Below are 57,671 nucleotides of genomic sequence, written 5' to 3' on the forward strand. Positions count from 1 at the left end.
AGTTACTCATCAAGATGATTTAAAATTAGCTAGTTTTTATTTATCTGAATTAAATAAGAAAACTTAACAGGATTCATAAAATATGTTACGTATTGGTTATGGGTTCGATGTACATCAATTTGGAGGGTGTCGTCCACTCATTATTGGGGGGGTAACCATTCCTTACACACAAAAGATAGCAGCGCATTCTGATGGTGATGTGTTAATACATGCGCTGATTGATTCTTTATTAGGAGCTGCTTGTTGTGGAGATATTGGATCGATGTTTCCAGATACTGATTCTGAATATAATAATATAGATAGCCGAAAATTATTACGAATCTCTTGGAATAAAATTGTTACACAAGGGTATTTATTAGAAAATGTAGATATCACTGTAATCTTGCAAATTCCAAGGATAAATATGTATATTTATCAGATGCGTTATCATATTTCCAAGGATTTAAATTGTTCAGTAACTAACATCAACATAAAAGCTACTACTACTGATACACTGGGTTACATTGGTCGCTCTGAAGGAATTTCATGTGTAGCAGTAACGTTATTAACACGTTAATATTTATTATCATAATAAATATATCTTTACATATAGTCAAAACATGTATTTAACGTAAATATATGTTTCATATAAATAAATATATTATCTAATAATATAGTTACTATTAATTCAAATCAAACTAATAATATAAGTATATAAAGTATAAAACGATAGTGTCTGTTAATTCATCAATTTATTAAAGAATTGATAACCTTATATTTGATATGTAATAAATACACAAATTTATGCTAAATCTATGAGGTATTTTTGATATTAAAAATATGCATTATTTGCAATTTAATATTGGTATCAAATATATATATATTCTGTTTATAATCTATAATTTATTTATTTAAATAAATAAATTATCAACAAAAAATAAGCAGAAATCAAAGGAGTTCAGTATAGTTACTATGCTAGACAACAATATATCAATAATTTATATTATAATAATTTTTATATTTCTGGGAGGATGTTCGAATAATAATAATGTTCACAGCAGATATCACAGTGAATGTACATCAGATACCATAAGTTTTAATGCTAACATTTCTTCACCCCAAGATAAAGAGAAAAACTCGTGGCATCTGCAGAAAATATCTACTAATAAGGCCCATAAATATAATAATTTAAACTATAGTTCTTATCATAAGTCTACATACACGGTACAATCCGGCGACACTTTATTTTATATCGCTTGGATTACAGGAAGCAACTGCTCAAATTTATCAAAAATAAATAATATCAAAGATATAAATCAACTAAAAATAGGTCAAATAATAAGAGTACCCCATAATGCAGCGATGCCATATTTTAAAAAATATTCAAAAAATTTTTTTGTAAATTTTAATCACGATGACAATACTTTAAGAAAAATATTATTTTTTATTAAAAACCAATTATTTTTTGTACGAACAAAAAAAAATAATTCTTTTAACATCGAGGATATATCACATAATGTGACCTCTTGCATAAAAAAATCAGAATTAATAGTAAATAAGAACTGGTATTGGCCGACAAATGGAATCATAATTAACGCTTTTTCTAATGCTGAAAGGGGCAATAAAGGAATTGATATATCTGGAATTTTAGGCCAACCTATATTAGCTACTGCTAGTGGAAAGGTAGTATACGCTAGTGATACATTGAAAGGATATGGTAATTTAATTATTATTAAACATGATAATAATTATCTCAGCGCTTATGCACATAATGACACAATATTAGTAACAGAACAACAAAAAGTTAAAATGGGAGATAAGATAGCTACTATGGGTTATAGTGGTACTAACGAAGTAAAATTGCATTTTGAAATTAGATATAAAGGAAAATCAGTAGATCCTTTGTATTATCTGAAGCAATAGACAATTTAATCCTAACTAGACATAGATGTCTTAACGACTAACATATAAGAACGTACATTTATGAAAATAATAATTATTTCATTTTTTAAATTAATTTAATTATATTTTAATGTTTTAATTTCAATAATTGATTGAAATTCTTAATTTTAAGAATATATATATTTAATATTAGAATTAAACTTTAAATAATATCAGCTAAATATAACATATTTCATATATTCAATATAAAATATTCATCGTATATTCTGATCAGAATATTAAGTTTCTTATAATTTGGTAATAACAAATGCATGATAATTCGTTGAAATTATTGGTTACAATGGCTTTTACTATAAAAACAATAAACAAAGCATAGTTATATAGACTAGTTTCAATTAATAATAATTAGTTTTAATATATTTGTATGTATTATATAATACAAATAATGCACATACATATTTCAATGCACGGTACAATGTTGTTGTAAAAAATTAATATAAACCGTGCTAGGTTATAGAAATAATAGAAGATACAATATATTTAATTACTAATGTTGAACATCACAGATTGTGTCTAATAAATATACGATTCTAAATTTACTAAATTCTTTATGTTTATTAATAATATATATTAAATAGTGTATTTATATAATAGATATAAATAAAAGATACTATCAACAAGCGCATTTTACATATATTTTTATAAATTACTTTTAAAAAATTTTATGAACTACTTAAATAGTTGATTCATTTAAAATTAAATATATAATATATCAACATTTTATATTTTTTATTTTTAAGATATATCTATAAATAATATATTATTGTTCGTTGATAGTATTTAATAAATTTTTATAAAAATAATATTGAATCTTTATTTATATGTATTCAAAATAAATAATATTCTGCAATTTTGATTTCTATCTTTTTTAAAATTGTTTATAATATTCGATTATATCAATTAAATATATAGAAATTTTTATTTCGTGATGGAATCTGTATGCATAAAAATCTTGATGATATTCGTCAGGAATTTCTTAATTTTTTTAAAAAAAAGGGACATGAAATTGTTGCGAGCAGTACTTTAATTCCTGATAACGACCAAACATTGTTATTTACTAATTCTGGTATGAATCAATTTAAAAATATATTTTTAGGAATTGATCAGCCATTATTTAAGCGCGTTACGACTGCACAACGTTGCGTACGTGCTGGAGGAAAACATAACGATTTAGATAATGTTGGGTATACTGCACGACACCTAACATTTTTTGAGATGCTAGGTAATTTTAGTTTCGGAGATTATTTTAAACATGAAGCTATCCAATTTGCTTGGGAGTTATTAACTGATTGCAACTGGTTTAATTTATCTAAAAATAAACTATGGGTCACAGTACATATTTGTGATTCTGCATCTTATGATATTTGGACAAAACAAGTAGATATACCCAACGAACATGTTATTAAAATTGGTAATAATACAGATAATTTTTACGATTCTGACAATTTTTGGCAAATGGGCAAAGTTGGTCCTTGTGGACCGTGTTCAGAAATATTTTATGATTATGGAGATCGATTCCAAGGAGGCCCTCCTGGTAGTTTAAAAGAATTTGGAGAAAGATATGTTGAAATTTGGAATTTAGTGTTTATACAATTTAATCGCCAATCGAATGGTAATCTCTTGTCACTTCCCATGTTATCAGTAGATACCGGAATGGGTTTAGAACGCATTACTGCAATATTACAGGGAGTACATAGTAGTTATTCCATTGATATATTTAAAAAATTGATATCTTCTATATCTCAAATTATTAAAGTTAATGATGATAATACTAACAGATCTTTATATGTAATAGCTGATCATATTCGTACATGCTCGTTTTTGATTCAAGACGGAGTTCTTCCTTCAAATGAAGGACGTGGCTATGTATTACGCCGTATTATCCGTAGAGCCATTCTTCATGGGAAAAAAATAGGTACAAATAATATTTTTTTTTACAAATTGGTATCTCCTCTTATTAAATATATGCAATATTTATCTGATAGACTATATGAAAAAAAAGACTTTATAGAAAAAATATTACTTAATGAAGAAAAATTGTTTGAAGATACTTTAAAAAAAGGTTTAAAATTATTAGAAAAAAAATTAGTACTATTAAAAGGAAATGTTTTGAATGGGGAAATAGCATTCGATTTGTATGATACTTATGGATTTCCTTTAGAATTAACAAAAGATATTTGTTTAAAACGCGGCATACATGTAGATCAAGCGAATTTTGATCAGTCTATGTTGACGCAGAAAAAAATTGCGAAAGAATCAAATAAATTTTATGTAATTAGCAAAAATATATCACTTTGCAATGTATTAAATACATTTGTTGGGTATCGTGATCTTACTTGTAGAACTCAAACAATAGCATTATTTCGCATAAATAAACCAGTGAATAAAATTTATGCAGAAGAAGAAGGAATAGTAATTTTAAAAAATACTCCTTTTTATGGAGAATCTGGAGGCCAAATTGGAGATTCTGGTCAATTAAAAACTATATCTAGTTTATTTCAAGTTACTAGTACTAAAAAATATGGAGAAATAATAGGTCATTTGGGGGTAGTGAACAGAGGCGCCATTAGTGTAGGAGAGGAAATAATTGCACAGGTAGATCAATATAAAAGGAAAAACATTTCTTTAAATCATTCCGCTACTCATTTACTACGCGCCGCATTATGCCAAGTTTTAGGATCTCACATAGTGCAAAAAGGATCATTAGTAAACGATCAATATTTACGTTTTGACTTCTGTCATTATGAAACAATGACAGAAGTACAAATTAATACAGTAGAAAATCTTGTAAATAAACAAATTTGGATCAATTTTCCCATTGTGGCTGACATGATACCGATAGAAACAGCTAAAAATAGCGGAGTTGTGATGCTTATAAATAAGCAATATGAAAAAATAGTGCGTGTTATAAGAATGGGAAATTTTTCTACTGAATTATGTGGAGGAACTCATGCTAAAAGCACAGGAGAAATTGGCGTATTTATAATTACTAAAGAATTTAGCATTGCTTCCGGTATTAGGCGGATTGAAGCAGTCACTAATAATACAGCATTATCTGTCATGCATCAATATAAAAAATTACTTCAAGATATTTTTACATCGACACAAAGTGACAATAAAAATATTTTAAATAAAATACATGAGTTCAAATCTCGTTGTCAAAAATTAGAAAAAGAAATAAAACATTTAAGAAATCAACAAGTTATACAAGAAAGTTTATCCTTTATTAAGGAAATTTATTATATTAAAGATGTACAAGTTTTAATAAAACAAGTTGAAAATATGATGCTAAAACCGTTAACAAATTTAATAGATTGCCTTAAACGTCAACTAAAATCAGGAGTTATTGTTCTTATTAATAATAAGAACAATAAAATTAGCATAGTAGTATCTGTTACTAAAGATTTAATAGAGAACAATCGCATAAATGCTCTAAATTTAGTACGGTTAATTATAAATACCCTTGGTGGAAAAGGTGGAGGAAAGCCTCATTTTGCTCAAGTCGGCATTAATAATATTATAAATACATCTAAAATTTCTACAAAAATAGATTACTTATTACAGAATATACTATAAATAATTATGTAATATATTAAAAATTGTTTTAAAAAACTATTAATATATTGTTACAGCAATGTACTAAAAATTTGTAAAACAATCAAAGTATTATATAAAGATATTTATTTCATGTTGTTAAATATTATAAAAATAGTAAAAACGTTAAGAATTACAGCTATTTGAATTTTTCAAGGAGTAAAGGATGCTTATTCTAACTCGACGAGTTGGTGAAACTCTTATCATTGGAGACGAGATTACAGTAACTGTATTAGGTATTAAAGGGAACCAAGTTCGTATTGGTGTAAATGCTCCCAAGGAAATATCTATACACCGAGAAGAAATTTATCAACGTATTAAAGCTGAAAAATCACAACCAACTTTATGCTAAAGTTATTTTTTTAAAATAAATTTTTTATACAAATAGTAATTTTATGATTAAAAATTTAGTTGTAAATTATGTAAAAACAACGTAATGTGACAGGAAATTTTTTGATTATAAGAACAAAAGCAAATTAATAAAGAAAATAAATAAAAATATTCAGTGAGGTGGCCGAGAGGCTGAAGGCACTCCCCTGCTAAGGGAGTATATGGTTTTAGCACTGTGTCGAGGGTTCGAATCCCTCCCTCACTGTTAATTGGGAATGATGCACCCGTAGCTCAATTGGACAGAGCACTCGGCTACGAACCGAGAGATCGGAGGTTCGAATCCTCTCGGGTGTATTTATGTGATATTTTTATTTTACGCGCATCAAAAATAACAGTATTTGCAGTTAAATAGATAATACTGTTGATTTTAATTGTTATCAAATAACATGGAGATGTTAATAATGCGTTTATAATTACTTGTTGTAATTTTTATGGTTTAATTTGTTAAAATATCTATTTTTAATTTGAGTAATTAAAATGTTTGAAAACTTATCTAAAAAAATATCACAATCGATACGAGATATCATTGGTTCCGGACGTTTAACAGAAAAAAATATTAAAGACACTTTGAATACAGTTAAAATTTCTTTATTAGAAGGCGACGTCGCGTTATCAGTAGTACATGATTTTATTAATACAGTCAAAGAAGGAATTGTTGGGAAGAATATAAATAAACATTTAACTCCAGGTCAAGAATTAATTAAAATAATGCACGCTTCTTTAGTAAAAATTATGGGAAAAGGATCGCATGATTTGAATTTACATACCCAAACACCCTCACCGATATTAATGGTGGGTCTACAGGGTTCTGGAAAAACTACCACTGTTGGAAAACTTGCCAAATATTTAAAAAATAAAAAACACAAAAAAATATTAGTGGCATCAACTGACATATATAGACCAGCAGGCATACAGCAATTAAAAGCATTAATAAGTTCTGAAGATATTAATTTTTTTACAGATTATAATGTTGGTAGTAAACCAATTGATATAGCCAAAACAGCAATTGGCGCGTCGAAGTCATTATCTTATGATGTCTTACTAATAGATACTGCTGGATGTTTAGATACAGATTATACTTTACTTTCAGAACTTTATGAAATTCATAATGCTATTAATCCAGCAGAAACTTTATTCGTTATAGATTCTATGATTGGACAAGCGGCTATTAATAACATAAATGTATTTAATAAAACCCTACCATTAACTGGAGTTATTCTAACTAAATTAGATGGAGATTCACGCGGAGGTGTAGCTTTATCTATTAAATATCTTACTGGTACACCTATAAAATTTATAGGAACAGGAGAAAAAATTGACGAATTAGAACCTTTTAATTCGTATAGAATAGCTGGACGTATACTTGGAATGGGTGACATACTTTCATTAATAGAAGATATTGAAAATAAAGTAAAATGGAGCAAAGAAAAAAAATATATTGATAAAAATAATATAGATTTTAATTTATGTGATTTTTTAGATTATATAAAACAAATACGTAATATGGGAGGAATCAACAAGATAATAAGTAAACTACCTTCTAATTTAGGAATTAAATTGAATGATATTCAACCACATCCTCATAATAATACAGTTGCGCATATAGAAGCTATAATTAACTCTATGACCATTAAAGAACGTTTAAATCCAGATATAATTAAAGGATCTCGGAAAAAACGTATTGCTAATGGATCTGGAGTGCACATACAAGATGTTAATAAGTTACTAACTAAATTTAGTCATATACGTATTACGATACAAAAAATAAATAAAAATGAAGTATTTCAAGTAATGCGTACATTAAAAAACAAAATATTATCTAAACTTACAATTAGTTAAACATGGCTTATATACCGATTTAGTATATAAGCTTTTATATTATATATCATAAGTCTAATTACTATTAATTTTCAATTTAGGTGTATATCTATGGTAAGAATTAGATTAGCACGAGGAGGATATAAAAAAGCTCCTTTTTATCACGTAGTTGTTACTGATAGTAGAAATGCACGTGATGGTCGTTTTATCGAACGTATCGGATTCTTTAATCCAATTAATTTTGGAAATAATAGAAACCTACATATAAGTATAAAACGAGTACAATATTGGTTACATAAAGGAGCAAGTCCATCTAAACGCGTTTTAAAATTAATAAAAATTTATGAATAACAATTCAATATGAAATATGACAAAAAAACAATAACGGCGCCACCGCCACCTGTTCCTAATCCTATAGTGATAGGAAAAATTATAGGTGCATATGGTGTGTTAGGGTGGATACGCATCATATCTTTTACTGAAAAGAGTGACAGTATATTTTTTTATAATCCATATTACATTATGATCCAATCTACATGGAAATCAATTTATTTAGATAAATGGAAATTACTTGGAAAACGTTATATCGCCAAGATACAAGAAATATCAAACAGGGAATCAGCTCAATTATTAAATCATTGTGAAATGATTATAGATAAGACACAACTTCCTCATCTAAATATTGATGAATATTATTGGAAAGATTTAATAGGATGCACAGTAATTACAATACAAGGAATTTTTTTAGGGAATATTATTAGCATAATAGAAACTACAGCAAATGATGTTTTAGTAGTAAAAATGTATCAAAATAAGTTTACTGAAATGAAAAATTGTCTTATTCCTTTTCTTATAAAGAGAGTTATAAAAAATGTTAATCTTGTTATACGCACTGTAACTGTAGATTGGGATCCTAATTTTTAATTACTCATGAGATTAAAATTTTATAAAATATGTGGTTAGGCGTAATTACTTTATTTCCAGAAATGTTCTACTCGATTATCCGTTATGGAATAACAGGGCGATCAATTCGCAATGGTATTATTTCAATAAAACTATGGAACCCGCGCGAATTCACACATAATGTACACTACAGTGTAGATGACCGTCCTTATGGAGGAGGACCAGGTATGTTAATGACGATTGAACCTCTAAAAAATGCAATTAAGCAAGCTAAAAATGAATTAGGGAACAATATTAAAGTAATTTATCTTTCTCCTCAAGGAAAAAAGCTAAATCAACAATATGTGCGTAAATTAGCATCTGATCATCAAAAACTAATCTTGGTTTGTGGTAGATATCAAGGTATTGACGAAAGATTAATTCAAACAGAAATCGATGCAGAGTGGTCCATAGGAGATTATATCCTCAGTGGAGGAGAATTAGCTGCAATGGTATTAATAGATGCTATATCTAGAGTTATCCCTGGTGCGCTAGGTAATCAAAATTCAAAAGAATCGGATTCTTTTTCTAAAGGGAAATTAGATTGTCCACATTATACGCGACCGAAAATTTTTGAAGGAATGCAAGTGCCATCAGTATTATTATCAGGAAATCATAGCAATATTGCTCGTTGGAGACAACAACAAGCTTTAGGTCGTACTTGGATCAAAAGACCAGATTTGCTTAATGATATACAATTAACTGATGAAGAAAAAGAGCTGCTTACTGAATTTAAAAATAAACACTTTTTATCATTAAAAAAATTAGGAAAATAACACAATGTATGAATTAATAAACAATTTTGAAAAAAAACAAATAAAAAAAAATATACCGAGTTTACATTCAGGTGATACGATAGAAGTTAAGACCTGGGTTATAGAAAATAATAAAAGACGTTTACAAACTTTTGAAGGTATCGTTATTGCTATTAAAAATCGTGGGTTGCATTCTTCATTTACTGTAAGAAAAATTTCTAGCGGAGAAGGCGTAGAACGCGTTTTTCAAACACACTCTCCTGTTATTGAAGAGATTAAAATCAAACGATTTGGTTTTGTTCGTCGCTCTAAATTATATTATTTACGTCATCTCAGCGGAAAATCTGCACGTATAAAAGTAAAAGTACGTACAAATCCATAAAATCATTTTTTGTTTTATTAAATAATTAATACATACTCATAATATATCAGTATTTACTACTAAATTCAATACATTACGATTGTTTATTACCTACTTTAATTATTACGCTTGCAACTGTAATGACCGTCCGATTATACATAACATATATGTTATGTATAATATAATATGTACTGTATACATATATAAAATCTTAATTTTGATTAAATTAAATCAATAATATATCGTATAGAACAATAACTTATTATTAATAGAACCTCGCATAAATTAAAAATTAAATAAATTCAATTAATCAATCTATAATAATTTATTAACAATTATAATATAAAACTATATTTACATTAGTTTTATATGTGTATCATAATATAGTTACATATCATCATTTTTAATTAGTTATTTAGTATTATAGATTTATACTATGACATCTTATTACATTAAGGTTAATAATATGCAGAACAATGAGCGTAATAGTATCTACACTTGCAACATGTACCCAATAATTACTCCTGAGCAATTAAAAAATAAATTTCCTATAACACATATAGAACAACAGACCATTGTTGATTCTCAAGATGTAATTATGAATATTATTCACAGACGTGATCCACGTTTTTTAATAATATGCGGTCCTTGTTCTATTCACGATGTTAATGCTACTTTTGATTATGCCAATAAATTAAAAACCCTATCAATAGATTTACAGGATCAACTATATATTGTTATGCGAGTATATTTAGAAAAACCTCGTACTAATATCGGCTGGAAAGGCTTAATTAATGATCCATATATGAATGGTTCTAATGATATTGAATTGGGATTAAAAACTGCTCGAAATCTGCTGGTACAATTGATAAAAATTGGATTACCACTCGCTACTGAAGTATTGAATCCAAATATTCCACAATATATTGGAGAACTCTTCAGTTGGTCATCTATCGGAGCACGTACCGCAGAATCCCAAATACATCGAGAAATAGCTTCTGGATTAAATACTCCTATAGGATTTAAAAATAGTACTAGCGGTAATTTTCATAATGCAATTAACGCAATGCGTGCTGCGATGATGCCTCATTGCTATATTAGCATTAATCAATTAGGTCAAGTATGTTTGCTACATACAAAAGGCAATCCTAATACTCATATAATTTTGCGTGGAGGAAAAACCCCTAATTACCATCCAGCGGATGTTATCTGTTGTGAAAAAAAAATAATAGAAGCAGGAGGAGGATTACCATTAGCATTAATGGTAGATTGCAGCCATGGTAATTCCAACAAAGATTATCGTCGTCAGATTAATGTAGCACAATCCATTTCACATCAAATTAAACATGGAAACCGTTCTATTATTGGTTTAATGATTGAAAGTTATATCCACTCTGGAAATCAATCTATAAATTTATCATCTTCTACAGTACAGTATGGAGTATCAGTCACCGACGCATGTATAGACTGGGACACAACTCAACACTTACTGTACGATTTATATAAGGAATTAAAACCATTCCTTATAAAGCGTATATCAGGAGCCTAAATGGCATGATAGAGGAACTGAATATTTTACGAAAAAAAATTGATAAGATAGATCAAGATTTATTAAAGCTATTATCCAAACGACTTTCTTTAGTCTCTGAAGTAGGAGAGATAAAAAGTCGTTATGGATTGTTTATTTATGCACAAGATAGAGAGGAAATAATAGTAGCCTGTCGAAGGAAAGAAGCAATAAAATTAGGTATTTCTCCAGACTTAGTAGAAGATATATTACGTCGCGTTATAAATGAATCTTATTGCAATGAAAATGAAAAAGGATTTAAAACATTATGTCCGAATTTAGGCCCAATTGTTATAATTGGAGGAAAAGGGAAAATGGGGCAGTTTTTTTGTAAAATGCTAACTTTATCAGGATATAAAGTACGAATTTTAGATAAAAATGATTGGACTAATGCAGAATCAATGCTAACAGATGCTGGAATGGTAATAATCAGTGTTCCTATTCATTTGGTTACTAATGTTGTTTATAAATTACCATATTTATCTCATAACTGTATTATAGTAGATCTATCATCTATAAAAAAAATATCCTTAAATGCTATATTATCTACGCATAGCGGGCCAGTACTGGGATTACATCCTATGTTTAATCCAGATCATGGAAGCATGGTGAAGCAAGTAGTAATTTGTTGTGAAGGACGTTATCCAGAAGCGTATCAATGGTTATTAGAACAAATACGATTATGGGGTGCAAAACTATATTTTTGCAATATAACAGAACATGATCGACATATGAGTCTAACACAAGGATTATGTCATTTTATTACTTTTATAGCGGGATATTATTTATTAAAAGAAAATATTGATTTAAAAAAAATACTATCTCTTTCTTCACCAATATTTCGATTAAAGTTAATAACAATAGGACGGTTATTTGCTCAAGATCCACAATTATATGCGGATATCATAATGACTTCAGAAAATAATCTGATACTAATCAAACGTTATTATAGGAGACTAGGTAGAATTCTAACATTATTAGAACAAAATAAAAAACAAGAATTCATTGATCAATTTAAAAAAATTCAAAATTGGCTTGGTATATATACTGATCTTTTTTTTACAGAAAGTAGTAAAATATTACGTCAAATTAATCATATGCAAAAATGACACACAAAATTAATAATAATCTAAATAATATTGATTAATTTTTATAATTATTTTTCTTTAAAATTATATTTATCCAGATTAAAATCTACTATTTTAAGATTAATTGTTTAAAATTTAAGATATTATTTGTATACATAAGAGTGTACATATTCTTATGTTCGATATTTATGTTTGTTTAAAATAAATACATAATTACCTATTGTTTACAACTGCACATATAGTCACACGTAAAAAATAACACGTATATTGTTCATTATTTAAAATACTTTAATATACTTATTTAATTTAATATATAAATTTATTTTTGTTGTAATATTTAATTATATTAGCAGTTGACTTACATTGATAACAACCTAATATTTTTAATAAACATGAAATTTTTCGTAATTCAATCAGCACCTGTTGTATATATGTATCATTTATATGTGCCATCATTTCAATAATAATTATATTGCCTGATTTACTATATGATAAGACACGTGGCCTTAAATAAGTTGTTTTAATATTATAAAATTGTAATATTTTTAGAATTTCATATAATTTTTCTGATTTCTGATTAATAGAGATAATAATCATAGTTTTTATGGCTATAGAATTATTAACAACTTCAATGTTTGTATTTTTTAAAATAATAAATCTAGTTGTATTTTTCTGGTAATTAGATAAGTTATATGTCAATAATGAATGTAATCCATAAAATGCGCCTCCTTGCATACTTCCTAAAGCTGCTAAATTAGATTGATTTAATTTAGCTACTGTTTCCATAGCAGCTGCGCTGCTTTTACAGAATACAATTTTCCATGTCGAAAAACGTTTTAAAAATCTGCTACATTGTTGCACCGGTTGCGGATGACTATATATAATCTGAATGCGATTTATGTCAGTGTTACTATTGACTAATATACGATGATTTATAGGAATAGTAATTTCATCTACTAATAATAATCGAGTATTAAGTAATAAATCACATACTTCATTAATTAATCCAGAATTAGAATTCTCAATAGGAACTACACCATATTCCGCATAACGACATTCTACTAAAGTAAAAATATCATTAAATCTTTGACAACTACATGCTACTATTTGATCAAAATGACAATTAGCGTATTGCATAGCAGCAATGTGCGAATAAGAACCTTTAGGACCTAAAAATGCTATATGCACTATAGATTTACAAACCATAACAATACTCATTTACTGTAATATTTTAATGTTTACAGATATTATTTAAATAATAATCGCAGTCACTATAACGATAGTTTTAAAAGTTAATATTCAATTTATAAACATTATATGATACCTTGTATTAATATATATTTTAAATATTTATTTAATTCTATGTATAGAATATAATGAAGGTCATTCATGAATCATATTGAATCAATATATTGGATTAGCAACGATGATTTTTGCGACTTTCTCAGCTTGCTCTGGTAAACATATATTTTGATAAGCTTGTTGCATATAACACAACGCTCTACGAGTTGCTTGAGTATCTGGGAAACAATATAACATTTTTTCTACGCGAGCTATCACTGATATATAAGCACCTCTTTTAGCATAAAATTTTACAATAGCAAGTTCATATTCAGCTATTCTATTTTTTAAAAAAACTAAGCGTCTGTAAGTATCTGCAAAATATCGACTATCTGGATATTCATGAATAAGTTTTACAAAACTATGGAATGCAGTGCGCGCATACGTAGGATTTCGATCAAACCAATTCATATTTAGATATTTTATTAATGTTTTATTATCGTCATCTAAGCACATATTGACTACGCCATGCATGTATAGTATATAATCCAAATGATTATGATTAGGATATAATTTAAAAAAACATTTTATGTAATTATTTGCTAGTTTGAAATCATTCAATTTATAATGAGCATAAATTAAATCTAAATAAATTTGTTGCGGACAAGGATCAAACAATCGTAAATTTTGTAAATTTACTAAATCTTGAACCGCTCCTTTATAATCAGCGTTATATAATTTATTTTGAGCAAGTTTATAAAGATTATAGGCAGAACAACTTACATCACTATCAGAAGCAATGGTATAAGAAGTGATAATAGTGCTAATAATGATTATGATTATTATATGGAGTTGAACACGTTTCATAACAAGTTTTATTAATACTCCATGCTACATACAAATATTAATAGATCATATATAATAAATTCGTTTTAACGAAATATCATACAATAATTTAATTGAATTTAATAATTCAACTATATATTAATATAATGACATCTGAATACTATACTATCAAACCTATGGTTGTACAGATATCACAATCTGGAAAACGATTAGATTGTGTTCTATCTGAGTTATTACCAAATTATTCACGTTCTCAAATAAAATGTTGGATCCTTTCTAAAAAAGTGAGTGTTAATAATCAGACAATTATTATACCTAAAAAAAAAATGATGGGTGGTGAATTTATTGAAATAAAAAATATTATTAATATTAGGAATAATAGTATAGTTCCTCAAAATATCCCTCTCGAGATTATATACGAAGATCATGATATTGTAGTAATAAATAAAGCTAAAAATATGGTAGTTCACCCAGGAGCTGGTAATTATTCAGGTACTATATCAAATGCTTTATTATATAGATATCCATCTATTATCAAAGTATTTCGAACAGGTATTGTTCAACGCCTGGATAAGGATACTACTGGCTTAATGGTTGTAGCTAAAAATGCAATCGCATATAATTACTTATTAGAACTATTTAAAAAAAAAAATTATTAGAGAATATGAAGCCATAGTTCTTGGAAAGTTTACCCATAATGAAGGAATCATAGACGAACCAATTCGAAGACACACTGTTCATCGTACTCGTATGGCAGTAAACCCTATGGGAAAGTCAGCTGTTACACATTATTCTATCATAGAAACATTTAGTATGCACACTAGGATTCGCGTACGCCTTGAAACTGGAAGAACTCATCAAATTCGTGTACATATGGCTCATATTAACCATCCATTATTAGGAGATCAGAAGTATGGAAAATTGACTTATTCTATTAAAGGTATATCTAATGAACTCATTAATTATTTATGTATTTTTAATAGACAAGCATTACATGCAACTACGCTGCGACTGTATCATCCTATTACTAAAATGCAAATGGAATGGGTTATACCTTTACCTCCAGATATAATAAAATTAATAAATATATTACGAAAAACTAAGAATGTATAAATAATACTATTTATTTATAAAGAGATTCTGCTGAGATACTTTTTTTATGACAACCACAATCTGATTATTTAATAAAAATATCACATAAAATAATTATGTATATACTTTGAGTATATCAATACGTATTTTATATTTTTAGTAATTTATATGCTTGAATTTTGAGCACTTAATCTCCATATCGTTACAGTTCGCATTACTAAATGAATATAATTGATGTTTGTATGTTATTATAAGAGGACGATGGATGTCATGCGATTAGATCACTTTACTCATCATTTTCAATTAGCGCTTTCTGATGCTCAATCTATAGCACTTAGAAAAGATAATCAATTTGTTGAACCTATTCATGTTATGCTTGCTTTTTTAAAAGAAGATACTGGATCAGTATATCAGCTATTAATACGTGCCGGGTCTAATATTTCCCAGTTAACTAAATCAGTTGAACAAGCATGCAATTGCCTACCAAAAGTGGAAGGTATTGAGGGAAATATTCAATGTTCACATGATTTAATTAAAATGTTAAATATATGTGATAAATTAGCACAGAAATACAATGATACTTTCATTGCATCAGAAATGTTTATTTTAGCAGCTATTGAATCTCATGGAATATTAAACGATTTGTTAAAAAAATCTGGAGTAATTATAGAAAATATAAAAAAATCAATAAATTGCATACGTAATAATCGATTAGTTAATGATCAAAAATCAGAATCTCAACGCCAAGCATTACAAAAATTTACTGTAGATATAACTAAATTTGCAGAAAAAAATAATCTTGATCCTGTTATTGGTCGAGACGAAGAAATTCGTCGTACCATCCAAGTATTGCTGAGACGTACTAAAAATAATCCTGTTCTGATTGGAAAACCTGGAGTAGGAAAAACTGCTATTGTAGAAGGATTAGCACAACGCATTATTAATGGTGAAGTCCCAGAAGGATTAAAAAATAATCGCATATTAGCTTTAGATATGGGGGCATTATTAGCGGGATCAAAATATAGAGGAGAATTTGAAGAACGTTTAAAAAACGTGTTAAATGATATCTCTAAAGAAGAGGGTAATACTATTTTATTTATTGATGAGCTTCATATTATGGTTGGAGCTGGAAAAAGTGATGGGGCAATGGATGCAAGTAATATGCTTAAACCAAGATTGGCTAGAGGTGAATTACATTGTGTAGGGGCAACTACACTTGATGAATATAACAAGTATATTGAACAAGATGCAGCTTTAGAAAGACGTTTTCAAAAAATATTTGTTGCTGAGCCTAGTATTGAAGACACTATAGCTATTCTCCGTGGATTAAAAGAACGTTACGAATTACATCACAATGTTCATATTACTGATCCAGCAATAGTAGCTGCCGCAACCTTATCATATCGATATATTTCTGATCGTCAGTTACCGGATAAAGCTATTGATCTGATTGATGAATCTGCTTCTAGCATTCGTATACAAATAGATTCTAAGCCAGAAGAATTAGACAGATTAGAACGACGTATTGTACAGTTAAAATTAGAACAACAAGCATTAAAAAAAGAATCAGATAACGCTAGTATGAAACGATTAGAAGTATTAACTACTGAATTAACACAAAAAGAACAAGATTGTGTTGCTCTTAGAGAAGAGTGGAAAAATGAAAAGATTTATTTATCTAGTGCTCAAAATATTAAATCTGATTTAGAACAAGCAAAGATTGCCATTGATCAAGCACGTCGTATTGGTGATTTAGCTCGTATGTCTGAACTGCAGTATGGTAAAATTCCAGAATTAGAAAACAGACTATCAACCGTATTACAATACAATAACAAAAAAATGCGTCTTTTACGAAATTGTGTTACTGATATAGAAATTGCTGAAGTGTTATCTCGTTGGACTGGTATTCCCGTTTCTCGGATGTTAGCTAGTGAAAAAGATAAATTATTACATATGGAACATGCTTTACACCAATTAGTCATTGGACAACATGAAGCAGTAAAAGCAGTATCTAACGCTATTCGTCGAAGTCGCTCTGGATTATCTGATCTTAAACGTCCAATCGGTTCATTTATGTTTTTAGGACCTACTGGAGTAGGAAAAACTGAGTTATGTAAAGCATTATCTATGTTTCTTTTTGATACTGATAACGCAATAGTTCGTATTGATATGTCTGAGTTTATGGAAAAACATTCTGTGTCACGGTTATTAGGAGCTCCTCCCGGTTACGTTGGGTATGAATCAGGGGGATATTTAACTGAAGCAATACGTCGCCGACCATATTCTATTATTTTATTAGATGAAATAGAAAAAGCACATGTAGATATTTTCAACATATTACTACAAGTATTAGATGACGGACGATTAACAGATGGACATGGGCGAACAGTAAATTTTAGTAATACTGTAGTTATAATGACATCTAATTTAGGATCAGACTTAATTCAAAAACGATTCGAAACTATAGATTATCAAGAAATAAAAATTACAGTATTAAATATAGTTAATCAAAATTTTAAACCAGAATTTATAAATAGGATAGATGAAATTGTGGTGTTTCATCCACTGAGCGCTGAACATTTGATCAAAATTTCTAAAATTCAGTTACAATATTTATGCGATCGTTTAGAAGAAAAAGGATATCCTAATACTAATATCACCAATAAAGTCCTAGTATTTTTATCAAAAGTTGGATTTGATCCAATATACGGTGCCCGCCCATTAAAACGTGCTATACAACAACATATTGAAAATGAATTATCTCAAAAAATATTATCTGGAGAATTATTACCAGGTAAAAGTATTTCTTTAGATGTTGTAAACAATGCAATTGTTTTTATTCAATAATTTATAGTTAATTTAAAACATACAACTACCCAAGTATCATTGAATAAAATTATTAAAAATTTAATTACCTTAGTATAAATTCAAGTTTAATTGAAATTATTAATATTCAGTTATCATTTGTATGATAGCGATTTAATAGTACATGTGAAAATTATTACATTAATTTATATATATTGTGCTATACATACTATGTATAGTGTAGTGTATTCTATATTAAAACACACTAAATCATTTTTGATAATTATAAAAATATTAGACTTGATATCCTATAACGTTCAATAAAAATAAACATATATATTATCGGAATATATAATTCTTAAATATAATAAACTTTATATAAAATTATTTATTATAAAATAAATTTTTTTATTCATAAAATAATACGTAACTAATAATTTTTATTAAGAAATAAATATATGAAGCATTATATTCAATTAAAATCATTAAATACTTTTTCAATTGACGTATTTGCTAAACATGTAGTAACTGTTCATAATGAATCTGCTTTATTAAGGTTTTGGAGAAAATCTTATAATAAAGGGACACCTGTTCTCATTTTAGGAGGCGGCAGCAATATCTTATTTTTAGAAAACTATATTGGAACAATATTATTAAATAGGATAAAAGGTATTTTCATTACTGAAAATAAAATGGTATGGAGGCTCCACGTTGGAGCTGGAGAAAAATGGCATGAGTTAGTAACTTATACCATAAATAAAAATATACCAGGTTTAGAAAATTTAGCATATATTCCAGGATATGTAGGAGCCGCCCCAATTCAAAATATTGGGGCTTATGGTATTGAGTTATCTCAAATTTGTGAGTATGTAGATGTTATAGATTTATATAATGAAAAAAAAATTCGTTTCTTTCGTGCTGAATGTAATTTTCAATATAGAGATAGCATTTTTAGAAATTATTTAAAAAAATATGCTATTATATCCGTGGGATTAAAATTAAATAAAAAATGGAAACCCGTACTAAGTTACCACGAATTAACTCATTTAAATAAAGATAATGTCACACCCCGTCAAGTTTTTAATTTTATTAATATTATTAGACAAAAAAAATTACCAGATCCTATTTTAGCAGGAAATGCTGGTAGTTTTTTTAAAAACCCGATAGTAGATGCTAACGTGGCACATCGTTTATTTCAAATTTATCCAAATATACCTTATTATTCTCAAAAAGATGGAAAAATAAAATTATCAGCGGGATGGTTAATAGAGCGTTGTCAGTTAAAAGGTTGTGTGTTTGGAGAAGCAGCAATACATCCTAAACAATCATTAGTATTAATTAATCGCAGGAAAATAGCTACTGGAACCGAAATTGCAGCTTTAGCTCTTTTTATATATACTCAGGTTGCAGATAAATTTAATATTTATCTGCAACCTGAAGTTAGGTTAATTGGTAATCATGGAGAGATAAACCCAAAAAAATTGTTTACATAATAAATGATTAACGTATTTATATTAATTGAAAAAACTTAGGATTACATATGTGTTTATGATTTTTATCATATATATAATTTGTCAATTAATCTGTAGTTATAAAATTAAATAAACATCAAAATACAAATATCAATATTAATTTTATTTTTTGGAAGTTTGAAAATTTTGTTAAAATCTAACGACAATCATAGTTTTATCACATATTCTCCTTTTTTAAATAAATTTAGGATTTTAACACAATTACTTGAAGGCAAAGTAATTGTGTTAAATGAAGTGAATTCAACAAACCAATATATAATAGATAATATTCCATATATAAGATCCGGTGATGCTTGTGTTGCAGAACACCAAACGCAAGGAAGAGGAAGGAGAGGGAAAATTTGGGTTGCGCCTTTTGGAGAAAGTATTTGCTTATCCATTTATTGGGCATTAAATAAGGTTCCACCGACAATCACCGAACTTAGTATAATGATAAGTATTGTTGTAGCAAGAGTATTAAAAAATTTAGGCGCATCTCAAATTAAAATCAAATGGCCTAATGATTTGTATATCGATGGAAAAAAATTAGCAGGGATTTTAATTGAAATTATAACACGAACTAATAACATCACTCATATAATAATAGGTATTGGTATTAACTTGTCTATGCGCGCGAGTATAGCATTGAATAATAAAATTGGTAAAGACTGGATTAATCTAAAAGATATTGGAATTACACCTGATAGAAATATTTTGGTAGCAACACTTATTAATACATTACATAAGAAATTAAAAGATTTTATGCGTCTAGGGTTTGATCCATTTATTTCCTACTGGAAAATTTTTGATTATTTATATAATAAACCAGTAAAATTATTGATTGGCAATCGTATAATCTGTGGTACAGCTCTTGGAATAAATATGCATGGAGCATTAATAGTGGATCAATTAAATTCAACAGAGCATTATTCAGGAGATAATATTTCTGTAGGTTTATCCTAAAATCTAAATTCCACTAAAAATTTCTTTACTAAAATAGTATTGTACTATAGAACGATACATTCTCATTATTGTTATGAAAACTATCTTTATAACATTAACTATAGAAAAATAAAATTATTATTTCTGTAGTTAATGTTATTTTCTTAATTGAACATTATCCACTGTATGATTAATACCTTTTTTTAAAATTAAATTTGCCCGTTCACGAGTAGGTAAAATATTATTTTGTAAATTCAGTCCATTTATCTTAGTCCATAATTTAGAGGCTATAGAAATTATTTTTTTTTTAGATAATTGTGTATAACGATAAAAGTAAGAATCAGGATAAGAAAAAGTAGTACAACAAAATTTTAAAAATCTATCAATATACCATTCTTGTAGTAAATCTTCTGGAGCATCGACATAAATAGAAAAATCAATAAAATCAGATACAAAAACACAAGGTAAGTTGTAATTATAATCGTAGTTAGTTTGTAAGACATTTAATCCTTCCAAAATAAGAATATCTGGCTTATAAATTATCTGTTGAACATTAGGAATAATGTCATATTTTATATGAGAATATACAGGAATTGCCATGGATCGTGTCTCTCCAGATTTAATTTTTGAAATAAAATTTACTAAACTAGCAATATCATAAGATTGTGGAAAACCTTTTTTTTTCATTAAATTTCTTTTTTTTAATATTTTATTAGAATACAAAAATCCATCAGTTGTTACTAATTCTACAATCCGGTGTTCGGGCCATCTACTAAGCAGCGCTTGCAATACTCTGGCTGTAGTACTTTTCCCCGCAGAAACACTACCAGCAATACCAATAACATATGGTATACGTTGTTCTTGAGTGTTCAAAAATTGCTCTAAGATGTTTTGTCGTTTTATATTTGAATGAATATATAAATTAAGCAACCTAACTAACGGTAAATAAATTTCTATTACTTCATTTATAGAAATATTATCATTTATGCCTCTTAAATTTATAATTTCTTTTCGAGATAATATCAATGGCATATTATCTCGAAAAGATGCCCATTCTTTACGATTAAAAGTTAAAAATGGTATAGACGAAACATGTAACATATTGTTTCTATTATAATAATAATATATGGATACATTATTATAATTAAATCTTCTATTTTAGTTCTTGAACAAAATAGAAGATTTAATTATAATAATGTACTATAGTTGAAGTGTTACAAAACATAATGATTTATGCCTTTAAAATAAAAATCTATTTTTTAGAAAATGTTTTAAATACTTTTATTATCTTAAATACAATAGTATAATAAAATATTTTTAAATATATGTTCATCAGAGTAGAATAATGCTCGTTTTGTAAAATAATAATTAATGTGATGCCGGTGTAGCTCAATAGGAAGAGCAACTGATTTGTAATCAGTAGATCAAAGGTTCGAATCCTTTTGCCGGCATCTGTAAAATTGTGATGGGGTTCCCGAGTGGCTAAAGGGAGCAGACTGTAAATCTGTCGTCGTAGACTTCGAAGGTTCAAATCCTTCCCCCATCATTTAATTATGAGTTAGTTTTATTATCCTATAGCGTGGGCATTGTATAATGGTTATTACCTCAACCTTCCAAGTTGATGATGTGGGTTCAATTCCCACTGTCCACTTTTATATAACATAATTGAACTATGCTGATATAGCTCAGAAGGTAGAGCACACCCTTGGTAAGGGTGAGGTCAGCAGTTCGAATCTGCTTATCAGCATTTACATAAATCTTCCTGTGAAGATATTAACAACTTTATAATAAAAAGATAATCTAAACATAATAAATAACTTTAATTGTAATACTAAAAACATATATACAAAACTAAAAATATTATTTAGGAGCTTTTATGAAAGGAGATAATCATCTTATCATTCATCTTAATAACTTACTGAGTGATGAAATAATGGCTGTAAACCAATATTTTTTACATGCTAAAATCTTTAAAAATTGGGGGTTACAACGTCTTAATAATATAGAGTATCAAGAATGTATGGACGAATTAGATCATGCAGGACTTTATACAAAACGTATTTTATTTTTAGAAAACATGCCTATCTTAAGAAAATTTGATGCATTAAATATTAATGAAAATATTGAAGATATTTTACATGCTGATCTTAACTTAGAATATCATAGTGTTGAAAATTTGCGTAAAAGTATCAAATATGCTGATTCAGTACAAGATTACATATCTAAAGATATAATGATACAAATTCTTAATGATGAAGAAAAACATATTGATTTTTTAGAAACAGAATTAAATCTCATGACAAAAATTGGTATGCATAACTACATACAATCCCAATTGAATAAATGATCTTTCATATTACACAAATATTTTACAAATATTTGTGTAATTTTTTAAAATTATTAAAAATGCTTTAAAAAACTTTTATTCCAAATTGATCTTGTTTTTTGCTTGCTTACTGGTACACTAAGTTTACATGGTGCTTCTCTTGTAAAAAATAGAATATAACTAATTACTATATTACACAAGTATAAAATACGATTTTGCGCATTAAATGTAGTGGCACAAAAAATGTTTTAACCATCAATTGTAAACCAGAAGACTACAGAATATTACAAGATTGTATACAAATTTGTTCATAAATAATTAATTTTTGGAACTATATATTTAAATATGCAAAATCAAAGAATACGCATTCGTTTAAAAGCATTTGATCACCGATTAATAGATAGATCAACTGTAGAAATCGTGGAAACTGCTAAACGTACTGGAGCTCAAGTGCATGGACCTATCCCATTGCCCACTAAAAAAGAGAGGTTCACTGTTTTAATTTCTCCGCATGTTAACAAAGATGCAAGAGACCAATATGAAATACGCACTCACAAACGTTTAATAGATATTGTTGAGCCTACCGATAAAACGGTTGATGCTTTGATGCGTTTAGATTTAGCGGCAGGAGTAGACGTACAAATTAGTCTCGGATAAAATAATACATATAGTGTTTGTTATATATAGCATGTATACATAGGTAATAAAATTTTATTTATAAAAATATAAAAGAGGTTGTATCCATAATAATGAAAGGTTTAATTGGTAAAAAATTGGGTATGACTCGACTATTCAATGAAGAAGGCTTGTCTATTCCCGTAACTATGATTGAAATAAAACCTAATTATGTAACACAAATAAAAAATACTAAAAAGGATGGATATTTCGCAGTGCAAGTAACCACTGGAATAAAAAATACTAAACATGTTAATAAGCCAGAAATAGGGCATATGCTAAAATCAGGAATTGATCCAGGCCGTGGTTTGTGGGAATTTCGCTGCGAAAATAAAACAGAAATATCAGTAGGAGATATCTTTACTATACAAATTTTTATAGATATTAGAAAAGTTGATATCACAGGAATATCCAAAGGAAAAGGATTTGCAGGAACAATAAAACGCTGGAATTTTCATATGCAAGATGCAACTCATGGAAACTCTTTATCACATAGAGCTCCTGGGTCTATTGGACAGAACCAAACTCCTGGTAAGGTATTCAAAGGTAAGAAGATGGCAGGACAATTAGGAAACTATAAAGTTACAGTACAAAATTTAAATGTTATAAGTGTTGATGTGAAACGAAATTTGTTACTAGTTAAAGGTGCTGTCCCAGGAATCATTGGCGGTAACTTAGCTATTAAAAAATCTATTAAAGTACAATATTAAAGAGAAAATATAAATGGAATTAAAAATTAAGGACTTTACAACAGACAGAAATATATCAGATTTAACTAAATTTTATGTATCTGATGAAGTTTTTGGATGTCCTTTTAATCCAGCATTAATACATCAAGTTATTTCTGCTTACTTAACCAATTCTCGCCAAGGCACAAAATCTCAAAAGGGACGCTCAGAAGTTGCAGGTTCTAATAAAAAACCTTGGCGTCAAAAAGGAACCGGCAGAGCTCGTGCCGGATCAATAAAGAGCCCTATTTGGCGTTCTGGAGGAGTAACCTTCGCGGCTAAACCTAAATTATACAACCAAAAAATAAACAAAAAAATGTATCGAGGAGCAATAAGAAGTATTTTGTCTAAATTAGTTTGTGATGATCGCTTGTTCTTAATAAGAAATTTGTTTATAGAAAAACCGAAAACTAAATTATTATTAGAAAAATTAAAAACAATAACACCAAAGAAAAGTATATTGATTTTTACTGATTTTTTAGATAGAAATTTACTTTTGGCATCACGTAATATTTATAAAATAGAAATACGTACTGCGACACATATAGATCCAGTAAGTTTAATAAATTTTAATACCACTTTAATTACTGATACTACTATAAAGAAAATTGAGAAGCAGTTAATATGATTTATCAAGAACGTTTATTAAAAATATTAAAATCTACACATGTTTCTGAAAAAACATCTATTCAATCAGAAAAATATAATACTTTTGTTTTTAAAGTAGCAAGATATGCGACTAAAACAGATATTAAAAATGCTATAAATATGATTTTTTCTGTAAAAACAAATAACATAAACACTATAGTTATCTCAGGAAAATCTAAAGGTACAGCTAATAATGTTGGTCGCCGTAGTAACTGGAAAAAAGCGTATGTTACTTTAGAAAAAGACCAAAAAATAGATTTTATCAATACACTAGAATAGATAAATATGGAAAATTAAAAGAAATGCCTATTGTTAAATGCAACCCAACTTCCCCAGGTAGAAGACATGTTAGCAAATTAGTTAATTTTGATTTATATAAAGGGAATCCTTGCTCTTCGTTGTTATCTAATAAAATTAATAAATCAGGCGGACGTAATAATTATGGTCGTATTACTGTACGCCATATCGGAGGGGGGCATAAAAAACGGTACCGAATAATTGATTTTAAACGTAATAAAGATGAGATTCCAGCCATAATACAACATGTAGAATATGATCCAAATCGTTCAGCAAACATAGCATTAATCTTATATAAAGACGGAGAACGCCGTTATATTTTGGCTCCAAAAAATATAAAAATAGGAGATGTTATTAGTTCTGGACTAAACGTTCCGATAAAATTAGGCAATTCCTTACCTCTGAGTAATATCCCGATTGGATCTTCTATTCATAACGTAGAAATGAAAATAGGAAAAGGCGGGCAATTAGCACGTTCTGCAGGAACCTATATACAAATAGTAGCCCGTGATGGGGAATACATGATTCTTAGACTACGATCTGGGGAAATACGTAAAGTTCGTTGTGAATGTCGAGCAACTATAGGGGAAGTTGGTAATTCTGAACATATGTTGCGAATGTTAGGTAAAGCTGGGGCCAATAGATGGCGCGGCAATCGCCCTACTGTACGCGGTACGGCTATGAATCCAATTGATCACCCTCATGGAGGTGGAGAAGGTAAAAATTTTGGAAAACACCCCGTATCTCCTTGGGGAGTACAAACCAAAGGGAAAAAAACACGTAGTAACAAACGTACCAATAGATCTATATTATCTCATCGAAAAAGATAAAATTTCAAGACTTTAGGAAAAACTTATGCCTCGTTCTATTAAAAAAGGTCCATTTATTGACTTGCATCTTCTTAAAAAAGTAGAAAAAGCAATAGAAATAGGTGATAAAAAACCTATTAGAACTTGGTCACGGCGATCAACAATATTTCCAAGAATGATTGGTTTAACTATATCAATACATAATGGACGTAAACATATACCTGTATTCATTTTAGATGAAATGGTCGGGCATAAATTAGGCGAATTTGCTCCAACTCGTACGTATCGTGGCCACTCAGTTGATAAGAGAACAAAAACCATTGTTAAAAAATAATTATAATCTTAAAATAAGATTCACTATAGGGGATAATCTGGTATGCAAACAATTGCTAGATACCGTTATATTCGTTCTTCTGCTCAAAAGCTTCGTTTAGTAATTAATATGATCCGAGGAAAAAAAGTATCTCAAGCACTTGATATTTTAGAATATACCAACAAGAAAGCCGCAAAATTAGTAAAAAAAACTTTAGAATCTGCTATTGCTAATGCGGAACATAATGATGGTTTAAATTTTAATAATTTAAAAATTGCTAAAATTTTTGTTGATAATGGACCTACTATTAAAAGAATCACGCCACGAGCTAAAGGACGATCAGATAAAATTATGAAACGAACAAGTCACCTTACCATAATGGTATCTAATTAAAAATATACTTAAACGGATGGAGTACTACAAATGGGTCAAAAGGTACATCCGAATGGAATACGGTTGGGTATCACCAAAACATGGCATTCCACTTGGTATGCAAATAATAAAGATTTTTCTAATAACTTAGGAAACGATTTTTCAGTGCGTCAGTTTTTAGCAAAAAAACTTTCAAAAGCTTTAGTATCTCGTATAATTATTGAGCGTCCTGCTAAAAGCATAAGAGTGACTGTTTATACAGCTAGACCTGGGCTCATAATTGGAAAAAAAGGAGAAGATATTGAAAAATTACGTAAGAATATAGCAAAAATTTCTGGTGTTCCAACGCAACTAAATATTGCCGAGGTTCGTAAACCAGAATTAGATGCGAAACTATTAGCTGATAATATAGCATCTCAATTAGAACGCAGAATAATATTTAGACGGGCAATGAAACGGGTTGTACAAAGCGCAATGCGTTTAGGCGCAAAAGGAATTAAAGTAGAAATAAGTGGTAGATTAAGCGGCGCTGAGATTGCTCGTACCGAATGGTATAGGGAAGGACGTGTTCCATTACATACTTTTCGTGCTGACATTGATTATAGTCTTGCAGAAGCACAGACCACATATGGTATAATTGGCATTAAAGTATGGGTGTTTAGAGGAGAAATATTAGGAAATATATTATCTGCTACTACAACAAGCTACTCAAATCCATCAATTAATCAATCAATTAAAAACACATAAAAATCGCATATAAAGGATAGTAATAGGATGTTGCTGCAACCAAAGCATACAAAATTTCGTAAAATGCATAAAGGGCGTAATCGAGGGTTAATAACAAATGACAGTATCAGCTTCGGAAAATTTGCTTTAAAAGCTATTAGTCGTGGGCGATTAAAATCTTGTCAAATTGAAGCCGCACGGCGTGCTATAAGTCGTGCTATCAAGCGTCAAGGACAAATTTGGATTCGTGTGTTCCCAGACAAGCCTATCACTAAAAAACCTCTCGAAGTACGAATGGGAAAAGGAAAAGGTAACGTAGAATATTGGGTGGCGTTGATACAACCAGGAAAAATTTTATATGAAATAAATGGAGTACCAAAAGAACTAGCATATAATGCTTTTAAATTAGGTGCTGCAAAATTACCAGTTAAAACCACTTTAATAGGAAAATAATGAATAAAATAATAAAATCATTAAATCAAAAAAAAAAGAATGTTATTACTTCGTTTAAAGAAGAATTAATAAAGGTATTACGTGAATATTTTAACTTACGTATACAGGCAAAAGCAGGTCAGTTAAAACAATTGCATTTATTAAAAAAAGTGCGCCGTAATATAGCATCGATTAAACATTATTTATCTAATAATAAAAATATATAAACAAGAGGATATTTTATGCCTGATAGGATTCGTGTCCTGATTGGTCGTGTAATTAGTAATAAAATGAACAAATCTGCTGTTATTTGTGTTGAACGCTTAATTAAACATTCAACATACGAAAAGTTTATTAAACGCACCACTAAATTACATGTACACGACCCTAATAATGAAACTAATATTGGAGATATCATTTCAGTGCAAGAATGTCGTCCCATTTCTAAAACAAAATCTTGGATATTAACTTCTATTATCAAAAAATCAGATTTTTTTTAAATAAAATATAATATATAATTAACAATAAATTGTTTAACATGACTAATATAATGAATACACAGATATTTTTCTTTTGAAAAAGTCAATTAATTACTATTATTATTATAATTATTATGGAGTTTATGTGATTCAAGAACGTACTATTTTAAATGTTGCTGATAATTCTGGCGCGAGATATGTAATGTGCATTAAAGTGTTAGGAGGGTCTGGCCATCGTTACGCTAATGTTGGTGACGTTATTAAAGTTGCTATTAAAGAAGCAGTACCACGCGCTAAAGTAAAAAAAGGTGATGTATTAAAAGCTGTTGTAGTACGCACAAAAAAAGGTGTACGTCGCTCAGATGGATCTGTTATCAGATTTGATAATAATGCTTGTGTATTACTACATGATACAACTGCTCAACCTGTAGGAACTCGTATTTTTGGACCAGTAACTCGTGAATTACGTAATGAAAAATTTATGAAGATTATTTCTTTGGCCCCTGAAGTAATTTGATGGAGATAATTATAATGGCAGCAGCTAAGATTAAACGTAATGATGAAGTTATTATATTAAGTGGAAAAGACAAAGGAAAAAAGGGGAAAGTAAAGCACATTTTTTATGATAAAGGTAGAGCTATAGTAACAGGAATAAATTTAATAAAAAAACACCAAAAACCCATCCCAAATAAAAATCAACCAGGAGGTATTATCGAAAAGGAAGCATCTGTCGATTTGTCTAATATTGCAATATTTAATACTACTTTAAATAAAGCAGATCGTGTAGGATTTAAAATAAAAAATGGGAAAAAAATACGCATCTTTAAGTCTAATGGAGATATAGTTAAGTAACCGGAACAACATATGACTAATTTATATGATTATTATAAAAATAGTGTAATACAGAGTTTAATGCAAAAATTTCAGTACCGATCTGTTATGCAAGTTCCTACAATTAAAAAAATTACTATTAATATGGGAGTAGGAAGATCTATTATCAATAAAAATTTTTTGGAAAAAGCAATAGAAGACTTAATAAAAATTTCAGGGCAAAAACCAATAATGACTAAAGCGCGTAAATCTATTTCCAGTTTTAAAATTAGGCAAGGTCAACCAATTGGATGTAAAGTAACCTTAAGAGGAGCACGCATGTGGGAATTTATTGAGAGATTCATTTCTATTGCTATGCCTCGTATTCGTGATTTTCGTGGTTTATCTATGAAGTCTTTTGATGGCCATGGTAATTACAGCATTGGAATACGTGAACAAATTATCTTTCCTGAGATTGATTATGATACTGTTGACGATATGAGAGGAATGGATATCACTATCACTACGAATGCTATTTCTGATAATGAAGCACATGCTTTATTATCAGCTTGTCGTTTTCCATTTCGAAAATAATCGTGTCGCTTCAAATAAGAGAGTTAAAGCATGACTAAAGAATCCGTAAAAGCGCGTGAAATAAAGCGTTTAAAATTAGTTAATAAGTATTATACGCAACGTATTTCTCTAAAAAAAATTATTGTTAATCAACGTATTTCTAATAAAGAACGTTGGAACGCTGTTTTAAAATTACAAACTTTGCCGCGTGATTCTAGCCCATCTAGACGACGCAATCGTTGTCGTCACACTGGACGTCCTCATGCTTTTTTAAGAAAATTTGGATTAAGTCGTATGAAGTTACGTGAAGCTGCTATGCGCGGAGAAATACCTGGTCTAAGAAAAGCTAGTTGGTAATCAATTATTTACTGTCGGAGTCATACATAATGAGTATGCAAGATTCAATTGCGGAAATGTTAACTACTATACGCAACGGGCAAATTTCTAAAAAAGAAAAAATTTGTACCCCGTCTTCCACAATTAAAGTAGCAATTGCTGCTGTATTAGCAGAAGAAGGATTTATAAAGAAATACAATGTTACAGATAATATTAAGCCCATTTTAGAAATATTTCTAAAATATTATCAAAAAAGAAAACCCGTCATAGATACTATAAAACGTATTAGTCGCCCTGGGCTACGTATCTATAGAAAGAAAAAAGAATTACCTCAAATAATGTCTGGCATGGGGATTGTTATTATTTCTACTTCTAAAGGTATAATTACAGATAACAAAGCTCGTCAGCTTAATGTTGGTGGGGAGATTATATGTTATGTATCCTGATACTGAACATATTTCTACGTCACATGTATATAAAACAATAATTCTTATTCCTAATATAATAACAATAAAACTACAAGACCATTGTATTTATGTTACAGGCACACTTGGAACGTCAACTTTAAGATTACATAAATCAATTGCTGTGCAATTACATGATGAAAAAAAACTGTTGGTGTATACCAACGAAAATATTAATATTAAAAATAAAGCCTTAATAGGGACAACGCACGCGTTAATTAATAATATGATTACTGGTGTCACAACAGGGTTCACTAAAAAGCTACAATTAATAGGGATAGGTTATCGTGTAGCTGTTAAAAATAACATAATAAACTTAACTATAGGATTCTCTCATTCTATTAATTATACATTACCTGTAGAAATTACAGCGATATGTCCCAGTCAAACCGAAATTACTATAACAGGGATAAATAAGCAAATTGTTGGACAAATAGCAGCAGATTTAAGATCACTTCGTCCTCCTGAACCTTTTAAAGGAAAAGGTATTCGCTACATTAATGAAATAATACATAACAAAGATACTAAAAAAAGATAATGATTATCAATCATATAGAGAATAATGTAATATGAATAAAAAAAATGCTCGTATTAAAAGAGCTACAAAAGTACGAAAGAAATTGTATAAATTAGGAGCCACTAGATTAGTAGTACATCGGACTTGTAAGCATATTTATGCGCAAATAATTTCAAAAGACAATTCAGATGTATTAGTTACAGCTTCTACGACGGAAAAACTAATTTCAAGTCAAGTACGAACAACTAGTAATAAAAAAGCTGCAGCTATAGTAGGAAAAATTATTGCAGAACGTGCAACAAAAAAAAATATTACAAACGTATCTTTTGATCGTTCTGGGTTTAAATATCATGGTAGAGTACAAACGTTAGCTAACTATGCTAGACAAGCTGGGCTAATATTTTAAATTAAGGCAAATAAAATGAAATATATTGATAAACAGCCTAGTGAATTACAAGAAAAATTAATTACAGTAAACCGAGTTTCTAAAACTGTTAAAGGAGGTCGCGTATTTAGTTTTACAGCATTAACTGTAGTAGGAGATACAAATGGTCGTGTGGGATTTGGTTACGGTAAGGCTCGTGAAGTTCCATCGGCCATTCAGAAATCCATGGAAAAAGCTCGCCGTAATATGATAATTGTCTCTCTGTATAAAGGAACTTTACAACATGCAGTTAAAGGAACATATACAGGTTCTCATATTTATATGCAACCTGCTTCTGAAGGAACTGGAATAATCGCTGGAACTACAATGCGTGCTATTTTAGAAGTAGTTGGAATACATAATGTATTAGCAAAAGCTTATGGATCTACAAATCCTATTAATATAGTTCGTGCAACTTTAAATGCATTACAAAAAATGAAATCTCCCCAAATGATTGCAGAAAAAAGGGGTAAATCGATCAAAGAAATTTTAGGTTATTATAATTATGTTAAAAACTATTAAATTGACCCAAACTAAAAGTTCTATTGGGTGTCTACCAAAACATAAGGCAACTTTACGTGGTTTGGGATTATCCCATATCAGAAATACTGTTGAAAGAATTGATACGCCTGCCATCCGTGGTATGATTAATTTAATTTCTTACATAATTAAAGTAGAGGAATAAATCATGTATCTTAACACTATTTCTCCATCTAAAGGATCTAATCGTTTAAGTAAACGAGTAGGTCGAGGTATAGGGTCTGGATTAGGTAAGACAGGAGGGCGTGGACATAAAGGACAAAAATCGCGTGCTGGAGGAAAAATACGTCTTGGGTTTGAAGGTGGACAAACTCCTTTATACCGTAGGTTACCAAAATTTGGATTCACATCTCATAAAGCTATGGTTACCCAAGAAATCGGATTATCTGCTTTATCCTGTATTCCTAATCCTGGTAAAATAATAGATATAAACGTTCTAAAAACACATAATATTATCAAGAAAAAAATTAAGTTTGTTAAAATTATCATGTCTGGAGAAATTAAACGTCCTATCATACTACATAGTAGCTTACGAACTAGCAAAGGCGCACGAATTGCCATTCAAGCTATAGGCGGGCAAATAAAAAAGGGGTAATTCAAAAAATTAAATGATGATAGTTACTAAAAAACGGCAACCTAAATCTACCTTTAAAAGCATACAAGGTGGGTTACACGAATTGAAGCGAAGAATTATATTTGTGATTAGCGCTTTGATTATTTTCCGGATTGGATCATTCATTCCAATCCCAGGAGTAGATTTAATTGTTTTAGCAAAAATTATAGAACAACAACAAGGAACTATTATTGAAATGTTTAACATGTTTTCTGGAGGATCCTTAAGTCGTGCTTCTATTTTTAGCTTAGGAATTATGCCATATATTTCATCCTCAATTATTGTGCAACTATTAACCGCAGTACATCCTACTTTAATAGAAATTAAAAAAGAAGGAGAAAGTGGAAGAAAACTAATTAACCAATATATTCGTTATGGTACTTTAATACTGGGAATATTACAATCAGTAGGTATTGTCACTAGTTTACCTAGTGTGTCTGGATTAGTGATTAATCCAGGGTTTTCCTTTTATTGTATAGCAATTATTAGTCTTGTTTGTGGCACTGTTTTTTTAATGTGGTTAGGGGATCAAATCACTAACAGAGGAATAGGAAACGGCATTTCAGTTATCATTTTTTCAGGAATAATCGCTGGATTACCACTCGCTATAGGCCATACTATAGAACAAGTAAGACAAGATGAATTACATTTCTTCATATTAATTTTAATTATCTGTTTGATATTTAGTATTACTTTTTTCGTTGTATTTATGGAGAGAGGACAACGTCGAATTTTAGTGCATTATGCTCATCGTCAGCAAGGTCGTCGTATTTATGCTGCCCAAAATACACACTTACCGCTTAAAGTAAATATGGCTGGCGTTATTCCTGCTATTTTTGCTTCCAGTGTAATCTTATTTCCAGGCACCGTTGTTTCTTGGTTTGGTAGCAGCACCAGTTGGCAATGGTTAGCTATAATTTCTTTATATCTACAACCGGGCCAACCATTATATATGTTACTTTATGCAGCAGCTATCATGTTTTTTTGTTTTTTTTACACATCTTTAGTATTTAATCCGCGTGAAACAGCTGAAAATTTAAAAAAATCTGGAGCATTTGTTCCCGGAATTAGGCCAGGGGAGCAAACTGCAAAACATATCAATAAAATTATGATTCGTTTAACTTTTATTGGAGCGATATATGTTACATTTATTTGTTTAGTGCCAGAGTTTATGAGAATCTCTATGAGAGTCCCTTTTTATTTTGGAGGAACATCTTTACTTATTGTAGTTGTAGTGATTATGGATTTTATGGTTCAAATACAAACCTTAATGATGTCCAGTCAATATGAATCTGTGCTAAAAAAAGCAAATCTGAAACACTTTAATCACTGATTAAAAATTTATAAATTTTATATATAGGAAAAACTATGAAAGTACGTGCATCAGTCAAAAAGTTATGTCGTCATTGTGAAATTGTAAAAAGACACAATATCGTTCGAGTAGTGTGTCGTGTAGAACCAAAACATAAACAACGACAAGGATAATTTTTATTAATATCAATTTTAGGAGTATAAATAGTGGTACGTATAGCAGGTGTCAATATTCCTGATCGCAAACATACCGTTATTGCTTTAATGTCCATTTACGGAATTGGTAAGTCTCGTGCTCGATTAATTTGTTCAAATATAGGAATAAATGAACATTTACAACTTTATAAATTATCTGAGGCCCATATAGATAAATTACGTGATGCAGTAGACAAATATATTGTAGAAGGGGATTTACGTCGAGAAGTGACCCTAAATATTAAACGTTTAATAGATCTCGGTACTTACCGCGGATTGCGACATCGTCGTAATCTACCAGTGAGAGGTCAAAGAACTAGAACAAACGCGAGAACCCGTAAAGGTCCTCGAAAATCAATAAACAAATAACTTAAGTAAGTTTAATAAAAGAAATATACAAACATAAAATGATTAAATCATCCAATCTTCGAGCGCGCAGACGACTCAAAAAACAAATTTTAGATGGCATAGCACACATACATGCATCTTTTAATAATACTATAATCACTATTAGTGATCAACAAGGTAATACTCTGGGATGGACTACAGCTGGGGGCTCTGGTTTTCGTGGATCTCGCAAATCTACACCGTTCGCTGCACAAATAGCTGCAGAACGGTGCGCTGAAATAGTGCAAGAATATGGAGTAAAAAATTTAGAAGTTATGGTTAAAGGACCTGGACCAGGGCGTGAATCTGCAGTACGAGCATTAAACGCATCAGGATTCAATATCACTAGTATTACTGATGTTACCCCGATCCCTCATAATGGTTGCCGTCCTTCCAAAAAACGTCGTGTCTAAAAAGACACGACTAATGTTATTTTTAAGGAAATTAAGTGTATGGCAAAATATTTAGGACCTAAACTGAAACTCAGTCGTCGTGAAGGAACAGACCTTTTTTTAAAATCTGGAATTCGTCCAATTGATTCCAAATGTAAACCTGAACAACCCCCAGGGCAACATAATATACGTAAATCTCGGTTTTCAGATTATGGAATACAGTTACGAGAAAAACAAAAAGTTAGACGTATATATGGTATTTTAGAACATCAATTCTCTAATTATTATAAAAAAGCTACACGTATTAAAGGCAATACCGGTGAAAATTTGCTGAAATTATTAGAAAGTAGATTAGATAATATTATATATCGTATGGGATTTGGAGCAACACGTGCTGAAGCTCGTCAGCTAGTAAGCCATAAATCCATTATGGTTAATGATCATATTATTAATATAGCTTCATATCAAGTTGTGCCTAATACAATTATTAAGATACGTAAAAAATCACATAATCAATCCAGAATTCGTGCTTCTTTAGAACTCGCTGAGCAACAGCGAGAAAAATTAGCATGGATTGAAGTCGATCCTATTAAATTGCAAGGAATATATAAACGTTTCCCAGAACGTAACGAATTATCTGCAAATATCGATGAACATCTAATTGTTGAATTATATTCAAAATAAACAAAACTTGTAAGATAATAAAAGAGAGGCGGTGATGCAGAACTCTGCAATAGAATTTTTAAAACCACGTTTAGTAGATATTGAACAAATTACTAAAACACGCGCTAAAGTTACCCTAGAACCATTAGAACGAGGATTTGGTCATACTTTGGGAAATGCCCTACGTCGTATTTTACTTTCATCAATGCCTGGATATGCAATAACAGAGGTTGAAATTGATGGTATATTGCATGAGTATACCACAAAAGAAGGTATACAGGAAGACATTTTAGAAATTTTGCTTAACCTAAAGAAATTAGCTATTAGAGTTGAAGGAAAAGATCATATTATTCTAACTTTAAAAAAATCTGGGATCGGTCCTGTAATTGCAAATGATATTTCATATGATACTAATAATGTAAAAATTATTACGCCAGGTCATATTATATGTCATATAACCGATGAGAATGCATCTATTAACATGCGTATAAAAGTACAACATGGACGGGGTTATGTCCCAGCTTCTTCTAGATTTAATCCTGAATCAGATGATACCTTACCAATTGGTCGATTATTATTAGATGCATGTTATAGTCCAGTAGAAAGAATTTCTTATAACGTAGAAGCTGCTCGTGTTGAACAACGTACAGATTTAGATAAACTAATTATTGATATAGAAACTAATGGCACTATAGAACCTGAAGAGGCAATTAGGCGTGCGGCAACAATTTTATCTGAACAACTCTCGGCTTTTATTGATTTACGAGATATACATCAACCAGAACATAAGGAAGAAAAACCAGAATTCGATCCAATTTTATTACGCCTTGTTGACGATTTAGAACTAACTGTACGTTCTGCTAATTGTTTAAAAGCAGAATCTATTCATTATATTGGAGATTTAGTACAACGAACAGAAGTAGAGTTGTTAAAAACTCCTAATTTAGGAAAAAAATCATTAACAGAAATAAAAGACGTGTTAGCTTCTCGTGGATTATCTTTAGGAATGCGTTTGGAAAATTGGCCTCCTTCAAATATTTTAGATGGTTAACATATTTGTAATTCAATATTATAATCTAATAAAGGTAATGTATATGCATCATAGAAAAAGTGGCTCTAAATTAAATAGAACTAGTTCTCATCGTAAGGCTATGTTTCGCAATATGATTATTTCATTAGTAACTTTCCAAATTATAAAAACTACTTTATCTAAAGCCAAAGCGCTACGTCGTATTATTGAACCATTAATTACATGTAGTAAAATAGATACAGTTGCAAACCGGCGGTTAATTTTTTCTAAAATCAGAGATAATAATATTGTTACAAAATTATTTACACAAATCAGCCCACATTTTTTAAACCGTCCTGGAGGATATACTCGTGTATTAAAATGTGGATCACGTAAGGGAGACAATGCTCCAATGGCATACATCGAACTAGTGGAACGATCTAAAATAATAAAAAGCATAAAAAATAATTATAAATAATTACTTCATTAACATAATAAAAATTATGAATTAATATAATTTACTTTATTCCAATACTGCATTAGGCATAAACCATTCTTTATATGCATTCAGGAGATCACATATTAACGTTCTTTTTTTTCCTGAAATTTGTAACATAGTAAGTATTAATACTCCAGAACCAGTAACAACATGAATACCATATGGATTAATTGATAATATAGTACCAGGTAACATAGATGCAAACGAGTGATAGCAGTGATCCATTGTATTTCGGTTTCCTACTTCGGCACTCCATACTCTAATACGACGATCTTTTAGCAGAAAATAACTAATTGGCCATGGATTAAAAGCACGGACACATCGCTCTAATTGAATAGCTGATAATTTCCAATCGATACGTGCTTCTTGTTTAGTTAATTTATGCGCATATGTAGCATAAGTTGAATCTTGGGGTATTAGCGTATATGTTTCTAATATAAGTTGATCCAGTACTTGTAGTAACATGGTGGAGCCCATCTTTGCTAATCTATCAGAAAGGGTATAACTAGTATCTTTTGGTAAAATATTACAAGGCATAATATGAAAAATATCGCCAGTATCGATGCCCAAATCCATTCGTATAATAGTTACTCCTGTAATAACATCACCATATTCCAACGCACGTTGTATTGGCGCTGGACCACGCCAACGAGGTAATAATGAACCATGTACATTAATACACCCTAGTCTCGGTATATTTAATATTTCTTCTGGTAAAATTAATCCATAAGATACAACTACTATTAAATCCACATTAAGTTTTTTAATAATATAAATAATTTCAGAAATGGACAAAAAACTAGATTTAAACAATGCTATATTGTGCTTTTCTGCAATATCATGCAAAGATAAAAAGGATCTATGTTTTGATACTTGTATTTCTTGAGTAAAAATCGCTATTATTTGATGTATAGAAAAACAAACTAACGTATATAAGTGCCATGCTGCAAAATTTGCAGTACCAAAAAAAGCAATACGCAATGATTTTGTGTGTTTCATAACATACGACATACTAAAAATAAAAATAAATACTCTATAATATTTAAGATAATTTTTTCATTTTTTTATAAATTCTTTTAATTTTAAATGGAGATAAATAATCAATAAAAAGCTTACCACATAAATGATCTACTTCATGTTGAATACAAATTGCTAATAAATTATTTGCTTCTATCTCAAATTCATTACCATTTTGATCTAACGACCGAACTGTTATATTTTCTGAACGTGGAATGATTTCATGTATTTGAGGAATTGACAAACAACTTTCAGCCATACTAATAATACCTGTTCTTTTTATAATATTAGGATTAATAAGGACTAGCCGTTGCTTGTTTTTTACGCAAAGGTCAATAACAATAATTTGTTGTTGAATATTAACTTGTGTTGCAGCTAAACCAATGCCTTTATTAAAATACATCGTATCAAACATATCATTTACAATCTGCCTAATTTCATTAGAGACTGCAATAACAGGATCAGCGATTTTTCTAAGACGTTTATCAGGATAACGCAGTATTTCTAATATCGACATAAATAAAAAAATTATTAAAATAAAATTTTAAGTGAATTGTATATGATCTGATAAATTATGGATATAATTCAGAAAAAATAAATATAAAATATTAATGCTTATCATATATTAAAAATTCATTTATTTTAATAAAATTTTTTAATACTTAACTCCTGGAACTTAAAGTCTAATTAAATAATCAGATACATGTAACTACATATAACTATATATATAAACATATATAGAATGTTAAGTGAACTATAATACACATACGTAATAAAAGATATCGAATCACATCTATATAATTTTAAGTATATCAAAATATTAAAACTTGAAATATTATAATTTTGTGTATAAACTTTGAGAAAATGAATTGATTAACAACTTTAAAAAATCTTTTACAAACAGTGATTTAGATCAAAGAATATTATATAATATTTTCATTCAATAATAGTCTATGACAAAAATATTATCTTCATCAAATATAAAAGATTTGTTAGTACAACTATATCAAGGAAAAGTAATTATTTATCCAACAGAGTCAGTATTTGGATTAGGATGTGACCCTGATAATAAACATGCAATACATACTTTATTAAAAATCAAACATAGATCATGGAAAAAAGGTTTAATTTTAATTGCTGCCAACTACACACAACTACTAAAATATATCGACGATAGCTGCTTAAATGAAAAACAAAGATCTCGAGCCCTTTCTGTTTGGCCTAGACCGACAACATGGGTATTTCCAGCAAGAATAAATAGTCCATATTGGCTAACAGGTCGATTTTCTTCCTTAGCAGTACGAATCAGTTATTTTGAACCAATTCAACGTCTTTGTTTAGCCTTTGGAAAACCTTTAGTGTCTACTAGCGCAAATCTATCTGGAAAACCTCCTGCACGTACTATCACAGAAGTATACAAGCAATTCGGGTATGGGATACCCATCATGTATGAAGACGTACTTGGAAAACCTAATCCTTCAGAAATTAGAGATATTATAACTGATAAATTAATTCGTGGATAGTTTCTGTTATTGGAGGAGATATATAAATGAGTGCATTTGCTGTTTTTGGTAATCCAATCGAACATAGTAAATCAGCAGAAATTTACGCATTATTTGCAAATGAAATTGGAATTAAAAAAGAATATGACTTAAAATTAGTGTCACAAAATAATTTTGAGAATCTCTTATATAATTTTTTTAAATTAGGCGGATTAGGTGCAAATATTACCGCTCCATTTAAAGAACATGCATACTTTCTGTGTCATAAATTAACTGAACGCGCAAAATCAGCCCGTTCAGTTAACACAATTAAAAAACTAAACAATGAAATTTTATTAGGAGATAATACTGATGGTATTGGATTTATTAGTGATTTAAAACGTCTTAACTGGATAAACAACAACAATTATATCTCTGCAATAACACACCACAACAAATCTACAAAAATAAATATTTTATTAATCGGTGCGGGAGGCGCCTCAAAAGGAATTCTTCTTGCATTGTTAACCACGGTAATAGAATGCTATATACATGTAGTAAACAGAACATTACATAAAGCCCAAACATTAGTATCTTATTGCCATGAAATAGGATATAAAAATGTATCATGTATACCTTTATATGAATTAAGTAACAATACTAATAAATATAATTTAATTATTAACGCTACGACTAGCAGTATGATCAATACCGTTCCGAAAATACCGTCTTCTATTATCACTCCTTTAACTAAATGTTACGATTTATTTTACCAAAAACAAGATACATCATTCATAACATGGTGTAAAAAACATGGATCAAGCTACTGTTCAGATGGATTAGGTATGTTAGTAGAACAAGCGGCTCATGCATTTTTATTATGGCATAACTTACTTCCTTCTGTTGATCCTATATTAAATCATTTAAGATCTACTCTTTATATGTAATTACAAATTTTTTACAAAAAAAAATAATAAACAGAAAATTATCTATCTTTAAGATATATTCTTATCAGATAAAATTTATGAATTTAAACATATTTTGCTTTATAAAAGTTTTAAAATAACATACAATATTTTATGAGATTGGTGAAATATTTGTTGTATAAATATATAGTTATAGAAACTAACTTGGCGGCGTCAGCGCGATAGTACCACCTGATCCCATTCCGAACTCAGAAGTGAAATGTCGTAGTACCAATGGTAGTGTGGGGTTTCCCTATGCGAGAGTCGGGGGCTGCCAAGTGGCTTACATTTAGTTGATGTAGTTATTGACAACGATTAAAATAATGCAAAAATAGAAAATAAAAATTTTTTATTGAAGAATAAAATATATTAATTAGTCAGACTATTATAGAAAATACGATATTTCTTATCTTAATAAAGAAATATCGTATTTAAACGCAGATGTAACTATAACATAAATTACAATGTGTTTTTGGATTAAGTGATATATTTTATAAAAGTTTTAAACTTTTATAAAATATATCACTTAATCCAAGTATAATAATCGATGAAAGTTTATTATAAATTTGTAGTAATTATTTTTAAAATTTAAAAAACTGGAAGAAAAATTAAAACAAATCCTTTTTTTTACGTAATTCATAAAAAACTTGCCATTTTTCTTTTATATCAGACGATAAATTAAGTGATCTTTTTACATCTATATTATTACAACGAAAAAAAGGATTAACTTTCAGTTCTAAATCTATCGTGGTCGGTACAGTGGCTTTATTATTTTCACGTAATTTAATTACCCTATTACGATAATTAATAATAAACTGATCATGAGGTAACATAGAAATAGCAAAATTAACATTAAGTAAAGTATATTCGTGCCCACTAAAAATTAAAGTATTACAAGGAAAATGCCTAATTTTTACAAAAGACTCATACATCTTTTGAGCCAGTTCCGCGCAAAACATACCACAACCTGCAGAAAATACAGTATCACCGCAAAATAACCAAGGTGCGCTGTAAAACCCAATGTGCCCTAATGTATGCCCAGGAAAATGAAATACCCTAAATTTTTTTTGCAATAATAAAAAATCGTCTCCCTCTGATACTAAAAAATGAACACTATTATTTTTAGTTTCCAAAGGGCCATAAATAATTGTTTTTGGAAAATATTGCATTAATGCGCTCACCCCATTGACATGATCGGGATGATTATGAGTTAATAAAATTGCCCGTAACACAAGCTGAAATCTCTTTAAAATTTTTAATACTGCTACTGCTTCCCCGGGATCAATAACTATACATTCATTGCTATAATTATATAGAATCCAAATATAATTAGTATTTAATGCTGAAACTCTAATGATATTCATAATTAATTACGCTATTTAATAAATTATTAAATAAATATTTTAAATTTTTAACAACACACAATATATAAAATTTGTTATTTTTAGTATTTCAGATCAAATTTGTCAAATATAAATATAATACGCCAGAAAAATTAGATAATTATTGTAAGATACATCATGCTACTAAATATAGAAAATAGTATATAATATAATTTGTAAAAAATTTTTATAAAAATAGAAGCATTCTATATGCAAAAAATTATATTTATAAAAAATATACATTTATTTAAGTAAAAAATAATTACTTACAATAATATATTATTATCATTAATAAAAATCTTCATTTAAAGGATACTTAGCGGCTAATCGAGCTAATTGATCACATCGTTCATTATCTGGATGTCCAGTATGACTTTTCAACCAATTCCATTGCGCAATGGAATGTGGTTGTGTCGCTATGTCTAAACGTTGCCATAAGTCAATATTTTTTACTAATTTTTCTTCAGCAGTTTTCCAATGATGTTTTTTCCATATGTGAATCCATTGAGTAATCCCATGCAATAAATATTGACTATCAGTATTTAAAATAATTTGACATGGATTTTTAAGTGATTCTAACGCAATAATAGCCGCCATTAACTCCATACGATTGTTAGTAGTTAAACGATATCCAATGCTAAACTCTTTCTTATATTGTTTATATCGTAATATAGCGGCACAACCACCCGGGCCTGGATTACCAAGACATGATCCATCAGTGAAAATTTCTATTTTTTTATACATATATAAGATATATTATAATGTTAATTATAAATTAACTAGTGTGATACAAATAAGAAGATATGAGCACTGATATTATACGACAAATTGTTCTAGATACCGAAACCACTGGTATGAATAAGTTTGGCCTGCACTATGCAGGCCATAGAATTATTGAAATCGGGGCAGTAGAAATAATAAACCGTCGTTTAACTGATAATAAATTTCATGTATACCTTAAACCAAATCGTATAATCGATATTGAAGCTTTTCAAATACATGGAATTAGCAATCAATTTTTGAAGGATAAACCAACTTTTTCAGAAATAATAAATGAATTTTTAATGTTTATTAGCGATAGCGAATTAATTATTCACAATGCTCCATTCGATCTAGGTTTTCTTAATCAAGAGCTACAGATATGCAACAAAAGCCAAAAAAAAATAGAATCTTATTGTACTATAATTGACAGCCTAAAATTAGCTCGTAAAAAATTTCCAGGACAACGTAATAATTTAGATGCACTATGTGAACGTTATTTTATCAATAACAATAAACGACGAAATCTACATAGTGCATTAATTGATGCACAGCTTTTAGCTAATGTATTTTTATCCATGAGCGGAGGACAAACAAAAATGGAATTTATGAAAATAACAAATATGCCAAATAACAAAGTTAGTAATTCAATGCGATTGAATAATAATACAAAATATGTTAATACCAATACAACATCATCAAAAATTATTTATGCCGATGAACAAGAAAAATTAGCCCATGAAGCATGTTTAGATCGTATACAGAAAACAAATAAAAACTGTATATGGCGACAGTAATAATAATATAACAAATAATAAGTTATTTAACTAGGTTGTAGATAAATGATAACCCAAACAAATATATTTATTATTAATAACAGTTAAAAAATTATATATCTGATCTGTTATATCAGATATAATGCGGTTTATTGCAATTATAGTATTATATTTATCCTATATATATTTCTATTTTCAGGAGTTATCATGTACCATGATTTAATTTGCAATGAATTTAATGAAACCATAAAAATGATGCAGATTTTTATTCGTGAAAAACGTAATATTTATACAATAGAATCGTCTGCACAACTTATTGCCAATACTTTCAAAACAGGAGGAAAGGTATTATCTTGTGGAAATGGTGGTTCACACTGTAATGCTATGCACTTTTCAGAAGAATTAACCGGACGTTATAGAAATAATCGAGTGGGCTATGCAGCTATAGCTATTTCTGATCCATCATATTTATCATGCGTCGGTAACGACTTTGGTTATGAATATGTATTCTCTCGCTATGTTGAGTCTGTCGGAAATGAAAAAGATTTACTATTTGCCATTTCTACTTCTGGTAAATCAACCAATATTTTATATGCTATAGAAGCGGCGCATAAAAAAAACATGAAAACAATTTTTTTGACTGGAGAAAAAAAAGGAAATAAATTATCTAATTCTATAAATTTAGAAATTTGTGTACCATACTCAAGTTATCCTGATCATATTCAAGAAATTCATATTAAAATCATTCATCTACTCATTCTAATCGTAGAAAAAGAAATGACATCTGTTTATTAAAAAGAACTAAAAAGTTAGCACGAGCTTGCAATACACGAAGGATTTTCATCACATCATATAAAATTTAAAATAATTAAATCTTTAATATCAATCCCCCACAAGATTTAAAATCCCAATGTGGCGGAAAGTTTAAACTAAATCATATCATTATGCCGATAATAGGATTTGAACCTATATCCTTCGCATTACGAATGCGCCGCTCTGCCTATTATATGAGCTATATCGGCATAAATTAATTTAATTACAAAAAATTAACATATCAATATTATTGGATGTTCTATTTTATAATTGAGAGAAATTACCAATAAGATAATTCATTACTCCTTGCTGAGATGCTTCTAATCCCTCTTTATTTTTACTCCATTGAGCAGGACACAAAAGACCATGAATCTCATGGAATTGTAATGCATCTATCATACGAATCATCTCATCAAAATTTCTACCAAATGGCAAATCATTCACCACCTGATGTCGTATAATTCCTAATTTGTCTATTAAAAAAGAAGCACGTAAAGCAACTCCTTTATCTAAATGTTCAATACCATATTTTTTTATAATTTCATGTTTTACATCAGAAACCATAGTATACTGCAACGACCCAATCCCTCCCTGACTTATAGGGATGTTCCTCCAAGCACTGTGTACAAAAACTGAATCTATAGAAACTCCAATAACTTCTACATTCCGTTTCTGAAACTCAACATAACGTTTGTCACAAGCAATTAATTCTGATGGACAAACAAAAGTAAAATCCATAGGCCAAAAAAATACTATCGCTTCCTTTTTATTAATACAATCTAATAAATTAAAATTATCTACAATTTCCCCGCTTCCTAATACTGCAGAAGAAGTAAAATCTGGAGCACAACGACTAACCAATACCATATTTAACCTCTCAACTTTTGCTTAAAATATTAACATATTAAATATGTGAATTAATTTTATACTAATAATCAACATCCTATTTTAACGTTTAACCCATCTTTATGCAAATAATATCAAAAGGAAATATTATTAAATAAAGGATTATTATTCTTTTAAAAAATGTAATTGTTGACAATTTTAATTATTTTTATGAATAAATTATTTTAATCAAATTATTACATATAATATATATGTTTTAAAAATAAATTTATTTTTAGTTATTAAAATAACAATTTTTCATACATTACACTATCTATATATATTATCTTAATCAATTGTTTATACATTAAATTTTTAACTAAAAAATTAATAATTTATTATAATAAATTTAAATAAAATATATAAATTACTTTATAATAAAACTATTCAAACAAGTTCCAGATTTTTTATTTAAATTGCTTATAAACTAAATTATTAAATATCTATATTTAAACAAAAATTTCATCAATTATAATCAGATTACAAAAATAATTAACTAATAGTTACATTAGATTGTTTAAATATTTTAAAAATTAGTATTAAAATATTTTAATATTTAATTATATCAAAATAAAATCTATTAGATTATGTAAATGTAATAATGGAAGAATTAATATTTTTATAGCAACACTGATTATATACAATCTTTCAGTTGATAAAATTGATGTCTGATATAGTACAATAGCATTAAATAACGAGAATATACACGCTTACAATATAGGATATATACTTAATAGTTTCTACAAAATATTTTACAAAATTTATTTATTAATGATTATGATTAATAATCGTATGTATGATGTAAAATAATACCAACTATATGTATCTATCTCATCTCATTTTAATACATAAATGCAACAGATTATAAACAACAGATCAAAACATTACGATATATAAACCAAATTTAGGTGATTATTTCAATAGTCAAGTGATATTTTCGATAATTCTTTATTGACCAAATTTTACAATAATATGAAAATGATTTCATAACCTTATATAACCATTTTATTGTATTAATTAACACAAACTCTATCAAGATAAAATTGTACTAATGCAATAAACATATACAGATGTTCATAACACGATGGTTAACTACTACATTAAAAATAAAAACATATATACAATAATCGATGTCAGTCAGCTAACATAAAATAATCAAATACTACATCAATATGTAGTATCAATATAATATAATTATTAACTTCATTTTTAGTGATATATTTCAAAAATTAAGTTTATTAAAATTAATAAAAATTAAATTAAAAAAAGAAAACTATCATCATATATTTACTGAGAATCATGAACTATATCATATAAGTATAAATATGTAATTATAAAAACAATATATTTATTATTTACAGTATATCTAGACACAGATTCATAATAAATTATATAAGTTTATAGTCAATCTCCATCATATTTGTATTTGATTGATAAATATTTATTTAGTTAGGATAAAAATTATGACATTTCAATTATTACAAACAGATGGTTGTGCTCGTCTTGGTAGACTTATTTGTAACCGAGGAATAGTGGATACGCCTGCCTTTATGCCAGTAGGAACCTGTGGATCTATAAAAACATTAACTTCGGAAGAAATTAAAGAAAGTGGAACACAAATTATTTTAAGTAACACTTTTCATTTGTGGTTACGTCCCGGCACAAATATCATAAAATTACATGGTAATCTACATAAATTTATGAACTGGATGGGTCCTATACTTACAGATTCGGGAGGATTTCAAATATTTAGTTTAAGTAAAATACGCATGATTACAAAAGAAGGGGTATACTTTAAGAGCCCTATCGACGGGCATCTTGTATTTTTAACTCCAGAAAAATCTATCGAAACTCAACATGATTTACAATCTGATATAGTTATGATATTTGATGAATGCACATCTTATCCTAATACTTGGGATTATATAAAAAAATCAGTAGACTTATCTTTACACTGGGCTGAACGCAGTCGTTTGCGTTTTGATACATTACATAATTCAAATATGTTGTTTGCCATTATTCAAGGAGGAATGTATGAACATTTAAGAGATATATCGGCAAAAGAATTAATAAATATCGGTTTTGATGGATACGCAATAGGAGGTTTATCGGTAGGTGAACCAAAAAAAGATATGCATCGTATTTTATCTCATATATGTAAAATAATTCCCAAAAATAAACCACGTTACTTAATGGGCGCTGGTAAACCAGAAGACTTGCTAGAAGCTGTACGACAAGGCATTGATATGTTCGATTGCGTTATACCAACTCGTAATGCTCGTAATGGATATTTATTTGTTTCTGATGGAATAATTAAAATTCGTAATACACAGTATAAAACAGACACTTCTCCGATAGATAAGAACTGTAATTGTTATACTTGTCGATATTATAGTCGTTCGTACTTACATCATTTAGATCGTTGCAAAGAAATCCTTGGTGTACGTTTAAACACCATTCATAATTTACGATATTACCAGAATTTAATGAAGGAGTTACGCCAAGCCATAAAAATGAAATCATTAAAAAATTTTATTAATATCTTTTATCAACGTACTAATCGTATTTAGTTATTAAATTACAAATTAAATATTTTTAAATTAAACCAATAATGCAACTATTTTATATCATAGGAAACACACATGAATATATTCATTAACACTGCTTGGGCCAGTGCTAATTCCAATTCCCAGAACAACCCATATTCTTTAGCAATTATGTTAGCAATATTTGCTGGAATTTTCTATTTTATGATTTTTAGACCACAACAAAAACGCAATAAAATTCATAAAGAATTATTGAGCTCTATCTCCAAAGGAGATGAAATTCTAACCAATGGGGGGATAATAGGCCGCGTAGTCAGAATTACAGAAACAGGCTATATTTTTATCATTCTCAACGAGAAAAATGATACCAGTGGCAATGAAATATTAATTAAACGTGATTGTGTTACCGCCATTTTACCTAAAGGTACAATGAAAGCATTATAATTCTTAATATTACGTACCTTGAGATAAAAACCGGTGTTAAATCATTATTCTTTATGGAAACATCTCGCAGTTATACTAGTGTTTGCTACTGGTATAATCTATACATTACCCAGTCTATATGGAAATAAACCTGCAATATATATTACTCAATATATTACAGAAGAAAATCATCAAGCACTTGATAATGTCTTATTATCTAAAATAAAAAAAATACTAAAAAACGAAGAAATAACTAATAAATCCATTTCATTACAAACAAATAAAATTTTAATACAATTTTTTTGTGAAAAAGATCAACTAAAAGCTTATCAAAAATTATCAACTATTTTCATAAATAAATACCAAATATTTCTTTGTACTACTCCAGCGGCCCCATATTGGTTGTCTGTAATAAAAGCCAAACCTATAAAATTAGGATTAGATTTATGCGGGGGAATATATTTTGTAATACACGTAAATACAGAAATTATACTAAATAAATTACAAGAACAATATATTGATACCTTAAAGGCTACCTTATTTGAAAAAAAAATTCCTTATACAAAAATGTATAAAATTAAAAATCATGGAATTGAAATTAATTTTCAAAATTCTAATTATAGAAATAAAGCAATTATACCGCTATCCGAAATAAATCATGATTTAATAATACATAGAATAGAAGATAATAAATTAAACCTTACTTTCTCTGAAAGAAAAAAATATGAAATTTGTGAACATGCAGTACAACAAAATTCTACTATTTTATATCATCGTATACACCAATTAGGTATTACTGAACCATTAGTGCAACGTCACGGAATTGATCGTATTATTATAGAATTACCCGGCGTTCAAGATATTAAAAAAGTTAAAAAAATACTTAGCACAACAGCAAGCCTAGAGTTTCGTCTAATTAATTCAGCAATAAGTGACTTTGAAATAAATAATAATTTAATTCCAGAAGATTCTGAAATAAAGCTGACTAATAATGGCTATTTAGTGCCATTATACAAACAAGTAATTTTATCTGGAAATTTTATTGTAAATTCCAATACCAGTTTAGATGAATATAACCGTCCTCAAGTAAATATTACTTTAGATAAAATAGGCAGCTCTATAATTTCAAACTTTACCAAAAACAATATTGGAAAAACTATAGCTACTTTATTTGTAGAATACAAAGATAGTGGAGAAAAAGATTCTAAAGGCCATCCACTTCTCATCAAACATGAAAAAATTGTCAATATCGCTACTATTCAATCTCAATTAAATAATAATTTCCGTATTGTTGGAATTAATAACTTAAATGAAGCACGCCATCTATCGCTATTATTACGTATGGGAACTCTAACAACACCTATTCATATTGAAGAAGAACGAATTATTGGCCCTATGCTTGGTAAAAAAAATATCACACAGGGATTAACTGCGTGTATTTTAGGAGTATTAACTTCTATATGTTTTATGGTTTTGTGGTACCATTACTTTGGATTAATTGCGAGTATTGCACTAATTGCTAATTTAATACTTATAATAAGTATAATTTCTATAATCCCAGGCATGGTATTAACTATGCCAAGCATAGCGGGGATTATATTAACTTTATCCGTAGCTGTAGATGCAAATGTATTAATTAATGAAAGAATCAAGGAGGAACTAAAACAAGGTAGACCCGTGCAATATGCCATACATACAGGGTATCGTAAAGCATTTACTAGCATTGTAGACGCAAATATTACAACTATTATTACCTCTATTATATTATATTTAATTGGAACAGGGCCAATTAAAGGATTTGCCATTACTACGATCATTGGAGTAGGGACATCAATGTTTACATCTATTGTTGGTACTCGCTCTGTTGTTAATTTAGTTTATGGAAAAAAACACATTAATAAACTATCTATTTAATTTTATTGAATTTTTAAAACTATATATTATATTATCAATATAACCTCAATTTAAATCTATTAATATGAACAACACTTACTATAAAATTTATAATTTTCTCTCATGGAGACGTATAATATTTTTTTTATCAATATTTTTATTTTTTATTTCATGTTGCACTATGGCAGCACGTGGTTTTAATTGGGGGTTAGATTTTACCGGAGGCATATTAATTGAAATTGTTTCAGAAAAAAGTATAGATCCCATCGAAATTCAAAATATTTTAGTTCAGTCAGGACTTAAGCATACTATAGTACAACATTTTGGTTCCCCCCAAGATATAGGAATACGAGTTCCATTAGATTCAAATAAAAATCAAATCAACCAAAACACTATAAATAATGTCTTACATATTTTACAAAAGACTATTACTCAAAAATTTTTTATTAAACAAGCAAATTGGATTGGTCCAAGTGTTAGTAACCAATTAATAAATACAGGAATCATAGCTTTATTAGTTGCATTAATATGTATCTTACTATATATAACGTTTCGTTTTGAATGGAGATTGGCTACTGGAGTGGTTGTATCTTTAACATATGATATAATAGTTATTTCAGGTACTTTATCTTTGTTAGCTACTAAAATAGATTCAACCATTATTGCTGCTTTAATGTCAGCAATTGGTTATTCTATTAATGACAAGATTGTCATTTTTGATAGAATTAGAGAAAATTTCCGTCGCATATCTATAGTAGAATCTATAGATATTTTTAATATATCATTAAGTCAGGTACTAAATAGAACTATTATAACTTCAGTTACAACTATTATGGTACTATTTATATTATTAATTTTTGGGGGAACTATATTACATGGATTTGTAACAACCTTATTACTTGGCTCGATTATTGGGACAATATCTTCTATATACATTGCTTCAGCTTTAGCGTTTAAACTCGGTACTACACGTAGTCATTTTATTAAAAAAAACTAAATCAAACAAAATTTTTTACTGATGATATGTTATATTCTTAGTTAATGCATGAAATATATAATTGTGTTTAGAACATAGCTTACAATCAATATATAATTATATTTTAAATAATATATCTATAATGATTTGTGTATCATGTTCTGATATGTATGTATAATTACAATTTCAACTTGCACTAAATATTAATGATAACACAATAACAAAATCTAAATAAATATGCTCTTATAGTATCGGATATAAATAATTATTGTTATTGATATAACCAACTCATATAAAAATTACATTTAGTTTTACAATCTCAGGATACTATAATTGATCCATATCATGCTACATGACAAAACATATTTAACACGCGCATTACAATTAGCATGGAAAGGACGATTCACTACAATGCCTAATCCTAATGTAGGATGTGTTATTGTTCGTGATAACAAAATTGTAGGAGAAGGATATCATATACGGGCTGGAGAAGCACACGCTGAAATACATGCATTGCGTGTTGCTGGAAATTTATCAAAAGGAGCAACTGCCTATGTTACTTTAGAACCATGTAGCCATTATGGACGTACTCCTCCCTGTACTTCTGCATTAATTAATGCAGGAATTAAACGTGTTGTAGTAGCTATGCTAGATCCTCATTGCTATGTTAGAGGAAGAGGATTACGTTTATTAAAACAAGCAGGTATTAAAGTACAACTTAATAGTCTTATGTTATCTGAAGCCGAATCGATAAATCGAGGATTTATCAAACGTATACGCACTGGATTACCGTGGGTCAAATTAAAATTAGCCGCATCTTTAGATGGTAGAACGGCTATGTCTTCTGGAGAAAGTAAATGGATTACATCTGCGCAAGCACGCCAGGATGTGCAACACTTTCGTGCAGAAAGTGATGTTATTCTTTCTACTGCTAGTACTGTTTTAGCAGATAATCCAAAATTGAATGTACGCTGGTCATGTTTTTCAGATGAAATAAAATGTATTTATGCAAATAATGAAATTAGACAACCATTACGAGTAATTATTGATAGTTCAAATAGAGTACTTCCAACACATCATGTTATACGACGCAAAGGAAAAGTTTTACTTGTTCGATTAAAAAAAGATCATCGAAATTGGCCTCCAGCAGTAGAACAACTATTACTACCATCAATTAATTATTGTGGACACCGTCGCGTGAATCTCATAGAACTAATGAGATATCTTGCAAATCGAGAAATTAATAACGTTTGGGTAGAAGCAGGAGCTACCTTTTCGGGAATACTGTTGAATGTCGGATTAGTAGATGAACTTATTTTATACCAAGCCATAAAATTTTTAGGATCTGATGCACGACCTTTATGTTTATTGCCTAATATTAAGTGTCTTAATGATATTAAATCTTTTGAGTTAATTGATATAAAAAATATTGGACCAGATCTTCGTTTAAGATTAATACCAAAAAATATATAATACATTATGTTTATAAGTTATTTTGATATTATGCTATAATACGTCTATACGCAAATATAAATAATATAATTTATATAATAGATAAATAGTAAGGATTGTTATGAATATTATTGAAGGCGATACTACGGCAAATACAGCAAAAATATCTATCGCTGTAGTTAGATTTAATCGTTTCATTAATAATAATTTACTTGAAGGCGCTTTAGACATTTTAAAAAGAATCGGGCACATAAAAGATGAAAACATAACTATAATATGGGTTCCGGGAGCTTATGAATTACCACTAATTGCAAAGGCATTAGCTATTAGCGACAAATATGATGGAATAATAGCTCTAGGAACGGTGATTCGAGGAATTACTTTACATTTTGAATTGATTGCAAAAGAATGCAGCTCTGGTTTATCTAATATTTCAATTGAAAATACATTGCCCATTGGATTTGGGTTACTTACTACAGACAATATTAGTCAAGCTATAGAACGTTCAGGTGTCAAATCCAATAATAAAGGGTCAGAAGCTGCTTTAGCCGTTTTAGAAATGATTAATATATTACAGATAATTAAAAAATAGTTTTTACTATATGTAATCTGATAAAAGGAATTACGTGAAAACAATTAGCCGAAGACGTGCCCGTGAATGTGCGTTACAAGCATTATATTCTTGGCAATTATCTAAAAATAATGCTAAAGAAATAGAAAATTATATTATAACAGAACGAGATATTAAAAACTTCAATATTTCTTACTTTCATAAGTTATATATTGGAGTGATTCACTTTGCTGAAGAGTTAGATAAATTAATGATACCACATCTATCCCGAAATTTAGAAAAACTAGGATATATTGAACATGTAGTGCTGCGTATTGCATTATTCGAGCTAATAAAATGTAATGATATACCATATAAAGTTGCTATTAATGAAGCAATTGAGCTTGTAAAAATTTTTGGAGCTGAAAAAAGTCATAAGTTTGTTAATGGAGTGTTAGATAAAATAGTTACTCAGATTTGTATTAATAAAAAATAATCGTACTATCGATTTATGATTAATGGTCATAAAATAAAAACTAAATTTTAATAAAGTAATAATTTATTTTATTATTTATACCTCTCTAAATACAATAAAGAATTAATATGAAATTATATAAAATGTGGTATTTATTCGCTACTGGGTTCGGATTAGGAACAATTAATTATATGCCTGTAGGAACCGTAGCATCTTTATTAGCAATACCAATATGGTGGATATTGGTACATTTATTTCCATATAAATTTTATTTTTTGTTCCTGATTACAGGAATAGCGTTTGGCATATTTTTTTGTGATCAAGCTACTAAAACGATTGGCATTCATGATCATAAATCGATCGTTTGGGATGAATTTATTGGTATGTGGACTATATTAACTATAATCCCTATAGACAGTTGGTTATGGACAATTATTGCATTTTTATTATTCAGAGTATTAGATATTACAAAACCTTGGCCAATCTCTTGGTGTGATCATACAATAAAAGGTGGATTCGGAATTATTATTGATGATATATTAGCAAGTATTATATCTGTTGGTATTATTTTATCTCTGATGAGAGTATATAATTAAAATATTTTATAAAATGAATTTCGATAATTTTATAGACTAATTTGTTATTTAATATATCAACATTACATCATAACTAATAATAATTTAATGTATCCATGTTATTATCTTTTTATAAATCCCCATACTATCTAATCCAAGCTCAGAGAGTATTTCTGATTGCGATCCCTGAGGAATAAAAAAATCAGGCAAACCAATATTTAAAACCGGAACTAATAATTTATTCTGCATAATAAATTCGTTGACGCCACTTCCCGCTCCACCTACTATTGTATTTTCTTCTAAAGTTATTAGAAACTGATGATTTTTAGCAAGAGTCTTTATCAAAATCTCATCTAATGGCTTAATAAATCTCATATCTACTAATGTTGCATCCAATTCAGATGCGACATTATAAGCCGACCGCAATAAAGTGCCAAAATTAAGAATAGCAATATAATTTCCCTGACGACGTATTACACCCTTACTTAATGGAAGAGCATATAATTTTTTTACATCAGAATCACCGGGAACAGCATATCCTTTAGGATAACGCACAACACTAGGCCCATATTGATAGCGATATCCTGTGTATAACATTAGTTTACATTCACACGCATCACTTGGTGCCATGATTATCATATTTGGAATACAACGTAAATACGATAAATCAAAAGCACCTTGGTGAGTTTGTCCGTCTGCTCCAACAATACCTCCTCGGTCGACAGCAAATAAAACAGGTAGACTTTGAATGGCCACATCATGGATTACTTGATCATATGCGCGTTGCAAAAATGTTGAATAAATAGCAACAACTGGTTTATATCCTGCTATAGCTAATCCAGCAGCAAATGTTACAGCATGTTGCTCAGCAATCGCAACATCAAAATACTGTTTTGGATATTTCTTAGAAAACATATTCATTCCAGAACCTTCTCGCATAGCAGGCGTAATCCCTATAACTTTATTATCGTGAGCTGCAACTTGGCATAACCAATCACCAAAAATTTCAGAATAAGTTATACTTTTAGTATTTTCTATAGGTAACGATCCGATTTTAAGATCAAACTTTGGCACTGCGTGCCATTTGATAGGATCTTTTTCTGCAGGTTTATATCCAAAACCCTTTTTAGTAATAACATGTAAAAATTGAGGTCCCTTCATATTACGTATGTTTCTTAAAGTATGTACTAATTCTAATACATTCTGCCCGTTGATAGGCCCAATATAATTGAAACCAAGTTGTGAGAATAATGAACTCGACGTACTAAAATTCTTGATTTTATTATCCATACATTCAATTAATTTTTTAGCCACAAAACCATCAGATAATATTTTATTATTATCTGATTTTAAATCGGAATATATTTTTTTTGAAAAAATATGAGCATAATGATTATTTAACGCTCCCACGTTTTTTGAAATAGACATTTCATTATCATTTAATATAACTAATAAATCAGACTTGATAGATCCAGCATGATTCATTGCTTCAAAAGCCATACCAGCAGTTATTGCTCCATCTCCTATAACACATACTGTACGACGTCCTAACATTTCTCGTTCTGCAGCAATTGCTAATCCTAGTCCCGCGCTAATAGAAGTAGAAGAATGTCCTACCGATAATACATCATATTCGCTTTCATCACGACAAGGAAACGGATGTAATCCATTTCGATTTCTAATACTAAAAATAAGCTCACGACGCCCTGTTAGAATCTTATGTGGATACGCTTGATGTCCAACATCCCAAATTAAATAATCAAATGGGGTATTATATATATAATGTAATGCTACAGTAAGTTCTATAGCTCCCAATCCAGACGCAAAATGTCCACTAGATCTACTAACACTAGTTAAAAGAAATTGACGTAATTCATTACACAATTTCATTAAATTATCTTCAGATAAACGTCGTAATTCCTTTGGAGTATTAATTAAACCTAATACGGAGTATTTATTTAAGCTGCAGTTCATATTAAATTTTAATATATTATTTTAAAAAATTAATCGCTACGTTTAATAATATAACGTGAAAATGCAGATAAAGTACTGGTGTTATAACCTAATTTAGCAATACATTTTAAAGATGTTAATGATTCATAATATAATTCTTCAGCTTTAGAGCGAGCCGTATTTAACCCCAATACTTTTGAATAAGTATTTGTATGATCATGTTTCGATTGTCGTATACTTCGTACTTGCTCCCCTTTCTTGTTCTTATATGCATGAGACGAAGTATCTATAATATCATCTCGTATTTGAAAAGCTAAACCTATGGTTGTAGCATAATGATCGAGAGATTCCAATGCATCATGACTTTTATTTCCTGCCGATAAAGCTCCAATACGAACTGCCGCTCGAATTAATGACCCTGTTTTATATTGGTATATAGTTTCTAATTGTGTAGCTGACACATTTTTATTATTTTTATTAATTAAATCTAAAGACTGTCCCAAACACATTCCATTAGCACCGCTGGCAGCAGCTAATGTAGCAATCATTTTTAAACGATCTTGATCTGCAATTGTTGGCATATGTGCTTCTGCAAGAATAGTAAAAGCCAATGTATGTAGAGCATCACCTGCTAAAATAGCAATAGCTTCACCAAACTTAACATGACATGTCGGATATCCTCTGCGTAGCTTATCATTATCCATAACAGGTAGATCATCATGAATTAAAGAATAAGCATGTATACATTCGATAGCTGCTGCTGGAGCATTAAGTCTTGACGATTTAATACCAAATAATTTTCCTGTTTGATACACTAAAAAAGGACGTAATCTCTTTCCGCCCAATAACACACTATAACGTATTGCTTGTGTGAGAAGAGAGATGTCCCGATTAAGAAACATAACCAGATAGTGTTTAATAGCATTATCTACTTGTTTATGGCTATCACGCAACTCATTAATAAAATCAAGCATAAGTATAATATTTTAATATATCACAAACCAAAATTTTGACTAATATATGCCTACTTAAATTACATACATATATGTAATTATATACTATAAGAATATTTAATATGTTATTATGACTACGGTTTATTTTAACAAATTTAAATCTCATTTGCATATATCCTATAATAAACTATAAAATAACGCATTAAACTTCTTATGTCCATACAAGAAGTAACTAGATTATATTAAGATGATTAATATTATTTATTTAATATGATAGATTGAATATAGAGTATTAATTCTCATGTACGTTTAGAATACTACAAGAC

At 29.0% G+C, this 57,671-nt stretch carries 66 protein-coding genes, 7 tRNA genes, 1 rRNA gene and 1 pseudogene (1 of these 75 running past the window's edge); 64 read left to right on the top strand and 11 right to left on the bottom strand.

Annotated features, from left to right (window positions below):
• From ispD to tyrA, 14 genes are all read left to right on the top strand, one after another.
• Nucleotides 1-67, top strand: the 3' end of a protein-coding gene (gene ispD, locus M9400_RS01615; protein ID WP_250232074.1) for a 2-C-methyl-D-erythritol 4-phosphate cytidylyltransferase. 659 nt of this gene lie to the left of the window's left edge; only the last 67 of its 726 coding nucleotides appear in the window; the start codon falls outside the window, past its left edge; the stop codon is at nucleotides 65-67.
• A gap of 15 nt (nucleotides 68-82) precedes the next feature.
• Nucleotides 83-556, top strand: coding sequence for a 2-C-methyl-D-erythritol 2,4-cyclodiphosphate synthase (gene ispF, locus M9400_RS01620; protein WP_250232075.1), 474 nt, complete (start codon nucleotides 83-85; stop codon nucleotides 554-556).
• A gap of 395 nt (nucleotides 557-951) precedes the next feature.
• Complete coding sequence (locus tag M9400_RS01625; protein WP_320411859.1) at nucleotides 952-1,902, top strand: peptidoglycan DD-metalloendopeptidase family protein; 951 nt, start codon at nucleotides 952-954, stop codon at nucleotides 1,900-1,902.
• Between the two features lie 978 nt (nucleotides 1,903-2,880).
• Nucleotides 2,881-5,517, top strand: coding sequence for an alanine--tRNA ligase (gene alaS / locus M9400_RS01630; RefSeq protein WP_250232077.1), 2,637 nt, complete (start codon nucleotides 2,881-2,883; stop codon nucleotides 5,515-5,517).
• A gap of 184 nt (nucleotides 5,518-5,701) precedes the next feature.
• Nucleotides 5,702-5,887: a carbon storage regulator CsrA gene (gene csrA, locus M9400_RS01635; protein ID WP_250232079.1), complete on the top strand. Its 186-nt coding sequence runs from the start codon at nucleotides 5,702-5,704 to the stop codon at nucleotides 5,885-5,887.
• A 152-nt stretch (nucleotides 5,888-6,039) separates the two neighbouring features.
• Nucleotides 6,040-6,130: transfer RNA gene (locus M9400_RS01640), tRNA-Ser, on the top strand.
• Nucleotides 6,131-6,145: 15 nt separating this feature from the next.
• Nucleotides 6,146-6,219 (top strand) — tRNA-Arg (locus M9400_RS01645).
• A 183-nt stretch (nucleotides 6,220-6,402) separates the two neighbouring features.
• Nucleotides 6,403-7,764, top strand: a complete 1,362-nt coding sequence (gene ffh / locus M9400_RS01650; protein ID WP_250232081.1) for a signal recognition particle protein — start codon at nucleotides 6,403-6,405, stop codon at nucleotides 7,762-7,764.
• Nucleotides 7,765-7,854: 90 nt separating this feature from the next.
• Entirely contained in the window at nucleotides 7,855-8,094 is a 240-nt protein-coding gene (gene rpsP, locus M9400_RS01655) for a 30S ribosomal protein S16 (RefSeq protein ID WP_250232083.1), read from the top strand.
• Between the two features lie 9 nt (nucleotides 8,095-8,103).
• Complete coding sequence (gene rimM / locus M9400_RS01660) at nucleotides 8,104-8,667, top strand: ribosome maturation factor RimM (protein ID WP_250232086.1); 564 nt, start codon at nucleotides 8,104-8,106, stop codon at nucleotides 8,665-8,667.
• Nucleotides 8,668-8,696: 29 nt separating this feature from the next.
• Entirely contained in the window at nucleotides 8,697-9,461 is a 765-nt protein-coding gene (gene trmD / locus M9400_RS01665; protein ID WP_250232088.1) for a tRNA (guanosine(37)-N1)-methyltransferase TrmD, read from the top strand.
• A 4-nt stretch (nucleotides 9,462-9,465) separates the two neighbouring features.
• Nucleotides 9,466-9,822 (top strand): 50S ribosomal protein L19, encoded by a 357-nt coding sequence (gene rplS / locus M9400_RS01670; protein WP_250232089.1) that lies wholly within the window; start codon nucleotides 9,466-9,468, stop codon nucleotides 9,820-9,822.
• Between the two features lie 445 nt (nucleotides 9,823-10,267).
• Nucleotides 10,268-11,350: a 3-deoxy-7-phosphoheptulonate synthase gene (locus tag M9400_RS01675; RefSeq protein ID WP_250232091.1), complete on the top strand. Its 1,083-nt coding sequence runs from the start codon at nucleotides 10,268-10,270 to the stop codon at nucleotides 11,348-11,350.
• Between the two features lie 5 nt (nucleotides 11,351-11,355).
• Nucleotides 11,356-12,477: a bifunctional chorismate mutase/prephenate dehydrogenase gene (gene tyrA / locus M9400_RS01680; protein WP_250232093.1), complete on the top strand. Its 1,122-nt coding sequence runs from the start codon at nucleotides 11,356-11,358 to the stop codon at nucleotides 12,475-12,477.
• A 285-nt stretch (nucleotides 12,478-12,762) separates the two neighbouring features.
• Here the strand turns inward: tyrA and M9400_RS01685 are convergent, their stop codons facing one another.
• Both M9400_RS01685 and bamD read right to left on the bottom strand, forming a co-directional pair.
• Nucleotides 12,763-13,674, bottom strand: a complete 912-nt coding sequence (locus tag M9400_RS01685) for a prephenate dehydratase domain-containing protein (RefSeq protein ID WP_250232095.1) — start codon at nucleotides 13,672-13,674, stop codon at nucleotides 12,763-12,765.
• A 186-nt stretch (nucleotides 13,675-13,860) separates the two neighbouring features.
• Entirely contained in the window at nucleotides 13,861-14,604 is a 744-nt protein-coding gene (gene bamD, locus M9400_RS01690) for an outer membrane protein assembly factor BamD (protein ID WP_250232097.1), read from the bottom strand.
• A gap of 155 nt (nucleotides 14,605-14,759) precedes the next feature.
• Between bamD and rluD the strand changes: the two are divergent.
• The 4 genes and pseudogenes from rluD (at nucleotide 14,760) to M9400_RS01710 (ending at nucleotide 20,954) form a co-directional block, all read left to right on the top strand.
• Nucleotides 14,760-15,696 (top strand): annotated as a pseudogene (gene rluD, locus M9400_RS01695) (23S rRNA pseudouridine(1911/1915/1917) synthase RluD).
• A 249-nt stretch (nucleotides 15,697-15,945) separates the two neighbouring features.
• Nucleotides 15,946-18,522 carry an ATP-dependent chaperone ClpB gene (gene clpB / locus M9400_RS01700; protein ID WP_250232099.1) on the top strand — a complete coding sequence of 859 codons (2,577 nt, stop codon included), beginning with the start codon at nucleotides 15,946-15,948 and terminating at the stop codon, nucleotides 18,520-18,522.
• Between the two features lie 416 nt (nucleotides 18,523-18,938).
• Nucleotides 18,939-19,973, top strand: coding sequence for a UDP-N-acetylmuramate dehydrogenase (gene murB / locus M9400_RS01705; RefSeq protein WP_250232101.1), 1,035 nt, complete (start codon nucleotides 18,939-18,941; stop codon nucleotides 19,971-19,973).
• A gap of 165 nt (nucleotides 19,974-20,138) precedes the next feature.
• Complete coding sequence (locus tag M9400_RS01710) at nucleotides 20,139-20,954, top strand: biotin--[acetyl-CoA-carboxylase] ligase (protein WP_250232102.1); 816 nt, start codon at nucleotides 20,139-20,141, stop codon at nucleotides 20,952-20,954.
• 135 nt (nucleotides 20,955-21,089) lie between these two features.
• Here the strand turns inward: M9400_RS01710 and coaA are convergent, their stop codons facing one another.
• Complete coding sequence (coaA, locus tag M9400_RS01715; protein WP_250232105.1) at nucleotides 21,090-22,034, bottom strand: type I pantothenate kinase; 945 nt, start codon at nucleotides 22,032-22,034, stop codon at nucleotides 21,090-21,092.
• Between the two features lie 277 nt (nucleotides 22,035-22,311).
• On the opposite strand from coaA, the gene M9400_RS01720 reads away from it, so the two are divergent.
• From M9400_RS01720 to rplQ, 33 genes are all read left to right on the top strand, one after another.
• Nucleotides 22,312-22,384 (top strand) — tRNA-Thr (locus tag M9400_RS01720).
• Between the two features lie 13 nt (nucleotides 22,385-22,397).
• A tRNA-Tyr gene (locus M9400_RS01725) sits at nucleotides 22,398-22,479 on the top strand.
• A 33-nt stretch (nucleotides 22,480-22,512) separates the two neighbouring features.
• Nucleotides 22,513-22,584: transfer RNA gene (locus M9400_RS01730), tRNA-Gly, on the top strand.
• A 23-nt stretch (nucleotides 22,585-22,607) separates the two neighbouring features.
• Nucleotides 22,608-22,680, top strand: a tRNA-Thr gene (locus M9400_RS01735).
• Nucleotides 22,681-22,809: 129 nt separating this feature from the next.
• Nucleotides 22,810-23,280, top strand: a complete 471-nt coding sequence (gene bfr / locus M9400_RS01740) for a bacterioferritin (protein WP_250232107.1) — start codon at nucleotides 22,810-22,812, stop codon at nucleotides 23,278-23,280.
• 324 nt (nucleotides 23,281-23,604) lie between these two features.
• Complete coding sequence (rpsJ, locus tag M9400_RS01745; RefSeq protein ID WP_250232109.1) at nucleotides 23,605-23,916, top strand: 30S ribosomal protein S10; 312 nt, start codon at nucleotides 23,605-23,607, stop codon at nucleotides 23,914-23,916.
• Between the two features lie 92 nt (nucleotides 23,917-24,008).
• Complete coding sequence (gene rplC, locus M9400_RS01750; RefSeq protein WP_250232111.1) at nucleotides 24,009-24,644, top strand: 50S ribosomal protein L3; 636 nt, start codon at nucleotides 24,009-24,011, stop codon at nucleotides 24,642-24,644.
• A 13-nt stretch (nucleotides 24,645-24,657) separates the two neighbouring features.
• The gene (gene rplD, locus M9400_RS01755; protein ID WP_250232113.1) at nucleotides 24,658-25,290 is read left to right on the top strand and encodes a 50S ribosomal protein L4; all 633 of its coding nucleotides are present in this window, start codon (nucleotides 24,658-24,660) and stop codon (nucleotides 25,288-25,290) included.
• Entirely contained in the window at nucleotides 25,287-25,589 is a 303-nt protein-coding gene (gene rplW / locus M9400_RS01760; protein ID WP_250232115.1) for a 50S ribosomal protein L23, read from the top strand. Before rplD ends, rplW begins: the two co-directional genes overlap by 4 nt.
• 23 nt (nucleotides 25,590-25,612) lie before the next feature.
• Nucleotides 25,613-26,437 carry a 50S ribosomal protein L2 gene (gene rplB, locus M9400_RS01765; RefSeq protein ID WP_250232117.1) on the top strand — a complete coding sequence of 275 codons (825 nt, stop codon included), beginning with the start codon at nucleotides 25,613-25,615 and terminating at the stop codon, nucleotides 26,435-26,437.
• A 25-nt stretch (nucleotides 26,438-26,462) separates the two neighbouring features.
• A complete protein-coding gene (gene rpsS, locus M9400_RS01770; protein ID WP_250232119.1) occupies nucleotides 26,463-26,750 on the top strand; it encodes a 30S ribosomal protein S19 in 288 nt (95 codons plus the stop codon).
• Between the two features lie 42 nt (nucleotides 26,751-26,792).
• Nucleotides 26,793-27,122 carry a 50S ribosomal protein L22 gene (rplV, locus tag M9400_RS01775; protein WP_250232121.1) on the top strand — a complete coding sequence of 110 codons (330 nt, stop codon included), beginning with the start codon at nucleotides 26,793-26,795 and terminating at the stop codon, nucleotides 27,120-27,122.
• Between the two features lie 30 nt (nucleotides 27,123-27,152).
• Nucleotides 27,153-27,848, top strand: a complete 696-nt coding sequence (rpsC, locus tag M9400_RS01780; protein ID WP_250232123.1) for a 30S ribosomal protein S3 — start codon at nucleotides 27,153-27,155, stop codon at nucleotides 27,846-27,848.
• Nucleotides 27,849-27,878: 30 nt separating this feature from the next.
• Complete coding sequence (rplP, locus tag M9400_RS01785) at nucleotides 27,879-28,280, top strand: 50S ribosomal protein L16 (protein ID WP_250232694.1); 402 nt, start codon at nucleotides 27,879-27,881, stop codon at nucleotides 28,278-28,280.
• The gene (gene rpmC / locus M9400_RS01790; RefSeq protein ID WP_250232125.1) at nucleotides 28,280-28,486 is read left to right on the top strand and encodes a 50S ribosomal protein L29; all 207 of its coding nucleotides are present in this window, start codon (nucleotides 28,280-28,282) and stop codon (nucleotides 28,484-28,486) included. Before rplP ends, rpmC begins: the two co-directional genes overlap by 1 nt.
• Nucleotides 28,487-28,501: 15 nt before the next feature.
• The gene (rpsQ, locus tag M9400_RS01795; protein ID WP_250232128.1) at nucleotides 28,502-28,759 is read left to right on the top strand and encodes a 30S ribosomal protein S17; all 258 of its coding nucleotides are present in this window, start codon (nucleotides 28,502-28,504) and stop codon (nucleotides 28,757-28,759) included.
• A 124-nt stretch (nucleotides 28,760-28,883) separates the two neighbouring features.
• Complete coding sequence (gene rplN, locus M9400_RS01800; protein WP_250232130.1) at nucleotides 28,884-29,255, top strand: 50S ribosomal protein L14; 372 nt, start codon at nucleotides 28,884-28,886, stop codon at nucleotides 29,253-29,255.
• A gap of 14 nt (nucleotides 29,256-29,269) precedes the next feature.
• The gene (gene rplX / locus M9400_RS01805; RefSeq protein ID WP_250232695.1) at nucleotides 29,270-29,590 is read left to right on the top strand and encodes a 50S ribosomal protein L24; all 321 of its coding nucleotides are present in this window, start codon (nucleotides 29,270-29,272) and stop codon (nucleotides 29,588-29,590) included.
• Nucleotides 29,591-29,602: 12 nt separating this feature from the next.
• A complete protein-coding gene (gene rplE / locus M9400_RS01810; RefSeq protein ID WP_250232132.1) occupies nucleotides 29,603-30,142 on the top strand; it encodes a 50S ribosomal protein L5 in 540 nt (179 codons plus the stop codon).
• A 30-nt stretch (nucleotides 30,143-30,172) separates the two neighbouring features.
• On the top strand, nucleotides 30,173-30,478 hold the full coding sequence (gene rpsN / locus M9400_RS01815; protein WP_250232134.1) for a 30S ribosomal protein S14: 306 nt from the start codon (nucleotides 30,173-30,175) through the stop codon (nucleotides 30,476-30,478).
• 29 nt (nucleotides 30,479-30,507) lie between these two features.
• Nucleotides 30,508-30,903: a 30S ribosomal protein S8 gene (gene rpsH, locus M9400_RS01820; RefSeq protein WP_250232136.1), complete on the top strand. Its 396-nt coding sequence runs from the start codon at nucleotides 30,508-30,510 to the stop codon at nucleotides 30,901-30,903.
• Nucleotides 30,893-31,459 (top strand): 50S ribosomal protein L6, encoded by a 567-nt coding sequence (gene rplF / locus M9400_RS01825; RefSeq protein WP_250232138.1) that lies wholly within the window; start codon nucleotides 30,893-30,895, stop codon nucleotides 31,457-31,459. The genes rpsH and rplF overlap by 11 nt, the downstream gene beginning before the upstream one ends.
• A gap of 31 nt (nucleotides 31,460-31,490) precedes the next feature.
• Nucleotides 31,491-31,844, top strand: a complete 354-nt coding sequence (gene rplR, locus M9400_RS01830; protein WP_250232140.1) for a 50S ribosomal protein L18 — start codon at nucleotides 31,491-31,493, stop codon at nucleotides 31,842-31,844.
• A gap of 15 nt (nucleotides 31,845-31,859) precedes the next feature.
• Nucleotides 31,860-32,384, top strand: a complete 525-nt coding sequence (rpsE, locus tag M9400_RS01835; RefSeq protein WP_250232142.1) for a 30S ribosomal protein S5 — start codon at nucleotides 31,860-31,862, stop codon at nucleotides 32,382-32,384.
• Complete coding sequence (gene rpmD, locus M9400_RS01840) at nucleotides 32,368-32,547, top strand: 50S ribosomal protein L30 (RefSeq protein ID WP_250232145.1); 180 nt, start codon at nucleotides 32,368-32,370, stop codon at nucleotides 32,545-32,547. The genes rpsE and rpmD overlap by 17 nt, the downstream gene beginning before the upstream one ends.
• 3 nt (nucleotides 32,548-32,550) lie before the next feature.
• Nucleotides 32,551-32,997, top strand: coding sequence for a 50S ribosomal protein L15 (gene rplO, locus M9400_RS01845; protein WP_250232147.1), 447 nt, complete (start codon nucleotides 32,551-32,553; stop codon nucleotides 32,995-32,997).
• A 16-nt stretch (nucleotides 32,998-33,013) separates the two neighbouring features.
• Nucleotides 33,014-34,348 carry a preprotein translocase subunit SecY gene (gene secY / locus M9400_RS01850; RefSeq protein ID WP_250232696.1) on the top strand — a complete coding sequence of 445 codons (1,335 nt, stop codon included), beginning with the start codon at nucleotides 33,014-33,016 and terminating at the stop codon, nucleotides 34,346-34,348.
• A gap of 35 nt (nucleotides 34,349-34,383) precedes the next feature.
• Nucleotides 34,384-34,500: a 50S ribosomal protein L36 gene (gene rpmJ / locus M9400_RS01855; RefSeq protein ID WP_250232148.1), complete on the top strand. Its 117-nt coding sequence runs from the start codon at nucleotides 34,384-34,386 to the stop codon at nucleotides 34,498-34,500.
• Between the two features lie 33 nt (nucleotides 34,501-34,533).
• The gene (rpsM, locus tag M9400_RS01860; protein ID WP_250232151.1) at nucleotides 34,534-34,890 is read left to right on the top strand and encodes a 30S ribosomal protein S13; all 357 of its coding nucleotides are present in this window, start codon (nucleotides 34,534-34,536) and stop codon (nucleotides 34,888-34,890) included.
• A gap of 38 nt (nucleotides 34,891-34,928) precedes the next feature.
• The gene (gene rpsK / locus M9400_RS01865) at nucleotides 34,929-35,321 is read left to right on the top strand and encodes a 30S ribosomal protein S11 (protein ID WP_420022266.1); all 393 of its coding nucleotides are present in this window, start codon (nucleotides 34,929-34,931) and stop codon (nucleotides 35,319-35,321) included.
• 39 nt (nucleotides 35,322-35,360) lie between these two features.
• Nucleotides 35,361-35,984 (top strand): 30S ribosomal protein S4, encoded by a 624-nt coding sequence (gene rpsD / locus M9400_RS01870; protein ID WP_250232153.1) that lies wholly within the window; start codon nucleotides 35,361-35,363, stop codon nucleotides 35,982-35,984.
• Nucleotides 35,985-36,018: 34 nt separating this feature from the next.
• The gene (locus tag M9400_RS01875) at nucleotides 36,019-37,014 is read left to right on the top strand and encodes a DNA-directed RNA polymerase subunit alpha (protein ID WP_250232155.1); all 996 of its coding nucleotides are present in this window, start codon (nucleotides 36,019-36,021) and stop codon (nucleotides 37,012-37,014) included.
• Nucleotides 37,015-37,057: 43 nt separating this feature from the next.
• On the top strand, nucleotides 37,058-37,450 hold the full coding sequence (gene rplQ / locus M9400_RS01880; protein WP_250232158.1) for a 50S ribosomal protein L17: 393 nt from the start codon (nucleotides 37,058-37,060) through the stop codon (nucleotides 37,448-37,450).
• Between the two features lie 45 nt (nucleotides 37,451-37,495).
• On the opposite strand, the gene fmt is transcribed toward rplQ, so the two are convergent.
• Nucleotides 37,496-38,470 (bottom strand): methionyl-tRNA formyltransferase, encoded by a 975-nt coding sequence (gene fmt, locus M9400_RS01885; RefSeq protein ID WP_250232160.1) that lies wholly within the window; start codon nucleotides 38,468-38,470, stop codon nucleotides 37,496-37,498.
• A gap of 43 nt (nucleotides 38,471-38,513) precedes the next feature.
• Entirely contained in the window at nucleotides 38,514-39,005 is a 492-nt protein-coding gene (gene def, locus M9400_RS01890; protein WP_250232161.1) for a peptide deformylase, read from the bottom strand.
• Nucleotides 39,006-39,441: 436 nt separating this feature from the next.
• Between def and tsaC the strand changes: the two genes are divergently transcribed.
• The 3 genes from tsaC to rrf all read left to right on the top strand — a co-directional run bounded on the left by tsaC (nucleotide 39,442) and on the right by rrf (nucleotide 41,214).
• A complete protein-coding gene (gene tsaC / locus M9400_RS01895; RefSeq protein ID WP_250232163.1) occupies nucleotides 39,442-40,011 on the top strand; it encodes an L-threonylcarbamoyladenylate synthase type 1 TsaC in 570 nt (189 codons plus the stop codon).
• Between the two features lie 26 nt (nucleotides 40,012-40,037).
• Nucleotides 40,038-40,916: a shikimate dehydrogenase gene (aroE, locus tag M9400_RS01900; protein ID WP_250232165.1), complete on the top strand. Its 879-nt coding sequence runs from the start codon at nucleotides 40,038-40,040 to the stop codon at nucleotides 40,914-40,916.
• 182 nt (nucleotides 40,917-41,098) lie between these two features.
• Nucleotides 41,099-41,214 (top strand): 5S ribosomal RNA (gene rrf / locus M9400_RS01905).
• 328 nt (nucleotides 41,215-41,542) lie between these two features.
• Here rrf and gloB read toward each other — a convergent pair.
• Nucleotides 41,543-42,298: a hydroxyacylglutathione hydrolase gene (gene gloB / locus M9400_RS01910; RefSeq protein ID WP_250232167.1), complete on the bottom strand. Its 756-nt coding sequence runs from the start codon at nucleotides 42,296-42,298 to the stop codon at nucleotides 41,543-41,545.
• A 306-nt stretch (nucleotides 42,299-42,604) separates the two neighbouring features.
• Nucleotides 42,605-43,060: a ribonuclease HI gene (rnhA, locus tag M9400_RS01915; RefSeq protein ID WP_250232169.1), complete on the bottom strand. Its 456-nt coding sequence runs from the start codon at nucleotides 43,058-43,060 to the stop codon at nucleotides 42,605-42,607.
• Nucleotides 43,061-43,119: 59 nt separating this feature from the next.
• Between rnhA and dnaQ the strand changes: the two genes are divergently transcribed.
• On the top strand, nucleotides 43,120-43,872 hold the full coding sequence (dnaQ, locus tag M9400_RS01920) for a DNA polymerase III subunit epsilon (RefSeq protein WP_250232171.1): 753 nt from the start codon (nucleotides 43,120-43,122) through the stop codon (nucleotides 43,870-43,872).
• A gap of 186 nt (nucleotides 43,873-44,058) precedes the next feature.
• The gene (gene lpcA / locus M9400_RS01925) at nucleotides 44,059-44,646 is read left to right on the top strand and encodes a D-sedoheptulose 7-phosphate isomerase (RefSeq protein WP_250232172.1); all 588 of its coding nucleotides are present in this window, start codon (nucleotides 44,059-44,061) and stop codon (nucleotides 44,644-44,646) included.
• Between the two features lie 150 nt (nucleotides 44,647-44,796).
• On the opposite strand, the gene M9400_RS01930 is transcribed toward lpcA, so the two are convergent.
• Nucleotides 44,797-44,873, bottom strand: a tRNA-Thr gene (locus M9400_RS01930).
• Nucleotides 44,874-44,928: 55 nt separating this feature from the next.
• Nucleotides 44,929-45,531 (bottom strand): peroxiredoxin C, encoded by a 603-nt coding sequence (locus M9400_RS01935; protein WP_250232174.1) that lies wholly within the window; start codon nucleotides 45,529-45,531, stop codon nucleotides 44,929-44,931.
• Nucleotides 45,532-47,012: 1,481 nt separating this feature from the next.
• Here M9400_RS01935 and tgt point away from each other — a divergent pair.
• From tgt to M9400_RS01975, 8 genes are all read left to right on the top strand, one after another.
• Nucleotides 47,013-48,119, top strand: a complete 1,107-nt coding sequence (gene tgt / locus M9400_RS01940) for a tRNA guanosine(34) transglycosylase Tgt (RefSeq protein ID WP_250232176.1) — start codon at nucleotides 47,013-47,015, stop codon at nucleotides 48,117-48,119.
• A 72-nt stretch (nucleotides 48,120-48,191) separates the two neighbouring features.
• Complete coding sequence (gene yajC / locus M9400_RS01945) at nucleotides 48,192-48,539, top strand: preprotein translocase subunit YajC (RefSeq protein ID WP_250232178.1); 348 nt, start codon at nucleotides 48,192-48,194, stop codon at nucleotides 48,537-48,539.
• A gap of 33 nt (nucleotides 48,540-48,572) precedes the next feature.
• Nucleotides 48,573-50,432: a protein translocase subunit SecD gene (gene secD / locus M9400_RS01950; RefSeq protein ID WP_250232180.1), complete on the top strand. Its 1,860-nt coding sequence runs from the start codon at nucleotides 48,573-48,575 to the stop codon at nucleotides 50,430-50,432.
• A gap of 64 nt (nucleotides 50,433-50,496) precedes the next feature.
• Nucleotides 50,497-51,408: a protein translocase subunit SecF gene (gene secF / locus M9400_RS01955; protein ID WP_250232182.1), complete on the top strand. Its 912-nt coding sequence runs from the start codon at nucleotides 50,497-50,499 to the stop codon at nucleotides 51,406-51,408.
• 324 nt (nucleotides 51,409-51,732) lie between these two features.
• Nucleotides 51,733-52,860: a bifunctional diaminohydroxyphosphoribosylaminopyrimidine deaminase/5-amino-6-(5-phosphoribosylamino)uracil reductase RibD gene (ribD, locus tag M9400_RS01960; RefSeq protein ID WP_250232698.1), complete on the top strand. Its 1,128-nt coding sequence runs from the start codon at nucleotides 51,733-51,735 to the stop codon at nucleotides 52,858-52,860.
• 100 nt (nucleotides 52,861-52,960) lie between these two features.
• Nucleotides 52,961-53,431 carry a 6,7-dimethyl-8-ribityllumazine synthase gene (ribH, locus tag M9400_RS01965; RefSeq protein WP_250232185.1) on the top strand — a complete coding sequence of 157 codons (471 nt, stop codon included), beginning with the start codon at nucleotides 52,961-52,963 and terminating at the stop codon, nucleotides 53,429-53,431.
• A gap of 34 nt (nucleotides 53,432-53,465) precedes the next feature.
• Nucleotides 53,466-53,885, top strand: coding sequence for a transcription antitermination factor NusB (gene nusB / locus M9400_RS01970; RefSeq protein WP_250232186.1), 420 nt, complete (start codon nucleotides 53,466-53,468; stop codon nucleotides 53,883-53,885).
• 122 nt (nucleotides 53,886-54,007) lie between these two features.
• Nucleotides 54,008-54,460, top strand: a complete 453-nt coding sequence (locus tag M9400_RS01975) for a phosphatidylglycerophosphatase A family protein (RefSeq protein WP_250232189.1) — start codon at nucleotides 54,008-54,010, stop codon at nucleotides 54,458-54,460.
• An 84-nt stretch (nucleotides 54,461-54,544) separates the two neighbouring features.
• Here the strand turns inward: M9400_RS01975 and dxs are convergent, their stop codons facing one another.
• On the bottom strand, nucleotides 54,545-56,413 hold the full coding sequence (gene dxs, locus M9400_RS01980; RefSeq protein ID WP_250232190.1) for a 1-deoxy-D-xylulose-5-phosphate synthase: 1,869 nt from the start codon (nucleotides 56,411-56,413) through the stop codon (nucleotides 54,545-54,547).
• Between the two features lie 29 nt (nucleotides 56,414-56,442).
• A complete protein-coding gene (ispA, locus tag M9400_RS01985; protein ID WP_420022267.1) occupies nucleotides 56,443-57,366 on the bottom strand; it encodes a (2E,6E)-farnesyl diphosphate synthase in 924 nt (307 codons plus the stop codon).
• Nucleotides 57,367-57,671: the final 305 nt, after the last annotated feature.

This window comes from Blochmannia endosymbiont of Camponotus sp., assembly GCF_023586085.1.
Taxonomy (GTDB): domain Bacteria; phylum Pseudomonadota; class Gammaproteobacteria; order Enterobacterales; family Enterobacteriaceae; genus Blochmanniella.

Coding starts and splice junctions, on each gene's coding strand:
- alaS (WP_250232077.1), top strand. CDS start 2,881: ATGCATAAAAATCTTGATGATATTCGTCAGGAATTTCTTAATTTTTTT.
- ffh (WP_250232081.1), top strand. CDS start 6,403: ATGTTTGAAAACTTATCTAAAAAAATATCACAATCGATACGAGATATC.
- rimM (WP_250232086.1), top strand. CDS start 8,104: ATGAAATATGACAAAAAAACAATAACGGCGCCACCGCCACCTGTTCCT.
- yajC (WP_250232178.1), top strand. CDS start 48,192: ATGAATATATTCATTAACACTGCTTGGGCCAGTGCTAATTCCAATTCC.
- rnhA (WP_250232169.1), bottom strand. CDS start 43,060: ATGTATAAAAAAATAGAAATTTTCACTGATGGATCATGTCTTGGTAAT.
- lpcA (WP_250232172.1), top strand. CDS start 44,059: ATGTACCATGATTTAATTTGCAATGAATTTAATGAAACCATAAAAATG.
- rpsH (WP_250232136.1), top strand. CDS start 30,508: ATGAGTATGCAAGATTCAATTGCGGAAATGTTAACTACTATACGCAAC.
- clpB (WP_250232099.1), top strand. CDS start 15,946: ATGCGATTAGATCACTTTACTCATCATTTTCAATTAGCGCTTTCTGAT.
- rplW (WP_250232115.1), top strand. CDS start 25,287: ATGATTTATCAAGAACGTTTATTAAAAATATTAAAATCTACACATGTT.
- rplO (WP_250232147.1), top strand. CDS start 32,551: ATGTATCTTAACACTATTTCTCCATCTAAAGGATCTAATCGTTTAAGT.
- rpsS (WP_250232119.1), top strand. CDS start 26,463: ATGCCTCGTTCTATTAAAAAAGGTCCATTTATTGACTTGCATCTTCTT.
- trmD (WP_250232088.1), top strand. CDS start 8,697: ATGTGGTTAGGCGTAATTACTTTATTTCCAGAAATGTTCTACTCGATT.
- dxs (WP_250232190.1), bottom strand. CDS start 56,413: ATGAACTGCAGCTTAAATAAATACTCCGTATTAGGTTTAATTAATACT.
- ispF (WP_250232075.1), top strand. CDS start 83: ATGTTACGTATTGGTTATGGGTTCGATGTACATCAATTTGGAGGGTGT.
- M9400_RS01875 (WP_250232155.1), top strand. CDS start 36,019: ATGCAGAACTCTGCAATAGAATTTTTAAAACCACGTTTAGTAGATATT.
- rplD (WP_250232113.1), top strand. CDS start 24,658: ATGGAATTAAAAATTAAGGACTTTACAACAGACAGAAATATATCAGAT.
- ispA (WP_420022267.1), bottom strand. CDS start 57,366: ATGCTTGATTTTATTAATGAGTTGCGTGATAGCCATAAACAAGTAGAT.
- gloB (WP_250232167.1), bottom strand. CDS start 42,298: ATGAATATCATTAGAGTTTCAGCATTAAATACTAATTATATTTGGATT.
- M9400_RS01685 (WP_250232095.1), bottom strand. CDS start 13,674: ATGAGTATTGTTATGGTTTGTAAATCTATAGTGCATATAGCATTTTTA.
- tsaC (WP_250232163.1), top strand. CDS start 39,442: ATGACAAAAATATTATCTTCATCAAATATAAAAGATTTGTTAGTACAA.
- rplF (WP_250232138.1), top strand. CDS start 30,893: ATGTATCCTGATACTGAACATATTTCTACGTCACATGTATATAAAACA.
- rplC (WP_250232111.1), top strand. CDS start 24,009: ATGAAAGGTTTAATTGGTAAAAAATTGGGTATGACTCGACTATTCAAT.
- murB (WP_250232101.1), top strand. CDS start 18,939: ATGAAGCATTATATTCAATTAAAATCATTAAATACTTTTTCAATTGAC.
- rplQ (WP_250232158.1), top strand. CDS start 37,058: ATGCATCATAGAAAAAGTGGCTCTAAATTAAATAGAACTAGTTCTCAT.
- rplV (WP_250232121.1), top strand. CDS start 26,793: ATGCAAACAATTGCTAGATACCGTTATATTCGTTCTTCTGCTCAAAAG.
- rpsD (WP_250232153.1), top strand. CDS start 35,361: ATGGCAAAATATTTAGGACCTAAACTGAAACTCAGTCGTCGTGAAGGA.
- dnaQ (WP_250232171.1), top strand. CDS start 43,120: ATGAGCACTGATATTATACGACAAATTGTTCTAGATACCGAAACCACT.
- bfr (WP_250232107.1), top strand. CDS start 22,810: ATGAAAGGAGATAATCATCTTATCATTCATCTTAATAACTTACTGAGT.
- M9400_RS01935 (WP_250232174.1), bottom strand. CDS start 45,531: ATGGTATTGGTTAGTCGTTGTGCTCCAGATTTTACTTCTTCTGCAGTA.
- M9400_RS01625 (WP_320411859.1), top strand. CDS start 952: ATGCTAGACAACAATATATCAATAATTTATATTATAATAATTTTTATA.
- rpsQ (WP_250232128.1), top strand. CDS start 28,502: ATGCCTGATAGGATTCGTGTCCTGATTGGTCGTGTAATTAGTAATAAA.
- tgt (WP_250232176.1), top strand. CDS start 47,013: ATGACATTTCAATTATTACAAACAGATGGTTGTGCTCGTCTTGGTAGA.
- M9400_RS01975 (WP_250232189.1), top strand. CDS start 54,008: ATGTGGTATTTATTCGCTACTGGGTTCGGATTAGGAACAATTAATTAT.
- secF (WP_250232182.1), top strand. CDS start 50,497: ATGAACAACACTTACTATAAAATTTATAATTTTCTCTCATGGAGACGT.
- secY (WP_250232696.1), top strand. CDS start 33,014: ATGATAGTTACTAAAAAACGGCAACCTAAATCTACCTTTAAAAGCATA.
- fmt (WP_250232160.1), bottom strand. CDS start 38,470: ATGAAACACACAAAATCATTGCGTATTGCTTTTTTTGGTACTGCAAAT.
- rplR (WP_250232140.1), top strand. CDS start 31,491: ATGAATAAAAAAAATGCTCGTATTAAAAGAGCTACAAAAGTACGAAAG.
- rpmC (WP_250232125.1), top strand. CDS start 28,280: ATGAATAAAATAATAAAATCATTAAATCAAAAAAAAAAGAATGTTATT.
- ribD (WP_250232698.1), top strand. CDS start 51,733: ATGCTACATGACAAAACATATTTAACACGCGCATTACAATTAGCATGG.
- rplS (WP_250232089.1), top strand. CDS start 9,466: ATGTATGAATTAATAAACAATTTTGAAAAAAAACAAATAAAAAAAAAT.
- rplX (WP_250232695.1), top strand. CDS start 29,270: ATGGCAGCAGCTAAGATTAAACGTAATGATGAAGTTATTATATTAAGT.
- rpsE (WP_250232142.1), top strand. CDS start 31,860: ATGAAATATATTGATAAACAGCCTAGTGAATTACAAGAAAAATTAATT.
- rpsN (WP_250232134.1), top strand. CDS start 30,173: ATGACTAAAGAATCCGTAAAAGCGCGTGAAATAAAGCGTTTAAAATTA.
- coaA (WP_250232105.1), bottom strand. CDS start 22,034: ATGTTACATGTTTCGTCTATACCATTTTTAACTTTTAATCGTAAAGAA.
- rpsJ (WP_250232109.1), top strand. CDS start 23,605: ATGCAAAATCAAAGAATACGCATTCGTTTAAAAGCATTTGATCACCGA.
- ribH (WP_250232185.1), top strand. CDS start 52,961: ATGAATATTATTGAAGGCGATACTACGGCAAATACAGCAAAAATATCT.
- tyrA (WP_250232093.1), top strand. CDS start 11,356: ATGATAGAGGAACTGAATATTTTACGAAAAAAAATTGATAAGATAGAT.
- bamD (WP_250232097.1), bottom strand. CDS start 14,604: ATGAAACGTGTTCAACTCCATATAATAATCATAATCATTATTAGCACT.
- rplE (WP_250232132.1), top strand. CDS start 29,603: ATGACTAATTTATATGATTATTATAAAAATAGTGTAATACAGAGTTTA.
- rpsC (WP_250232123.1), top strand. CDS start 27,153: ATGGGTCAAAAGGTACATCCGAATGGAATACGGTTGGGTATCACCAAA.
- aroE (WP_250232165.1), top strand. CDS start 40,038: ATGAGTGCATTTGCTGTTTTTGGTAATCCAATCGAACATAGTAAATCA.
- rplB (WP_250232117.1), top strand. CDS start 25,613: ATGCCTATTGTTAAATGCAACCCAACTTCCCCAGGTAGAAGACATGTT.
- rpsK (WP_420022266.1), top strand. CDS start 34,929: ATGATTAAATCATCCAATCTTCGAGCGCGCAGACGACTCAAAAAACAA.
- rpsP (WP_250232083.1), top strand. CDS start 7,855: ATGGTAAGAATTAGATTAGCACGAGGAGGATATAAAAAAGCTCCTTTT.
- rpmJ (WP_250232148.1), top strand. CDS start 34,384: ATGAAAGTACGTGCATCAGTCAAAAAGTTATGTCGTCATTGTGAAATT.
- M9400_RS01675 (WP_250232091.1), top strand. CDS start 10,268: ATGCAGAACAATGAGCGTAATAGTATCTACACTTGCAACATGTACCCA.
- def (WP_250232161.1), bottom strand. CDS start 39,005: ATGTCGATATTAGAAATACTGCGTTATCCTGATAAACGTCTTAGAAAA.
- csrA (WP_250232079.1), top strand. CDS start 5,702: ATGCTTATTCTAACTCGACGAGTTGGTGAAACTCTTATCATTGGAGAC.
- rpmD (WP_250232145.1), top strand. CDS start 32,368: ATGTTAAAAACTATTAAATTGACCCAAACTAAAAGTTCTATTGGGTGT.